The organism is Saccharicrinis sp. GN24d3 (assembly GCF_052400645.1).
Taxonomy (GTDB): Bacteria; Bacteroidota; Bacteroidia; order Bacteroidales; family Marinilabiliaceae; genus Saccharicrinis.
The window spans coordinates 1-57,671 of sequence record NZ_JBQTGI010000023.1; the positions used below are offsets into that span (position 1 = coordinate 1).

Sequence of the window (57,671 nt, forward strand, 5' to 3'; positions counted from 1 at the left end):
TTTTTGCTTCGCTTTTTCAAATATCTTTTGTATACTTCCTACCGGGTATCGCTCACCTGTCCAAAATTTAGTGAAAGCACTCAAGTCTAAAATTGTTGTAACAAAGCAAAGCTCTTTAAAAAACTTCATTTTCTTGAGGTTTAGCATCGTAGTGCCCAATAAGGTAACCTTTTCAGACTAAAAGCACGCGTTATCGTTAAAATTAACGACCAAAAGATGGTTTATAAGCAAAAACAAACGTGGTGTCGCGTATTCAAAAGCTTTAAAAAACGCAAAAAACCCGATTAAAATACCTGGCAGGTATTAAAGCCGGGTTGTAGTTCAACCTGGAATAATCGCTGGGTCTTGCAGACCGCTCCTATTCCTATTTATTGGCGGTATGTTTATCTTTTCCAAAATACGAATTTGTTATAACATTACATATATTCCTCAACTACCTTTTCATAGATAAAAAGGCCCGGTTTGTTGATTATTATTTCGTTATTCTTAATTTCTTGGTAAAATTGTAATGAGGCCAAAAAAATTGGCGTTATGATAACACAGGTTATTTCGAAGCGTTCAAAAAAATATATAGCATCAACTTTAGGTTGGCTAGTAATGAATGGCTTTTGCGCCAATTCAAAGACAAAAGCTGTATTAAATTTGTAAAATTTGCATATTTCGTGGTTCAACTAAAAATAGTACGACGCATCAATTTCAATTTATTAAACTATAATTAGCTTTACGAACATACATGGCAATGCCCCAGCCACAAAGCAAAACATAAGTACCTATGCAAAGTAACAAACGACATAAACTAATCGAAAATACAATCTATACCACTTTATGGTTGCTTGTTTTATTTGTTATCATTTTTCTATCGCAGAAAAATAATGAAATACAATGGAATAAGGTGCTTCTCGATACAATTACCATTGCACCATTTCTTCTTATGTTTCTGGCTAATAATATGTGGCTGGCTTCCAAATTCTTATTTAAGAAAAAATATTTCTGGTATTTTGGAATAACTGCTGTATTGATAGTCGGAATAAGCCATCCGAAAGTTACCGTTTTTATTCATGAATTATTGTCGACAAATAAGGCTATATCGGTAACGGATACCAATATTCCACTTCCCAGGAATGGCGTTTCACCATTAAACAGACCCCCAAGAAGCACCAACCTTGAACAACTTCGCCCGGGAATGGAGCCACAGGCCAGGGGACAATTTATCCGATATTTGAACAATATTCTGCTTTCTATTTTAGTTATAGGGTTTAATACAGCCATAAAACAGGGCGGCAGGTTAATAAAAGAAGAGCGTTTGCGGCATCAAATAAGCGAGGAGAAACTTCAGGCTGAACTGGCTTTTTTAAAGCACCAGATAAGTCCCCATTTTTTAATGAATACGCTCAACAACATCCATGCTTTGGTTGAAATAGAGCCCAAAGATGCACAAAGCTCTATTGTGAAACTTTCTCATATGTTACGTTATCTTTTATATGAAAAAGAGGACAAAAAAACTTCATTGGCAAAAGAAATAGATTTTATCAAAAGCTATGCGAAACTTATGCAAATGCGGTATACCGAAGAGTTGGATGTGCAACTCAACATTCCTGATAAGATACCGCCCGTTTCCATTCCGCCATTTGTTTTTATGACTATTTTAGAAAATGCCTTTAAACATGGTGCGGCCACCCAAAAGAAATGTTATATCCACTTAAATGTTAGTATCGAGGATAAATGGCTCGTGGTAATGTGTAAAAATTGCAAAAAAACGAACACTTCTTTATCGAAACCCAAAAGCAGTGGTATCGGACTTGAGAACACGCGTAAAAGACTTGACTTATATTACGGTGATAATTACATTTGGGATATTAATGATAATGAAAATACATATACAAGTACTATAAAACTCCCTATTTATGACGATTAAATGTGTTGCTATTGATGATGAGCCTCTCGCCTTAAAGCAGATTTCGAGTTATATCGAACGAACGCCAAACCTGGAATTGGTGGCTTCTCTAAACAATGCTGCTGATGCCTATGAGATACTGGACACAAAAGAGGTTGATCTGATGTTTGTGGACATTAACATGCCGGAGCTAACAGGGATGGATTTTGCCAAATCGTTAAGTCAGGATGTTGGAATTATTTTTACCACCGCCTACAGCGAATATGCCGTGGAAGGATTTAAAGTAGATGCCATTGATTACATATTAAAACCTATTGGTTACGATGGATTTATGTCAGCCGTAAACAAAGCTAAAAAACGCATGGCACAAGAGAAAGGAGCCCCTGAGGAAATAGAAGGCAACAATGATTACCTCTTTATTAAATCGGAATATAAAATTATAAGACTTGAACTTAAAAACATTACTTATATTGAAGGGATGCGGGAATATTTGCGCATCCACCTTACTGATCAAAAACCGGTTATCACGCTCCTCAGCTTTAAAAAACTGATAGAAAAGTTACCGACCGATAGTTTTATGCGTGTTCACCGATCCTATATTGTCAACTTAAAAAAGATAACCACAATTGAACGCATGCGAATTATTTTTGATAACGACGTGCGTATACCTGTAAGCGACCAATACAAAGAAACTTTCCAAAAGTTTGTAGATGAGCACTTTCTTATTTAACAGCTTACTTATCTTATATTTGTGCATTTACCCACAAAATCAAACTTCTTGTCAATGCAAATGTAACCTAATGGTGGATTCTCTGTATATGTAGTTTGTATAATATTCACGGTCAGGATCTAAAAGAAGAGATAGATCCGGACCAAAAACAACCGCCATGCACACAGAGAGCTTATCATTGAGAGAAGTTGTTTACGTAGAAGAAGGAAATTGTGTAAACTGCCATGCGTGCATAACGGCATGTCCGGTTAAATTTTGCAATATCGATATGGGTGATCATATGTCGATAAACGGGGACCTGTGCATTGCATGTGGTAAGTGTATTGATGCATGTACCCATGATGCGCGCAAACCAAAAGATGATTTCGGACAGTTCAGGGATAATCTGTCTCGTGGCGATAAGTTTGTGGCTATAGTAGCTCCGGCCATTGCAGCGAGCTTTCCGGATACTTACAAAGAACTTAACGGTTGGTTAAAAAGCATAGGTGTAAAAGCTATTTTCGACGTGAGTTTTGGAGCCGAACTAACGGTTAAATCCTATCTGGAATATATAAAACAGGGGCCCCAAACGGTTATCGCTCAACCTTGTCCTGCGATTGTATCGTACATAGAGCTTTACAAACCAGAACTTATTCCTCACCTTTCGCCTGCGGACAGCCCCATGTTGCATACCATTAAAATGATCAAGGCGTTCTATCGCGAATACCGCAATCATAAAATATTGGTTGTATCGCCGTGTTTGGCCAAAGCCAGGGAGTTTGCCGATTCCGGGTTAGCTATTCTTAATGTCACCTTTAAATCGTTGGATAAATATCTGAACGAGAAAGAAATTAACTTAAAAACATACCCATCCACCGATTTTGACAACCCGCCGGCAGAGCGGGCGGTATTGTTCTCTTCGCCCGGTGGATTGCTGAGAACCGCAGAACGTGAGGTTCCTGAGATTGTAGAAAAAACCAGGAAAATTGAGGGACAGGATTTGATTTATCCGTATTTAAATACCCTAAGTGCAGATATCAAAAAAGGCATTGCTCCTTTGTTGATCGACTGTTTGAACTGTGAACGGGGTTGTAATGGCGGGACAGGAACCCTAACGCATGATAAAACCTTGGACGAAATAGAGCACCTGGTAGATAACCGAAAAAAAGAAATGGTTGCCGAATATGATAGCCGGAAAGGGAAAAAACGATTGACAAAAAACATTGATAGTTATTGGAAAGAAGGATTATACAATCGCACCTATATCGACCGCAGCGCCAATAACAGTATCGTTGTCCCTAGCGAAAACCAAAAGCGGGAAATCTTTAAAACCATGCGTAAACATTCAGATGCCGATATTTACGACTGTTCGTCTTGCGGATATGGTAGCTGCCAGGATATGGCAACTGCTATTCACAATGGTCTTAACAACAAAGAAAACTGTCACTATTATAAGAGTTCTGTGATATTGGATATTTCTACTTCCGTATCGGAAACAATTATCCAATTGGACGATAAGTTCAAATCTATCAATAACATGCTCGAAATATTCAGCCATCTTAAAAATGAATTCTCTGAACTTGAAGAGGCTTTTGCCCAACAAGCCAAGTTGGTGGACAAGTTTGATGAAATTGCGAAAACGATTCACTCTGTATCTACTCAAACCAACCTGCTGGCGCTTAACGCCTCCATTGAGGCTGCAAGGGCCGGACAAGCTGGCAAAGGCTTTGCGGCAGTTGCCGGGGAAGTTAAAAAGCTGGCGGAAAATACCACCAGCGAAACCACTAAGATTAAAGATAACGCTAACGAGATCAAACAATATTTCGAGGTTACTGAAAACAGACTTACTTCATCTACAGATAAATTCGGCGAGGCTTCGGAATTATTCTTAAAGGTGAGCGGTGCGGTGGACGAGATGAACAGCGCAATACTGGAACTGAATGAAAAAACAAACGCTTTTGCCCAGGGGGAATCCATGCGTGTTAGTAAATCAAATGATTTTAATTTAAACCTAGGTGAAGAACGAAAGTGGGCGTAGTTAAATCCGCAATATGCATTTAAAATCCCAACCGGCAGGGTAACAGGAATAACACATTGAACTGGCATTAAAACATGTCAGTTCGTTATTATAACTCAGCATTATCGAAGTACGCTTTATTACTGCTTTCGTTTATCGCAATAATTGCCATTTTAAGGCTAATGAAGAAGTGTAATGATAATCCAAAAATTGTCATTAAACTTTATACAAAGGCCAATTCGATTAAGAAAATCTAAACATTACCAACACACCACAACATATTCAACCTGTTTATTTATCCAGGCTATCAGATAATCACCCGCCTTTGGCATATTAAATATGCCAGTTCATATAATAAATTCCCAAATCTAATTACACATGTATACTATTGACATTTAAAAGCATTAACTGCAATTTCAAAAATACATGTACAATAAATCAATTTTAACCCGGATTATGCATTAGAACTTCGTCGTGAACATTGAAAGTGCAATAAAACAAGGCTTTACTGAAACGAGGCATAACTTGTCCCGATTACTTTCGGGAGCATCGTTCTGGTGAGTTGAAGTGAAGCAGCGGAGTGTCTTGTTCTGAAACAATTTCAATGTGTAATAGATTTTCTAATGCATATTACGGGTTTAACGCTTTTTGCCATACTTTTTATTACAACAGTGTTTGGGCAAAGCATGGAGAATACAAGCAAATGGCATTCCAAAGAGTTCCAACAGGATGATCAAATTCCTTCGTATAAATATTTATACGACAAAAAAAATGATGTTTTTTATTTATTTACCAACGACAAGAAAAATTTATATGTGCATTTGAAATCGAGCAATAATAATGTACCGAAGCTCATTTTAATGGAAGGGGTAAAAGTAAATTTTAAAACCAAAGTAAAAGGTAAAAAGAAAGTACAAATTGATTACCCCTTAAATATGGAAGAGCGCATGGCGCTAAGCAATGTTCAATTTGCAGCGCAGCCGGGCAGACAAAACGAAGAACAGTCAGATAGCAGATATAGAGGCAACATGGGCGGACCGCCAATGGAAAAAGATTTTAGTGATGCCGAAAAAGAAAAACTCATGAACTCAATCCGTGATATCAAATTAACGTACGGAAACTCAGAAGAGCTTATGGCTGTAGTCAATCCAGATCATATTTCTGGCGATATACATTTTAACAGACAGGGAGAATTGTTTTATAAACTGTCGATTCCTTTTGAACAGCTGGGTATGGATTATCATGCGAAGAAGATGTACATTTCAGTTACCTCGGGAAGAAGTTCAGCTAGTTCGTCATCTCAATCCGGAATGGGTAGAGGCCCTGGTGGAATCAGCGGAGCTATTGGCGGAGGCTCAGGAGGCGGAATGGGTGGTGGTCCAAGAGGCGGCATGGGCGGAGGCCCGGGTGGCAGTGCGGGCGATGGCAGCTCATCGATGCAAGGCCCACCTTCTCAAAAATCAAGTTCGACAATAAGTATCAAGGTCAAGAAACTTAAGTTAGCTAAGAATTAGTGTTTTTCCTTAAAAAAGGTTGACTTAAAATAAAATAATTTAATGAGTCGACCCTTTTTTAAAATTTATACTTCATATGACTATTTCTCTTTGGTAAATGGCCATGCCATTACCCCACCTTCCATCACTTTTACGTTGATATACCCATGCGCTTTCAGCATTACAGCAGCCTCGTACCCACGCAGTGAAATTTTACAATAAGTAATTATTTCTTTTTCTTTGTCTTCAGGGAGTTCGTTTAGGCGCTTTCGCAATACACCCAGTGGAATCAGTGTTTCACCAATTCCCAATCGGGTTTGTTCATATTCGTCTGACCCTCGCACATCCAGAATATACATATCGTCACCAGCTTCTAACTTATCCTTCAAGTCTATTGCCGATATACCTTGAAAAACACCTTTCATTTTATTTTGCATGATATGTGCGGAGGCAATACTGTGGTCTATAGCCAATGAGAATGGGGGCGCATATGGGAAATCGGCATTCACCATATCTTCAACCGTGAGCTTACCAATAATAGCCGTGGCCCAAATTGACAATTGCTTACTCACATCACCGGGCCCCAAACATTGGGCACCCAATATCTTCCCTGTCTCCTTTTCGGCCAGCAGTTTAGTCACCAATAATTTTCCATCCATAAACCCGGGCTTATCCGGACTGGCATTAATGATTTTGACATAATCGAACCCGGCCTCTATGGCCTTGGCTTCCGACAATCCGGTGATACCAATTCCATAATCGAACAGTTTACAGATCCCTGTTTGGATGGTCCCCGGAAAAGTGACCGTGTTGCCGGCAATTACATTTTCGCCAGCTACACGGCCTTCAAGGTTGGCAAGGTCTCCATAGGGAGCTAAAACATTTTTACCTGTAATAATATTTTTAATCTCGCAGCAATCGCCCACTGCATAAATATCCTCATGAGACGTTTGCATATACTTGTCGACGACAATACCGCCCAGCTCCCCAATTTGGATCCCGGCCTCCCTGGCCAGCCCTACGTTAGGTTTCACACCAATAGCAACCACGGCCAGTTCACAAGGGATTTCGGTGCCATTCTGAAGTTTTACTCCGGTCAGCTTACCATTGTTGCCCAGAAATTCTGACACCCCATTTTTGGTTATTACATTGGCTTTCTGTTGCAAATAATTTTCAACCAACTTGGCCATCTTCCAATCCAGAAAAGTCAGCAGCTGAGGCAACAGTTCAATCATGGTGAGTTCAATTCCGGCAAGGTTCAAAGCCTCCAACGTTTCAATACCAATCAATCCACCACCTATTACAACGGCTTTTTTAACTTTTCCCTCATCTCTTATTTTTCGGAGATAATCTGCATCTTGCATCGATTGCAGGGTGGTAATCCCTTCCAGTTTGGTACCTGGAATGGGTGGCATATTGGCTGTAGCTCCTGTAGCAATAATCAGTTTGTCATATTCCTGAGTGCCTTTCGCTCCAGTGTTAACATTCACATACTCCACCTTTTTGTTTTCACTATCTATTTTGGTTACCTCCGTATTAACCTTGGCGGAAATTCCTTTGGCATTCCAATAGAAGGTTGGATCACGAACCACTCCTGTAGGAGTGCAAAGCAACTTGTTTCGATCGTCGAAAAAACCGCCCACAAAATAAGGATAACCACAGGAAGCCATAGATAAATCTTCCCCTTTCTGAAACAGGGTTATCTCTGCAAATTCGTCCATCCTGCGCGCTTTTGCAGCTGCCTTGGGACCCGCTGCAGACCCACCGATAACAATAATTTTTTTATGCATAAAACAATAGGTTTATTAATTGGATAATTTCTTAACGCTTATCCTCGTCTCCTTTTTTAATTCTATAAATTGTTGGCCACAAGTTTTTTCCGTTTTTTCTTCCAAAGCGATAAATATATTAATACTCAATTCCTTCTCGAGCCTCAATACCTTTTTGATAATAATGTTTTACTTCTTTCATTTCGGTGACTAAATCTGCAAGCTCAATAAGTTCCTGAGGGGCTTTGCGGCCGGTAATCACAATTTCTAAATGTTCAGGCTTGTTTTGAACGATGGACAATAGTTCGTCTATTGAAAATAAATTGAAATACATGGCCATGTTAGCCTCGTCGAGAACTACCAAATCATATTTGCCTGACTTAATAATTTCTGCAACTTGGGCCAAACCATGTCTTGCTGCTTCAATATCTTTTTCAGTAGGATCCTTTTCAATAAAACAACACAAACCATACTGCTTAAGCGTAATGGCAGGCAACATTTTTTGTACGATATTCATTTCGGAATAAACGCTCCCTTTGATAAACTGCGCAAAAAACACCTTTTTACCAGCTCCAATAGCTCTAACGGCCAAACCCAAAGCAGCTGTGGTTTTACCCTTTCCGTTCCCCGTATATACCTGAATGTATCCTTTCATCATTACTTTAATTAGAAACTTTGGGATATCTGAAGGCAAAACTCTACAATAATTGATACCAGATAAAAAGAATCGCACATTAGGAATTGCGATTCTTTAGGTTACTTATTTCCAGTGAATCAGGAATTCCCCTTGCCAAATCCCAAAGCTCTTCCCAGGCCTCTTCCGAAACCTCTTCTTCTACCGGCTCCTCTTCCTCCTGATGTTTTTTCGGAATCCGAGGAGTTGTGCTTACTTTGTTCTGATGGATTACATTTACCCATTCCTCTACCTGTCTGCGAACCTTTACCTTCAGGTCCTGTTTTGTCAAATCGTGGCATAACTAATTAATTTACATGTTTAAATAAAAAATTCTTGTCGTAATTCAATTGCTTTGCTCCGATAAAGGTAATGAGAATATTCTCATTTAAAAATTAATATGCATTTATTTTTGATGATTTTCATTATTCTTTGCCGTTTAAATACAGAAAGAATCTCATGGAATTAGATGTACCTGATTATTTGTATCGCTTTTTTGAATTCCATTATCTTACGAAATAATGATATAACGCTATGATCTTTTTATTTAACCCGGATTATGTATTGGAGGTTCGTCATGAGAATGGCAAGTACAATAAAACAAGGCTTTACTGAAACGAGGCATAACTTGTCTCGATTACTTTCGGGAGCATCGTTATGGAGAGTTGAAGTGAAGCAGCGGAGTGTCTTGTTTTGAAACAATTTCAATGTGTAATAGATTTTCTAATGCATATTGCGGGTTAAAAGTAATTTCAATGTGTAATAGAATTTTTAATGCATATTTCGGGTTGAACTGATTTTATATAACTCCAGTGGAGTGCCACGCTATATTCACATCATCAAAACAAGACAGGTTGAAGCAAAAAAAAGAGGGTGTCCAAAAACAAAAAAGGAGTTATAGAAATCTTACAATTTGAAAGTTTGTTCCTCTTTTGTACCCCTAAATCCCCTGAAGGGGACTTTAAGCCTCCCACTTTAGGGGAGGTTGGAGCGGTAAAATGAGAAGTTTACTTATAAATTGTAAGTTTCAATTTTTAGAAATATCATTTTTGGACACCCTCTTTAAATAGTTTTTAGTATTTTATTTTTTTATTTCAGTTCAAAACTTCCTGTTAAGCCTTCTTGCGAGCTGGTACCCACCATCACGTCGAACATACCAGGCTCAACCATAAATTCTCCGTGCCCATTGTAAAACCCAAGTTCATCTTCTGTTAAGGTAAAGTTAATGGTTTTAAATCCATTGGCTTTGAGGCTGATCTTCTCAAATCCTTTTAGTTCTTTAACCGGACGCACCACTGCCGCAGCCCTGTCGCGAATGTATAACTGAACCACTTCTTCGCCTTCCACATCGCTTGTATTGGCAACTTTTACAGATACTTTCACGTTTTTAGGGTCGGAGCTGTCAATATACAGATCGCTGTATTCAAACTCGGAATAACTCAGTCCAAAACCGAAGGGAAAAAGAGGGCTGTTTTTCTCATCAGAATAATGTGACCAAAACACGTTCTTTTCTCTGTTTACAGGGCGACCTGTGTTAAAGTGATTGTAATAAATAGGGCATTGGCCTACACTACGAGGGAACGACATGGGTAATTTACCCGAAGGATTGTACTCGCCAAACAACACATCGGCAATAGCATTTCCGGCTTGCGACCCCAGTTGCCATGCTTCCACAATGGCAGGAACATATTCAGCAGCCCATGGCAACGCCAGCGGACGTCCGTTCGTCAATACCAAAACAACGTTTTTGTTCGCCTTGTAAACCTCTTCCAACAGCTCTTGTTGCACACCGGGCAAGTTGATATTGGTGCGACTACGTGCTTCACCGGAATGAAAACCATGCTCTCCCAATACCATTATGACTACCTGGGAATTTTTAGCCAGTCGCACTGCCTCTTTGAATCCGCTTTTATCGCTTTTATTTATATTCAGCTCCATCACAAAATTTACATCACCAGTAACCACATCGGCTCCTTTGGCATATTTGAAATTGGAGGTGTGCTTTTTCAGTCCTTCCAACACCGACACTGCGGTGCCGTCATCGGAACCGATACGCCAACTTCCCAATGGACTTGTTTTGTCATCTGCCAGGGCACCAATCACGGCAATTTTCTTCTGGTTTTTAGCCAACGGCAGTAAATTATTCTCGTTCTTTAATAATACGATGGACTTGCGAGCCATATCCAATGCTGCCGCCTGGTGATCTTCGTGATACAACAATTCTTTTTCTCTGTCTTCGTCGCAGTATTTATACGGATCATCAAACAGGCCTAATTCATATTTTACCCTTAGTATTCTGCTGGCTGCTTCATCCACAACCGATTCGTCAACCTTACCTTCTTCAACCAACTCCACAAGATAATCTACATAAGCATAGGATTCCATATCCATATCGGAACCCGCGTTGGCGGCATGCATGGCAGCTTCCTTTAAATCGGCAGCAAAGCCATGGTTGACCATCTCGAAACCACTGGCCCAGTCGGAAATCACATAACCTTTAAAACCCCATTTTTCTTTTAAAATATCACGTTGCAAAAACTTGTTACCTGTAGCAGGCACACCGTTTACAATATTAAATGCGTTCATCACTGTTTTAACATCCGCTTCAACCGCTGCCTTAAAGGGTGGAAAAACAATATTGTATAAGGTTGAGGTCCCGATATCTACCGTGTTATATTCTTTTCCTGCTTCCACAAAGCCGTATGCGGCAAAGTGCTTGGCACAGGCTGCCAGCGTGTTATTGGCCGACAAGTCATCACCTTGAAATCCTTTTATACGTGCCACACCAACCTTGGCTCCCAGGTAAGGATCTTCTCCTGCACCTTCCATCACGCGTCCCCAACGGGCATCGCGGTAAATATCGACCATTGGGGCAAAGGTCCAGTTTATTCCGATAGCCGAAGCCTCGATCGCTGCTACACGAGCCGACTTTTCTATGGCTTCCAGGTCCCAACTGGCAGCTTCACCCAATGGAATAGGCGCTAGTGTTTTATGACCATGTATGACATCCAAACCAAAAATCAACGGGATTCCCAGGCGAGTTTCCTCAACAGCTATTTTTTGTAATGCTTTTACTTGCTCAACTCCCCTGACGTTAAGAAATGAGCCCACCATTCCCTTTTTAAGGTGCTCATATTTCTTTTCTGCATTACCTCCGGTTGGTGCCGGGCCGGTAGCATCGTAAAACCCACTGTACTGCACCATCTGCCCCACCTTTTCTTCAATGGTCATTTTAGTTAGAAGGGCTTCAACCTTTTTTCCAATATCATCTTGTTTCATATTTGAACTTCCCTGACTACATGCATTAAGCACAAGAATAGCCAAAACTGCGATAATTGATAAGTTTGTGTTTTTCATATACTGTATAAATTTTACTTTCATTTGTCAAATAGCCTTACAAAATGCTGCGCAACCACCTTTCCCGAACTAGTTTTAGGTAGGTCAACCAGGCCCTGGCCGGAAGCTCGCCCGTCAATCATCTTCGAATTAAATTCGAACTCACCTAATCAAAAATTATATATTATTGCTTACGGTTCGTTTCATGATTACTATCCGATAATTTTCTACCGCAATATACCGCTTTATGACTTTCGGACGCAATCTTAAACCACATCAAAAACTCACATTTTCTACTTCCTTAAAGGTAATCTTTTCCGGCGTGTAGGTTAATTTATTGCATTTTTCAACAATCTCTTTTACTTGCTGATGTCTTACTTCGCCGCTGGTTATGTACGGCAACTTAATTATAGGATGCTCCAAAAAGAATCCCGGAATATTAGCTTCGTCCACTGATTTTCCTTCTGGCACCCATCCCCCAATCCATTCCGGCATATATTCTTTAATGAACTTGCGGGTTTGTTTGTTTTCCCATAGCTCCTTTACAAAAGTATATTCATCCACCATCATCGGTAATCTTTGCGTGGATTTTAAGTGAATCGTTTCCGTTTTGCGGATATCTCTTGAAGAAGCGGCCGCTGAAATAACAAACGCACCACTTTCCGCCACCCAGGTGTCTCTTTTAGCATCATAATACGAGAAATCGCGACCGCTTAATTCAAAAACAACCTTTTTTGATTCTCCGGGAGCTAATTCAACTTTGGCAAACTTTTTCAGTTCCTTCTCCGGACGTTGTAATGTGCATTCCGTATCTGACACGTACAGCTGAACTATTTCTTTACCCACTATGCTTCCTGTATTTTTTACAGTTACCGTGATCTCCAGAACATCCTTATCCGTAATATTTTTAGAAGATACTTTTATATCGGTATATTCAAATTTGGTATAGGATAAGCCATGACCGAACGGAAAAAGCGGTTCAATCTTCTTTTTATCGTAATAACGATAACCTACAAATATACGCTCGCCATAGAGCACGTCTCCCTGCTCGCCCGGAAAGTTTAAAAATGCAGGGGTATCTTCTAATCGAACGGGAAATGTTTCCGCCAGCTTACCGGAAGGGTTTACCTTTCCGAACAAAACATCAGCTACACCGCCGGCTCCTGCTTGTCCTCCCAGCCAGGCTTCTAACACAGCTTCCACATCCTTAACCCAAGGCATGGCAACCGCACTTCCGTTGGTTAAAACAACAACCGTATTCTCCTGGACTTCTGCGATTTCAGCAATCAACCGATTGTGAGATATCGGCATATCGATATGCTTACGATCAATTCCTTCCGACTCGTAGGACAATGGCAAACCTGCGAATATTAAAGCGATATCAGCCTCCTTTGCCACTTTAACCGCTTTTTCAATGAAGCTTACATCATTGTCATCTTTTAAAGTATAGCCTTGTGCATAAGTAATCTTCACCCCTTCACCATACTCCTTTTCAATAATATCATAAATATTATCCAATTGCGTCGGCTTAACTTCTGAACTTCCATTCCCTTGATAACGAGGATTTTTAGCAAATTCGCCTATAATAGCTACCTTTTTATATTTTGTACTGCTAATTGGCAATACCTGCTTCTCATTTTTTAATAAAGTGGCCGCTTCTGAAGCAACCTTTCTTGCAAAAGCATGATGCTCCTTAACTTTTTGATCTGCCCCTTGTTTTTTCAGTGCATCGGCTTTTAATACTATCTTTAAAATATCCCGTACAATATTATCCAAAACAGCTTCTTCCAGCTGACCATTTTTCACCGCCTCCAGCAATATGTTGTCATTTACATCGCTTACATGTGGCATTTCTATGTGCATGCCCGCATGCAATGCTTTAACCCTGTCAACAATAGCGAACCAATCAGAAATTACGATTCCTTCAAACCCCCAGTCTTTTTTAAGTATGTCGGTTAAAAGATATGGACTCTGTGTACCATACTCCCCCTGAACCCTGTTATAGCAAGCCATTACTGTCCATGGCTGCGCTTTTTTAATAGCCATCTCGAATGGTGTCAGGTAAATTTCGTGCAGCGTTCGCATATCTACATTCGAGTTCATAAACATACGCATGGTTTCTACGTTATTGGCCACAAAGTGCTTTAAGGAAGTTCCCACGCCCTGGCTTTGGACACCGTTTATGTATGCAGCTCCCATCTCGCCTGAAAGCACTGGATCTTCGGTAAAATACTCAAAGTTCCTTCCTCCTAATACCGAACGCTTAATATTCACTCCGGGACCCAGAAGAACATTGACATCCAAAGCCTGACATTCTTCGCCCAATGCTTGCCCAACTTTGTAAATTAAATCAACATCCCATGTTGCAGATAAAGCTGAAGCGGTAGGAAAACAAGTTGCGGGTAGCTGGTCGCCATAACCTGCCTTATTGGTGGCCGGTGCACGTCTTAACCCGTGCGGACCATCGGACATCCAGATCCAGGGAATATTCAACCTTTGGATAGATTGTGTACTCCAATCGTCCCTGCCCGAACAGAGCAATACCTTTTCTTCCAAACTAAGTTGAGATACAAGCTCATCTACTTTTTTTTGAATATCATTACCTTGAGCTTTCATAAGTATTGCAATGAATAGAAATGTAGATACTAATAAAATTCGTTTCATGAGATTACCATTTTTTTTTTAACACCACATGTAATTCGCCAAATTTGATCATACACAAATAAAAATCTGTACTATTCAGATATGATAACCGTTTGGATGGCCTTAGCACTTATACGAATATCCTTTGTGCTTTCTCCCAGGGAAAGCTTAATGCTTTTTGCCTGTTGTTCCATGTTCAAAATAACAACAGCCACCGAACCATCAGTATTCTTTGCTGCTGTAACCATCAAGTCGTCATCCGAATTATTAAAACCTATACGGACTGCCCCCGGCCGGATATATTTACTGAAATGAGCCATGGTATGATACAAAGGTGTAAAGTATACTTCATCTTTATCCGGATCCACTATCACAGGTGCCACGCACCAATTTTTAAACCAGTTGGGTCCGCCTTGCCTGTTCAGTACCATATTCCAGTCAATCCATCCGTCAACCCAATTATTCAAACTACCTATTATATTTCTGGCATAACGGTACACAGGCACATACTTAGGATGTAAATACTTTTGATCATCTGGTGCCCAATCCCAGCCCCAGTCTGTAGCCTCTTTCGCCCAGTACCACGCATCATCTTGCCAATGCGGCACTTCTGCATCCACACAAGCCTCTGAATTAATGATGGATTTTTCAGGAGCCATTTCATGTGTAAAATTTAATGACTCAGGGAACCAATCGTAAGTACTAGCATACCAATGAATGGCCATACCATCAAAATATTTAGATGACTCTTCATCTTTATACATTACCCTGGCCCACTCTTCCAGTTCCTCTCCCCTATTCTGGTCATAGCCAAATATCTTAACATCCGGATGCGTTTTTTCCAATTGCGGCCCCATATGATTCTTTACAAAATCGACCATCTCTTCTGCCGAAAAGTGCATGCTCTCCCAGTTATTATTGTTACCCAAAGGCTCATTTTCAACCGTTAATCCCCAAATATCAATTCCTTCCGCTTTGTATGCATCAATATATTTTGAAAAAAACAAAGCCCATGTATCATAATATTCCGGCAGTAATTTTCCACCTCTCCAGTCCTTGTTATCCTTCATCCAAGGAGAAGCCGTCCAAGGAGAAGCCATAATTTTAAATCCATCTTTTGATATGGCTTGCGCCTCTTTAATCATCGGGATAATATCGTCACGGTCTTCATCTATCGAGAAATGTTTTAACTCCTTATCACCTTCAACGGGAGCATAGGAATAGTTGCTTACCGAGAAATCGCAAGAATTGATATGTGTTCTGGTTAATGAATAAGCAGCGCCTTCAGGACCAAAATAAGCGCTTAGTATCTTTTCCCTGTTTTCTTTGCTGAGTTGATTTAACAAATAAGCCGAAGCTTCTGTAAAAGATCCACCAAAACCGGTGATCGTCTGGAATTTTTCTTCTGGATGAAGCATAACTTCCGCAGGGTTTTCAACATTTTTAAATTCAGTTACCTTTTCCAGTTTATGTCCATCTGCAGAAGTTTCGTATACATCAAAATTTAATGATGATTTTGAATTACAGCTCATAAGGATGATAATACTAATGATTGCTGTGATGAAAGTGGTCGTTTTCATGGTTTCTATATTTCAATTTGTAATGGTTCCGACGCAAAACCTAATTTCATAAAACAATTACGTTTGTGTTGCGTTGGTATGGTATTTTTATATACTTAGGGCGATACCCTGGACCAGGTTCTATAACCTTTTCAGGGTATTCTTGCCATCTCAGGCCTTCATTTCCCTTGTTACTTTCTCCCTCTTGCTCATTCTTCCGCTCTTCTTGCTTCCAGATCATTTTGCATGACCAGTGACGTTTTGTGATCGATGCTATAGAAGAAAAGCAGTATGGAACATGACATATACAGTATGCCGGGGAAAACGGAAATCATCATTTTAATACCGGTAATAGCTGATTCTGTTTGCTCAACATTTGGTTCAAATTTATATAGGGCCAACAACCATCCCGCCAAAGCTCCTCCTATTCCCCATCCTGCCTTTTGGGCGAATGTAGCAGCCGAGAAAACCAACCCCGTTGCACGACGACCTGTTTTCCATTCTGAATAATCAGCTGTATCTCCCAACATTGTCCACAACAAAGGTACAGCAGGAGCATATGCCATTTTAGCTAAAATATTGAAGCCATATATCATATAAGTATTTTCCGGACCTGGTAAGTATAGCAATATGAAAAAGAGACCTGAAAGAAGGGAACTGGCCAAAAATACGTTTCTGTTTCCAAACTTTTTTGCCAGTGGTTTTGATATAGGTATCGTGAGAATTAAGGCTATGGTACCAATAACGTTGAATAGTTGCACGTTTTCAGCATTACCGATATAATACTTAAAATAATAGGCTACCGCCAGGTTTTGCATGGCAAACATCACAAAGGAAATAATGCCTACAAAAAACAAGATGACCCAAGGTCGGTTTTTGAAGAGGTTTTTAAGATCTGCTTTTAAATCTACTTTCTGTTCTTTTGGTGGCTGTACCCTCTCTTTGGTTGACTTAAAGGTAATGACAAATAATATCAAGCTGATAAGCGCGAACAATGTAAGTGTATATTGATAACCTTTTGCACTGTCGCCTCCTCCAAAATAGTTGGCCAATGTCAAGGCCGTTCCCGAAACGATCAATTGCCCCACAAATGCGAAAATAAACCGATAGGAATTCAATCCAGCTCTTTCAGTGCTATCTGCCGTCATCACTGCCCCAAGAGAGGAATAAGGAAGATTGATTGCAGTAAAAACGGTCATTAACAACAAATAGGTGACTGCGGCATAAATCACTTTACCCGTTTCACCAAAATCAGGCGTGGTAAATGTCAACACTGCCAAAACACTGTAAGGCAAAGCCATCCATAAAATATATGGTCGGAATTTTCCCCACCGGGTGTTGGTCCTATCGGCAATAATACCCATTATCGGGTCGTTCAGGAAATCCCACGAGCGGGCGATAAGCATGATGGTACCGGCTGCGGCTGCCGAAATCCCAAAGGTATCCGTGTAAAAGATTAGAATCCAGAACCCTACCATATCCCATACAAAATGAGAAGCAGTATCGCCCAGACTATAACCGATTTTTTCTTTGATGGATAATTTCGCTGTTATTTTGTTCATTGTTTATTATTTTACTCGCCGTTTGACTTTTGACAGATTGAGAATAGTCACACGGTGAGTTTATTACATTTCACTTCTTCTGATAAATCCTTACATAATCCACTTCCATGGTTTGGGGAAAGGCAAGGCTGTCTATTCCTTCAACGCTTCCCCATGCGCCTCCTACTGCCACATTCAAAATCAAATAAAATGGTTTATCATAAGGCCATTTGTCTACTCCCAGTCCCTCATTTCGATAGGTGAAATAAAGGTTATCATCCACATAGGCCTTCATCACCTCCGGTGTCCATTCAAGAATGTAAGAATGAAACTCTTCATTGACACCTTCTATTTTTACCGTAGCAGTTTTTTGTGTCTGCTTTTGCCATTGGTAATCCTTGGAATGTGCCGAGGCATGGATTACGCCCAAATCGTGCCCTACATGTTCCATGATATCAATCTCACCTATATTGGGCCAATCACCATCATCAAAGGTCCAGCCGCCAGGCATCATCCATATGGCCGACCAGGTTCCTCTGGCATCCGGTAATTTGGCACGCACTTCCACCTTACCATATTGCCAATCTGCTGTGGAGATTAATCGGGCTGAAGTGAAGTTTTTATCCTGATATGGTTCGTGAATGGCCGTGATATTCAGAATGCCATTCTCCACCCAGGCATTCTCCTTTCGTTCCCTGGTGTAGAATTGTTCTTCGTTGTTACCCCAACCATGTGGGTTGCCCTCCTGGTCGTAATCCCAAAGGGTTGAATCGGGTAAACCTGTATATTCAAATTCATCCTCCCAAACCAGCTTATATTCGTTTTTAGACGTGCAAGCTGGTAATATAGACATGCCAACAAAAAATAAAGCTATCCATGTCATTTTTTTTAACTGTCTCATAATATATTTATAATTATTTTTCTCCCTGATGATGCACTTTACCACGACGGGCAATTAAGGCTTCTCTTATTTCGTTGGCTTTTTCTTCGGTAACATCGTACTTACGCATTACCACAATGGCTATAATACCTGTAAATATAGGTATGATGATATCTGCCAATCGAAGATTAGTCATTGTTTCTATTGTTTGTACTTCTACATCCTGGTTGAACCCTACATACTGCAATACAATACCACTGGTTAATAACGCAAGTGCAGTACCCAATTTTACCATCCACCAATATACGGCACCAAACATGGCTTCGCGACGCTCTCCGTTGTTTAATTCGTCCAAATCACAAACATCTGCCGTCATGGACATCATTAATGTAAATAATCCACCTATACCAAAAGACAAGAATGGAATAGGCATAAACATTAACCAAGGATTATCTGGTGTATATCCCCACCATTTAAGAGCGTATCCAATAATAGAAAGGAGCGTTGCAATAATAAAAGCATTCTTCTTTCCAACCTTTTCCGATATCTTTGTAACAATGGGAATAACTAAAAATGCGGTAGCCATAGCACTGATAGTTCCGAACCATGCCGGCCAGGATCCTGCTGCTGACTTATCACCATTAAAAAGATAATACACAATAATAAACATGGCAAACTGTGCAATAGTTTGGAAACCATTAAATATTAAAAACGTTGAAGTACAAAGCTTTACAAAGGGCTTGTTTTGTAAAGTTAATTTAATACCCTTTAAAAATTCTTTTACATTATTGGCCATTTCAGCTCTGGAAAGATTTTTAATCTTATCCTGTTCTGGCACAATTAATTCTTTGTTAAACAAAGCAGGCATTATCCCCAAAATCATACATACTCCCCCTACCCAAACCGACATAATACGTGCTCCTTCGGGTGCTGTTTCAAAGATAGACTCATTATAGATAATTACCCAAAACCAAGGGGCTACCATCCATGCAATTTGTCCCATAAATTGAGACACAGCCATTAATCTTGTTCTTTCGTTATAATCAGGTGTCATTTCGTACCCCAAACCAATTAATGGAGTAGCAAAAATGGTATAACCGATATAGAAAAAAATGGAAACAATTAAAAAGTAAAAAAAGTTATAAAGCTCAGAATTTTGCGGATTTAATTGCCACATAATCATAAACGACACTCCTGAAATTACACTACCTAATAGAATATATGGTTTTCTGCGACCCCATTTCGATTTAGTGTTGTCAGATATAAAACCCATAATTGGATCAGTTAAGGCATCCAACAAGCGCGGTAATGCCCCGAGTATTCCTGCAAGAATCGGTGACATACCCAACGACATGACCAAAACAACCATAAACACACCTAAAGCAGCCGGAAATAACTGGTTGGCTAGGTGTCCTGAACCAAACGCCATTTTTTGTCCGAAGGGGACTTTGTCTTCCTTCACTGTTTTAATATGTGTCATATTTTGTAGATTTTAGATTTCATTTTTGTAGATGTTTATTCATATACCACCCGATTATACGGGTAGTTGTATTCTTTTATAGTTCAGGATAAATCCCCTTCATTACTTTTTTAGGTTTGCGATCTACGGTAAATATTCCCCAATGTTTTTCGGCCCCAAGTGAATTATCTGGATTACCTTTCCAGTCCTCATCAAAGGCCTCAAAAAAGAAGGTGGTGATATTGTTTTCCTTTGACCATTCCATTATCCAGTTATAGTATTGTTTCTGTTTTTCCTCACTGGCCCTTTCTCCAAATTCTGAGGCTACCGATGCCCAACCTGCTTCTGTAATTACTATTTTACTACCAGGCAATGCGCTTTGCACTTCTTTAACATTAGCCACCGTATATACTATTCCCTCATCCATATCTTTTCCCTCCCAAACCGGGTAAACATGAATCGAAACAAAATCCACCACGTTGGCCAGCTCAGTTCCATGATCGGCCCACCACTTATAGTTATCAGCAACGGTTACAGGTTGAGATATCTGGCTTTTTACATGATTTACATAGGAAATGATAGTATCTGGTGAAACTTTGTGGTCGTTCCAATCCACCAAACACTCGTTACCCACGTTTACAGCACAAATAATTTCCGGGTATGCGTTTGCCAGCTTAATGCCATTGGCAATTTCCGTCAAATTTTTCTTCTTATTCTGATCTAACTCATCCTGAGGTATGGGTTCTGAAAGCCATTCGCAAGTTTCGTGCGCACTTAGTTCCGCATCGAGCCAAATACCTAATAAAACTTTAATATCGATCTTGTTTTCTTTGATGACCTTCAACACCATTTGGGTATTCACTCCGCTATCGTAAAGTCGGATCAACTGGTACATATTGTTTTTTGACAGGATATGAAGGTCCTCCAGTATTTCATCGTATGACGGATTAACGGCTCCGTTGCCTCTATCAGGGTGTTGACCGCTTCGGAATCCGGAATAACAGATGGCGGCGGACAAACCGGACAATAGGGCCGATTTTGGTTGTATCATTTCAATTTCATTCTCCAGCTCCACTGATGACACCTTTTTTTGCTTAGGTGATTGACATCCTGCCAAGACAAAAAGGATTAGTGTTATTTTCCAGAGTGATTTCATATCCTATAGTTTATTTTTCCATCCTTGTATCCCGACGCAAAGTTTGTTTACACATTTCTCAACAACGTGATGCGTCGGTTTAATTTTTTTATTTTACCCAGAGCATCGCCCTGGGCTTTTACCATATCCCCCCTTCAGGGCTTGATTTACATTTCGTAATCGCACTCCAGACAAACTGTGGGTTATTAACCTCACCTCCCGTAGTAAATTCGGGACTACCTGTTCCGTGCTTGTCTCGGAAGGCGCTTTGGGGCTTTATTCCTCTCTCCGCTCTCCGTTCTACCTGTTACTTAAAACAAATGCTGCATCACTTTTTTGGGTTTTCTATCCACGGTAAACAAGCCCCAGTGTTTCTCAGGTTCGTTGGCGTCCGGTGATCCTTTCCAAGGTTCATCGAAAGCCTCAAAAACAAAAGTCAAAATCCCCTCTGCATTACACCAATTCATTAGATCATTATAATAAATTTGTTGCAAATCCTGACTGACATTTTCCGGGTCAATACCTCTACCGTTTGAGTTAGTTGCCCAACCCGCTTCTGTGATTACCACAGGTTTATGCGGATATCTATCTGCGATTCCATAATAATTCTGTTTCGTATATTCCAGTGATTCATGGATATGTTTGTATTCCCAAACGGGATAGGTGTGGATAGAGATAAAATCCACCTCTTCTACTAATTTCTTTAGCTTATCTTTCCAGGGCACATAATTTTCGCAGAATGTCACCGGTTGTTTGGCTTCTTTTTTCACCATTCTTACATATTCAATCACGCTATCAACCGGAACATAATGATCCGTCCAATGTACCGTGGCTTCATTACCTACGGAAAGCGAAAAAATAATGTCGGGGTATTTGTTAGCCAGCTTAATCATTTTTTGGATTTGCAACTGGTTCATTTCTTTGTTTGAAACCAGTTCATCCTCCGTGTAAGATCCTCCCCAAGGGCAACCGAAGTTGTTCATCTCGGCACCTATATAAGCACCCAACATCACCTTAAAATCCAGGTTTTCGTTCTTGATGGCTTCCAACACCAGGTCGGTTTGCTTATCGCAATCATACAACCTCAGGTATTTCCAGTGACCTTGCAAAATCAGGAGATCTTCTTTGATTTGATCATACGACGGATATATGTCTCCCGGTGCTTGTCCTTCGCGGAAACCAGAGTAACAAATAGCCCTACCCGGCTCTATATTTAGTTCTTTAATTTTCATACTTAATTTTAGTATCCCCGAAGTTGACTAAATTAGAGGCTTCGGGATCTCATTTTGTTCAACAAGATTCAAGTATCAAGACACATGATTTTTATTTACACAACATATCAAATCTTGATACTTGCGACCTGATACTTATCTAATTATGCTTCTATATATTTCAGCTTCTCGTCTTTGTCCCAGATACCCCAATAGGCTCCCACATCACCTTCCGAAGATGTTTTCCAGGCTTCGTCGAAGGATGAGAAATAGAACATTTCGATACCTTCTTGTTTTGACCATTGTTGAGCATTGATAAAGTATTTCAAGGCATTTTCGATTGAGGCTTCTGCACCATAAAAGCCGCCCCCAGCATTGGGCCAACCTGTTTCCGTAATAATTACCTTTTTACCTTTAGCGGCCATCAAAGCCCTTCGGTACATATCCTTCATGTACAAAAAAGAATCATCCAGCGAACACCCCTCCCAAAATGGGTAGCAGTTAGCCAATATTACATCACAGGCATCTGCTACCGTTTGACGGTTGCAAAACTCATAGTAAGCATCCACGTAGCCCACAGGAATGTCCGGCAGTTCATCTTTTACCCGCTTGATAAAATTAAGTAACTCTTCCTCCGTTAAATCTTCCCTATATAAAACTTCGTTACCAACAGCCACAATATCAGCATTACCTTCCTTGGCCACTTTAATCACATTGGTGATTTCCTGCTCGTTGATTTCAGCATCGGTACCTAACCAGGCACCCACCAATGTTTTCATACCTTTTTGTTTGGCTATAGCAGGAATCAGTTCATTGCCCTCGGTGCATGAAAAGGTTCTTACCCATTGGGCATAAGGTTTCATAATATCCAGCCTGCGCACTATTTGTTCACGGCTTAACTGATCTCCGGGCTTTTGCCCTTCAACATAAGGACTCATGCACAAACCATGCATTCCCTGGTTGAGTGTTTTTTGATACAACGACAGTAAATCACCGTATTTCTTTCCTGAAAAATTCACCCCATAAAGTGAGAGTAACTGTTCTTTTCTTGCTGACATGGTTATAGTACTAACTTGTTTTGTTCAATTTCCGAGGCAAAGCCTGTTTGAATCCATCAAATTCAAGTGCTGAGTCGGTTTGCTATTGCTTTTTATACCCGGGGTTAAATCCCCGGGCTAATATTTATCACTTCCTAAATTAATTCTACCTCTATCTTCACAACGTCCCCTTGTCGGTTAAATATCTTTTCACTGGTTTCTTTATCCAGTGTATATTCCGATATTAGTTTTGACTCCCCATTAGCAAATGTTATTAACACTTGCTCATTTTTGCCGGAATAATAAACCACAGGAACTTTGCAGAAGGTAAATGCCAACTGACCCTTATTCAATTTAATTTGCTTCTTATTACCTTCTAAATCATAATAATTAAACAACTCTTCCCCCGTTAGAATATCATTCTTATTTAATAAGCTGGTATTAAATATGATCTCCCCTGATTTAACCTGAACGCCCAGCTCTGCAATACGACTAATCACATCTTCTTTTACCTGCCCCGTCATACCAGGTTGCTTTGCTCCTGCTCCACCCGGAGAATGCGAATATGCATCAGTTGGGAAAGCGCCATAAAGTGCCGGTGATTTATAAATACCTATTCCTGCCTTAATCTCGTAATAATGGTCCATTATGCGACCTAAAATGCCGGCGTCCGCACCTTCTTCGAGGGCATTGAAATAACTTTCCTGAGTGGCAAGCAATAACTTGGATACCATGTGCCAGTAGATACTCCCTAATCCTTCATATCCGTAAAAGGTCCCCGAGCGGCCCGTAAACGACTGATGATCGAACATCTCTTCGTAAATATTCAGTACAGCATCTTTTTCTTCCTCCAGTAATTTTTTGTACGAAGTGTTTTCCAGGCTATTTAAGGCTTCTTCCAGGACATCCGCATTTCTAAATGCTCCGTTAAAGTGACAAACGCCATTTTTATCGGCACTTATAATAGATGCATTATGATCCGCAAGTATTTGCGACAACAACTTAGATTCCTTCACCTTGTCAGCGGGGATATTGTTTTTATCCTCAAAGCGAGGCAACTGCCTGTCCGGATATAAGATATAGCTGTATTGATCTTCGCGGAATAGCGCACTTGCTTTTAAGGCATCCAATACATCCAGACTCTCCTGTGCGCTAAAACAACCGGCACTTAAAGCTGCCACTTGCCCTTCCAACATCTCGTACAGGTAACGCACCGAAACCGTATTTTTGCCAAATGAAATTAAGTTGTATGCGTGATAAAGACCATCCTCTCGTTTGTTTACCTTGATGGACTGATCCATGTATGCCAGAGCAAGATCAGTGAATTCCAGTAATTGGCCAGCCTTAATTGTTTTTTTAACACCCGAGAATGAATCTGCATAAATACTGTTGCGATATTTTTCTCCGGCCCTACCTAAAACATCGGCAAAGTACCTTCTTTCCCCATCGGAGAATCCTTTTTGGGCAAGCGCCTTTTTATCTGCAAAAAGAGAAAAGATGCTATCCATTAATTCTTTCACCTCTTCCGAAACACTCACTTCCTTGATGCTTGTAGAACTAAATTTATCCGACCAAAACTTTAAGAATCTGCGCAAGTAATATAAGGTAACCATGGAAACCCCGTTACCTACCAAAGCGTTGTTGGCATCGTTCCATTCGGGACGTTGGGTGTTTAACCAGATACCTGCTTCCGGGATAAAGTTGCTCAGCTTGGAAAGCATCGTCACTAATATCTTCTCGGTTAAGTTAACACGATACAGATCACCTTCCGCATTTGAAATCATTCGGGCATCTGCTCCAATTTCTTTAACTTTTGCTTTTATCCGCTCGTTTAACGCGGCATCAAAAGCAATAGTATCTTGCGGATTAGCTACAATCTGATCATACGGCTTTATACGGTATGGTACATTTGCATATACAAACATATCGCTGGTTAACAAACTATCCAACTTACCAGGATGATAAGCATTGGACTGCTCCAAAAACTTTTGAAGGTAAATTATTTGGTGGTCGCCCCAATAACCAATGTACGCCCAAGGGTCTTCCGGATCCGGACATTCCCAATCGATACCTTCGCGCGTAATACGATAAGGGTTGTAACCGTCGGCTGTGGATGCGTTCACGAACTTAGTGATCATTCCCTCAACAAATTCGGGATACGAAACAGCTAAAGCTTCCCAGTTTTGGAAGATATCGCGCCAGTTTCCCTGATAGTTTAATTTTGGTGTGCCATCTTCATTTTTAGTCTCAATGGAAAATTGATTCCAGGGACGACTCGGGTCACCATGTCTTCTGCTAAATGTCAATGGCAGGTATTCATTGGCAATTCGCAACAAATCAACATCTTCGCTTTCCAAAGCCCAGGCACAAAGTTCCGGGTACGTCATCTGTTTTGGAAGAGAATCGATACCGTCCTTAACCTTATTATAAACTAGCTTGTTAGTTTGCCCAACATATAGTTTAAAATCGACAATATCTACCGTGTAATTGTTGTTAAATATACCGCCGCGCATTACATTAAACAAAGTGTTCGAGAAATGGCGGGTTGATGACAATACATCATTACCTAATTGCACACCGTCCGAATCGGCCACAATCCTGATCAGGTTTTCAGTACCCAAATTAATATCCGCTTCTATGGCTTTTGCGATATCATTCTCGTTTTTGATGAACGATTTCAAATTAGCGACAGCTACCGCATCCTGGTTGATCTCTGCCACCAGCATCCACTCTTTTGATGCAGAAGGTGCCAATTCCAATTCCGCATTTACATAATACGATCCTCGTGATGCCCTGATATCCACTTCGGTTTGAACCTGTTGTCCCCTTTTAAATCCGTCAACCTGTTTTTCTGACAAAAGAACATTGCAGCTGTCCAAACCTGAAGACCAAACAGTAGTCGTTTTTAAAGATTCGCTTGGCTCGGCCCTATCCACGGGAATGGAGCTAAGCATAAACATGCCCAGTTTGGTATCCTCTGCCAGTTCGTTCTTCTTATAAGCATCCAGCAAATTGCTGTAAGCATTTTGGAAATCGTAATCTATACCATATGGCAGGATATTTTTTATGCCATCCAAAATTTCAAATCGTACCGCCTTAGGGCTTATATTTGAAACAAATGATTTTCGTACGAATCCAAATTTTTCGGTATAGCACCAAGCATATCGAAAACAAAGTCCCAATTCGTGATTCACTTCTTCGAACAGGATTTTGTTTCCATATAAATTTTTGTATAAATTTCTTTCTGTTTTATACAGAGCACCAAGTTCCTTAGAAAAAGGTTCCCACAAATAATTTTTGTCCTCTTTTTCTACCAAAACATAAGTTCCACTTCCTGTTTTACCTTGATAATCATGTATCTTATCAACCGTATAATAAGGAAAAAGTGCATTATCCCTGTCTTTTCGTCCTGCCGACAAAGAACCATTACTCGATATGAACATCCAGTGATCCGAATCACTTACAATGCTCATAAAAAAGTCCGGCATTTGATCGTAGTTTCCAATTTTATAGAACTTCTCGTTATTAAGCTCTACAAATTTTCCTTCAACTTCAGCTCCCCCGTATTTCAGATTTGTATTCCCTAAATAAATACTGTTCTTCTTCATTATATTAACTATATTAGTTTTGTTTTTAACCCACTCAGGCAACGCTCCTCCGCTGAAGCTTCGCCAGCACGCGGAAAAAAGCCCGCCAAGTTGCACTAAGTTCAATACAACAATCCCATTCGTTTTAGCAGCGCGATTTTGTAAAAATCTGTTTTCTAAATAAAAGTGGTCGTCTACACTCTCTTTTCAATAATCTATTTTCTACAAACACGTGATGCACCTATCAATATTTAAAATATCGCCCCACTATTTATTATCGAATCAGAACATCGACAATTCACTATTCTTTCCTTTGATATACTCTTACGTAATCCACTTCCATCGTCTGCGGAAAGATAGAATCATCAACACCATACAAACCACCCCAGTTTCCTCCAACAGCCACGTTTAGTATTAGGTAAAACGGATGGTCAAAAGGCCATTCTTCCGTATTATCGGATTTCTTGTGAAACGTATATACCTTTTGGTCATCCACATAAAAAACACATTTATTCTTTTCCCACTCAACGGCATAGGTATAAAAAGCATCTTCCGCATGGGGTAAATATATTGTTCTGGTTTTCTGGGTCTTGTGCATTCCATTAAATGCACCTGTATGAACGGTAAAATGAACCGTATCCGGGTGATAGCCCACATATTCCATTATATCAATCTCGCCACTGTGGGGCCAGTTGCCGTACTTGTTTTCCGTCGGTAACATCCATATGGCCGGCCAAATACCGGTACCTTCGCTTATATTGGCCCTAACCTCTATCCGTCCATACAGCCAGTCTCCTTTTTCCTTCGTTGTTAAACGGGCAGATGTATATGGTGCGGGAAATCCTTCCTCTTTACACGCAGTGATGATTAATGTTCCGTTACTTACCCAGGCATTTTCTTTTCGTGCCGATGTATAATATTGTAGCTCGTTATTTCCCCATCCCCAAGTGTTACCAAGCGTATCGTAATTCCATTTGAGTTCATCGGGCAAACCGGTATAATCGAACTCATCGCTCCAAACCAGTTCATATTTACTACGCTGGTTACAAGCACTAACCATTAAAACGATTACTATTATTGCTGATATCCTGTTTATCATATCCATATTTTTTTAGGTTTATAGGATTCCTAAAACTGTTTATCCCTTACAAGCAATACTTCAATACTCCATAGGTATAGTATTGCTGTTTTATTTATTTAGAAATTATTAAATCCTAATGCTTCGCAGTAACCCTCATTAGGAAAACAATTTTCAAATTTGCTGTTTTCTATATATAGATTCAAAATATTTATTATCTCCTCCGGATTTATTCCACCAATACTATCTTTCAGCGCCCTTATCGCAGCAAATGAGCTTCTGTTTGCATCCGCATAAGCCGTAAAACTGTCATATCCCTCAGGTTTATCAAAGTTCATAGGCCCCCGTGTATTGTCCATTTTCTTGTAGGGCCAGAATGTCCAATGAACACTATTTTTATCTAATAGATCTCTAAATTTTTTCACCCATGCATCCGTGTTTTCACCACTTTCCCCCATTAATATGGGCACGTTATGCTTTTCTCTAAAATCAATATACTCCTGTATTTCTTTTTGTTCAGTTGGCATCCAATACTTATGAAATGTATAGGCCAGCTTATCGTCAAACGGTTCCGAGAACACTGAAAAATCTGTCTCCCACTCAGCACCTCCTAAAAAAATAATATGATTTCGATCCACTTCTCTTATGGCTTTGGTAATCCTTTTATACAAGGGTTCCAAATGAGTTTTTAAACTGTCTTTATCAAAATAATGAGCGATGGGTTCATTCAATAAATTGTATCCGATAACAGTGGCATTATTAGTATATCTTTCAGCTATCTCCCGCCATATAGCGGAGACCTTTTGTTTCATACCTTCATCAACCATAAGCCAGGGATAACCATCACTGTTATCTATGTTATCACCGGTTTGCCCCCCGGGCGCACCATGCATATCCAGCAAAACATAAATATTGTATTTCTTGCACCAATTCAAGGTATTGTCTATATACTTGTAGCCGTGCATGTTCCTGCCTAAAAAATCATCATTTGTTAGCAAGCGATAATCAAATGGCAGCCTTATTATATTTACACCCGCTTCCGATAACCATTTAATATCGGCTTCAGTAACATAATTTTCAAGAAAAGAATCCCAAAAAGCTGTGGTGGCAGTATTTCCAATTAATTCGCGAATGGCCTGGTCAATTTTGCGTGGCGAGTTGCAATCGTTCAATTTGAACATATATCCTTCCGGCAATAACCAATTGCCCAAATTCACTCCTTTCAGATGTAATAACTCGCCTTGTGGTGAGTAAATGTATTTACCATCCACATACACATATTGCTTTTCAGCCTTTTTGCATGATGATGCCATCAACATCAAAACCAGATATATCAAAGGGTTCAATCTCATATTTATCTGTTTATCATAGATTTAAAATTACATTTTTAACATTAGGTTTATGATCAATCGCTAAGTTGAATAAACCAGATCTTTCTTATTCAAATTATTTATGGTTCCGTTAATAGGTATAATGCGCCACAACAATGACTTATCAATTGCCTATTTCTTTATAAAACTTCTGTAACGTATAGAATGCCTTTTTTCGATTACCTGTTTCTGAAATCAATCCTTTTCTGTTCCATCCATCCTGATAAGGGATAAGCACTCTGCGCGGGGATCGGAAATCCGCCAATATCCAGGGTGCAACTCCACTTATTTGAGGTATTTTATATAAAACCGGCAATGTTTCCTTGTATAATAACTCCTGGAATTCCTCACTCCATACTGTAAGGCTATCTGCATGGTATCCTTGCAATGCACCGGCACCAAACTCTGAGATGACAACAGGTTTCTCGATATCTATATTCCATCTTATATTTTTTATATTCTCAACGTCGCCCCAATACCAGCCGTAATATTGATTGAAACTTAATATATCTACCTTATCGGCAAATTTATCTTCGATAACCATGGTGTTCCCACCAGGCACTGTGCTATGCACCTCTAATGCGGCACTTATTAAACGCGTATTGTCGAGTGAACGGGCTTTTTTAGCAAGGTTGGACAAAAAGGTGTAGCGTGCATCTGATTGCGGTGTTTCATTGGCCATTGACCAAATTATTACTGATGCCCTGTTTTTATCCCTGCCAATCAATTCTGTTAATTGCTGTTCTGCCTTTTTATAGGTCTCCGGATTTTCCCACTGAATCGTCCAATACACAGGATTTTCTTTCCATACAAGTATCCCCATCTCATCAGCCAGGCGCACCATATTTTCGTTGTGCGGATAATGCGCCAGACGAACAAAGTTGCATCCCAATTCTTTGGCCCAGTTTAACAGCATTTGTGCATCCTCCATAGAGTGTGCTCTGCCTCCGCGCATCCCATTTTCTTCGTGAATACATATTCCTTTTAAGAAAACGACTTCGTTATTTAACAATATATCTGAACCTTTGGTTGTTATTTGGCGGAATCCTATTTTGTCATTTAGGCAATCTTCACCAGTTGTAAACCTTACTTGGTAAAGCTTAGGGTTTACACAACTCCATAAGCTTATATTTTTAACAGGTATAGAAAAGTCTACCCTTCCGTTAGCATCGGTAGTAAATTCTTTATTTAATTTAAGTTCCGGTATATATAACGAAACCTTGGTGTTAGCTTTAGCCTTTCCATTAAGCTGTACATAACCATTTAACAGCTTTATGTTTTGCTTATCTAATTGCAGACTATAATCTTCTATAAAGGTTTGGCTTAACTCAAAAACAGTTACACTTCTGGTAATTCCCCCGTAATTCCACCAATCGGTATTTAGGGTTGGCACCTCATCGGCAGCACGTTTATTATCTACTCTTACTACCACAAAGTTGTCCCTGGCTTCAACTATTCCCGTCATTTCATAATTAAACGATGTGAAACCGCCTTTGTGCATACCCAGTTTTTTACCATTTACGTATACATCGGCTCTGTAGTTTACCGCTCCAAAATGAATATAGTAACGCTTGTTTGAGTCAAAATCAGGAATATCGAATGATTTTTTATACCATAAAGTACCTTCGTAATAAAAAAGTTTTTCTTTTTGGGAGTTCCAATCGCCCGGTACTAAAAGCGTTGGAGCCATATCAAAATCGTATTCGATCAAATCTTTTTTTGTTTCAGGTTTCTCGTTAAGGAAAAAAGCACCTGCACCCGGATTGGTTGATCCGTCGTGCGGTTCCCAACGATAATTGTAGTAACCTGTTTCATAAACATCTACAATATAATTCCACTTTCCGTTCAATGTAAATCCTTTACGCAAATAACTGTTTTGCAACAAATTTTCTGCAGCAATTACATTTACACTTAACAATAAAATTAATAAGGCAACATATTGTCTCATATCTATACTTTCCGGAGGTAACATTAATTTTAAAGACCTACTATCACTGTAATTTTTGGGTTTGAAAGAGCGTTTATTTTCCCTGTTAAACCCAAGTCTATTAAAATGATTATGCCTATAGTTCATAAACTCTCACATAATCTATTTCCATCGTTTGAGGGAAAATAGAATTATCGATGCCTTGCGCACCGCCCCAGTTACCGCCAACAGCCAGGTTAAGTATAAAGAACTGTGATTTATCAAAAGGCCAATTGTTAGCATTTTTAACCGCTGGGGCATAAGTATGTGTTATATTATCTTCGGTGTCAATATAAAATGTAATTGATTCCTCGTTCCATATCATTCCATATACATGAAACTCTTCTTCGGCTGAATCCAATGTTTGCGAACCCCCACTTCCATCCACGCCGGAACCGGAAGCAGTATGTATTGTTGAGTGAACAACATTGGGTTGATAACCTACATACTCCATGATATCTATTTCACCACATGCCGGCCAACCGGCAGTGCTCAAGTTTGCGCCCAACATCCATATTGCCGGCCAAACACCTCTGCCTGAAGGAAGTTTAGCTCTCACTTCAATTCGTCCATAGGTAAATTCTTGCTTATCCATGGTTACCATACGAGCTGATGTATAGGAACCTGTAGTGGTATTATCGTCCACTTTACGTGCGGTTATTATCAGCTTACCATCCTGTATATTGGCATTATCACCATCGGTATAATACTGAAGCTCGTTATTGCCCCAACCCCAATCTCCGTGACCGACTTCAAAAGTCCAATTATCTGTATTGATGGATGATTCATTAAATTCGTCAGACCAGATCAGGCCTTCTTCTGCAGGGATATAGTCTGGGTCATCTGCCACAATAGTTACTGTTTTGCTAATAGTTTTGGTGTCGCTACTTGTGTTGGACGGCCCATAAACAGTTAGTTTAACAGTATATTCACCTTTTAAAGGGTAATATGCGGTACCCATATATGCTTTATTCGATTGCGCTCCTGATGTTTCACCATTTCCATAGTCATATTCTATGTATAGGTATTCACCAGTTGAGGTATTGGTGAAACTTACATTATTTGTATCCACCTCAAATTCAAAATCCGCCACATACCCCATCTCACTATCATCGCTTTTTGAACAAGACGAAAACAACAGAATGGAAAACAACAAAGCAAGTTTCTTTATATTGCCAACTTTTGTTTGAAAACTATACATATCAATTTATTTAATATGGTGAAAATACCCTGGACGCATTACGTCCAGGGTAATACTAATTATAATAAAATAAAATCATCCAAATAGAAGATACCCGTGTTACAGTGCCCTTCGTTTCCTAATTGAATAATGATTTGGTCAAAATCAACTCGGTCTGACACATCACTAAAGTCAAATGTCAATTCAACCCATTTCCCAAATTGGTCTTCAGTCAATACATGACTTCTAACCTCTTGGGTTGTCCAGGCGTCTCCACCCAAAGCACTGGCCTGAAGTTTAACATCTACCTGTGGCATTAAATTGTGGGTAGCCAACCAATCAGTACCAGGGTTACATTCTGTTACATAATCGTTAAAACCCGGAATAAACACTTTCATGGTAAATACATTTCTTTCTGAGAGATCCATGAAATGAGTTAATACCGCTTTTACATTGGACCATTCACCGGTTCCTTTTTTATAGATGGCAATTTTAGCAGACTCATTGATTGGCACCGGGGCAAAATTGTCAATTATTTCAAATTTATCGATATCGGAGGTGGACCATTGGATATTTCCATTCCCTTCAAAATCATCCATGATATCAATGGCCAACAATTCCTTAATCTCCTCTGCCGGCTCCGGAGTTAATTTATCCTCAGGCTTGAATCTGGTAAACCAGTAAAAATTTGACTTGGTATCCCAGAAAACCACCTCTAACAGTTCATCCGTTAAGGTTAAAATCTGATATTCGTTAGCACCTGCGTAATATCCCAGGAATCCGCCACCGTTTACGGTCAGCATATCACCGGAAACCGAACATACATAATCCCCTCCGTCAAAAGGCATAATAAAATCACCTCCATCCGGTTCTTGGTTACCTTCTGTAGAACCAAGCTCAGATGCCCATGCACCATTGGCATATACATAACCATTGGTTTCCTGATTAACAACCAAACCTGATTCATTAATTTTAAAGGTAAATCGATCATCATAAAAACTTCTCTCCGCTTTATCGTTTGGATTTGCTCCATACCATTCAATGGGATTAGTCAATGTAGGCCCTAAGCCAAAATGCCCCTTATAATAAGCATCTACTGCCCATGCCTGGTCACCGTCACCCACCAATTGATCGTAAGGGTATCCGGATAAGAAAGCCATATTATCCTGATCTGTAACAATGTTATTCTCAACCTCTACAGTACCACCTTGATTAATAACCAGCAACTTAACCGTATAAGTACCCGCAAAAGTATATTGCGCTATGGCCGTATCACCAGTTGCTTTAACACCATTTCCCAGATCCCATATACATGTTACTCCGTAAGTATTATTCACCAACTGATATTCGTTCACTGTTTCCGTAGGTGTAATCACCCAATCAATCTGATCGGCTGTCAGGTTGGCAGGAGCACTGAACTCATCCGGAGTACAAGATGCAACAACCAACAACAGCATCATATAATATATTAAATTTTTCATATTTTCTGTTTTTATATAATATCCGTTAACTAAAACCTGATTCTATTGGTAACCGTCATTTTGTTCCAACGCATAATTCGAAAGCGCTATCTCACTGGTTGGAATTGGCCAAAAACCTCTGGCTGCTGCATTAACGCCCGAATCGTAGATACCACCTAAGTTTGTTGCATTAATTGCATTGGTAAGCACATCCATACCTTGTCTCAACAAATCCCAATAACGAATACCTTCATAGGCTAATTCAAGTTTTCTTTCCTCGAATATTTGAGCAAGCGTTACGTCTCCCACAGGATTATAGGCATCACCGAATGCACGTTCTCTAACTCTGTTATAGTGCGTTACTGCGTTTCCGTTTGTGCCTATTTTAACCTCTAATTCCGAAGCCATTAAAAGTACATCTGCAAAACGAATAACGATAAAGTTTTGCGGGAAGTTAAGTTCCGGTTGTCCAACATCCGGCACCTGGCTTTTTAATCCTGCATACTTTTTATTAAAATATCCGGTATGCTGATCGCCGATGGTATACGTTCCTTCTCCCATCTCCAAATCTGCATCGATCAAGGTTAAGTCTCTTCTTAGGTCACCGTCTTCATACGCATCATATAGTTGTTGCGTACCCGGTGCAAAACACCATGATGAAAAATACTCCGAATTCTCCGGAACACCTCTGGGACCCACAAAAACAACGGTTTTGTTACCGGTATCATAGGGGGCACTCCACCATTGCCAACTTTCACCTTGATTAGAGAACTGCACTTCGAAAATACCTTCAACCGAATTCTCAATCCATGTTCCGTCTACATCCGAATGACCCCAAAGACTTGCGAAGTCAATTAAATCAGCTCCACTATTATTGATGACATCGTTTACGTATGCTAATGCATCGCTTCCCGTTACATCTCCAGGCATAGTAGATGCAGCGTCCCCACTTCCGTAAACTCCATCATAAAACAAATACATTCTGGCTAACATAGCTTTTGCAGCCCACTCTGTAATACGTCCTTTTTCTGCATTGTTGTAAGTAACACCGTCCAGGTTCGCAATTGCCGTCTCAAGATCACTGGCAATTTGTGCGTAAACCTCATCAACAGGATTCTGGCTTTGAGAATATTCTGCGGTTGTTAATGTTTTCGTTATTAGAGGAATATTTTCAAACAACCTTACCAGATTAGAATAATAATATGCGCGTAAGAACAGCACTTCACCACTATATTCTTTTTTGTGCTCTTCAGTAATCTCTGAAGCTTCCACTTTCTCAAGAAATAAGTTCGCCCGATAAATTCCGGCATAATGATCTTCCCACATTACTTCCCACATACCTTCGGAAGAGGTTGTATTACCGCGGTTTACTCTCTTTAAATCAACACCATCAGTGGCGCTACCCCCGCCTCCGTAACAGTCGTCAGAAGCAATATCCATCGTAAGCTGGATAGTACTTCCCCAGTTTCTTTGCAATGGTTCGTACACCGAGATTAAAGCACGGTACATATCGTCCTCAGTACGATAAAAATTTTCTTCTGTTTGCTCCGTTACAGGACTCTTCTCCAGATAGTCTTCACAGCCCATCAATGCAACAGTGCATAAAAGTATATAAATTAACTTTTTCATTGTTTTTTGTTTAATCTGTTAAAATAAGCTTAGAAAGTGATATTGGCACCTACCGAGAAAACTCTTGCTTGCGGGTAAACTCCCTGGTCTACACCTGTATAAAACACATTATCACTATTTCCTATCTCTGGCTCAAAACCAGAATACTCAGTAAATGTTAATAAATTGTCACCTGACACATAAATCCTAACTCTGTCGATATTAACTTTTTTAAGCATAGATTTTGGCAAAGTATAACCAATCTGAAGATTCTTAAGTCTTAAGTAATCTGCATCCTCCACCATATAATCCGAGAAATTACCCTGGTTGTTATTATTGTCACTCCATACCACTCTTGGTTCTGTGTTCGAAGTTCCTTCGCCTGTCCATCTGTTAAGAACAGATGTTTGGTAATTCGCATTTGGCAAATCGTAACGGCGGGTTGCATTGACCATTTGGGTTCCAACAACCCCGTACCAAAACATGCTGAAATCTATATTTTTATAGGCCATATTAATATTTACTCCGGTCGTAAAGTCAGGGTGAGGATCACCTAAATTAATTTTATCGGCATTATCAATTACACCGTCGTTATTCTGATCCACATAGATCAAATCTCCTGGCTTAGCATTTGACTGTATTAACACGCCACCCACACTGTGTTCATTAACTTCTGCCTGGTTTTGGAACACACCTGCAGTTTCATACCCCCAGAAAAACCCGATTGGTTCACCTACTTTGGCAATCGTTAGTTCCTTCATCCCGGAAGGACCAATATTAATTCCTCCATAAATAATACCTTCATCGTTATTAATCTGTGTCATTTCATTTTTATTCGACGAAAAGTTCAGGGTAGCTCCATAAGAGAAATCACCAATGTTATCTCTATAACCTAACAACAATTCAACCCCTTTATTTTCAACAGTTCCACCATTAACCGTTGGAGCAGAATTACCAACATAGCCTGGTATTGGGGCATCAATTAATAGGTCTTTCGTTTTTTTGTTGTAATAATCAAAGTTTAACGAAAAGTTAGATCCTACTCTCAAGTCCATTCCTATATCGGTTTGCTCTGAAGTTTCCCATTTTAAGTCAGGATTTGCAACTTTTGTAGGTGCAGAACCGTTAACCGTTGTACCAGCATTGAAGTTGTAGTTATTATTATTGGCAATCGACGATAAATAGGCGAAATTTCCGATATTCTCATTACCGTTCTGCCCCCAACTAGCTCTCAATTTCACAAAACTGATCGGACCGAGATTGTCCTTCAAGAAATCTTCTTCCGAAATGATCCAACCTGCTGAAACCGAAGGAAATGTTGCATAACGGTTGTTTGATCCAAAACGAGATGATCCATCATGACGAACTGTAACCGAGGCCATATATTTATCACCATAGCTATAGTTTACTCGACCAAAAAATGAATGTAACGAGTTTTCACTAAAACCACCGCCAGACGTTTTACTTTCAGTGTTTCCAGAATTATCGATGTAAGCATAATCCACACCATCAATAATCATATCACTTGCACCTCCCGAAAGGTTCTCTTCTGTACTTGTCATTAATGTGGTACCAACAATCGCATCCACCTCATGAGCACCGATTTTTTTATGGTAATTAAGCGTGTTTTCCCAGTTATAGGTATACCAATTTATCATTTCCTTAGAAACTCGTGTACTGGTATTTTTGGTAATATCACTTAATTCATAAATCGGAGTATATATATCATGCCATTGATAAGCATAATCAATACCTATGGATGATTTAACCTTCAATCCAGGTATTATTTTATACTCTGCATATAAGTTACCCACGATTTTATCAGTTCTATACTCATCATGCAGATAATACATGCCGGCAACCGGGTTTACGATTTCCTGCATGTTTCTGATAGGCCAATTAAATTCACCGTCTTCATCCTTTACTTGCGTTATAGGATCAATATTAATGGCTCGTGCCAAAGGAGAATTATATACATTATTTGGATCAACTCCCTGAGAGTTAAAACGTGAGTATAATATTGTAGATCCAATCTTTAGTTTTTCATTATAAGAAGTATAATCGGCATTTGCACGGAAGTTAATACGTTCGTAGCTTGATTTATCTTCCGAAACAATACCGTCCTGTGCAAAATAGGACAATGCAGTAGAGTACACCACGTTTTGGTTACCACCACTTAATGTTAAGGTATGGCTTTGAATAGGCGCATTTTCCCTGAAAATTTCCTTTTGCCAATCTGTTCCTGTACCTATTCCTACTAATTCACTATCCTGAATCCAAGCTGAATTCGCGCTACTATAACCTGAATTCAACAATGATTCGTTAATTATCATCTGATATTCCTGCGCATTTAAAAGATCCATGTTCCTCCACGCATTCTGCACACCATAGTAACCATCATACGATAACTTGGCTGTACCTTCAGTACCTTTTTTAGTTGTAATAATAACAACACCATTGGCCCCCCTGGCTCCGTAAATAGCAGATGCGGATGCATCTTTCAAAACTTCCATACTACCTATATCGGTAGAAGCCAGGTAAGAGATGTCACCTACCGGGTTACCATCCACAATGTACAGCGGCTGGGAATTTCCGGTTGTACCAACACCACGAATGTTAACAGAAATTCCGGATCCTGGCTGTCCCGAGTTAGCAGCTACCTGCACACCGGCCACCTGACCTTGAATAGCTTGTTCCGCACGTTGAATAGGCATTTTCTGGATATCCTCCGCTTTAATTGAGGATATTGCTCCGGTAACGGCACTTTTTTTCTGCACTCCGTAACCCACCACAACAACTTCGTCCAGGTCAGAAATCTCGCTTTGCATCTCTACATTGATAGTAGTGCTGCTAATAACGTGTTCCTGCGTCTTCATACCAATAAAAGAGAACACCAACGTTTCTCCCATATTCGCGTTCAGTGAAAAATCACCGTCTATAGTTGTAATAGTACCATTGGTTGTACCTTTTACTATTACACTCACTCCGGGGATGGGCAATCCATCTTCCGAGGATGTTACTGTTCCTGTAATGGCTGTGTCTTGCGCCCAAATTACGGTTGTACACAGTAGCAGGAAAATTGTTCCTAATAAATTCTTCATTTGCTTTTTGATTTAGAATTAACTTTCGATACAAAAATGCAATCAAATGTTAATGTAAGCTAATATTTTACATCATATAAAACTCACTTTAATCATTTTTACACCTCATAATAACCTCACACAAATATATTTTTACATCTGATTTATTGGGATTTATGTTTTTTAAAAATAAATATACGGCTCTTTCCATATTACACTTTAATCATATTTTAACAAATCAAATAGATTATCATTTATTAACATTCATTTTCCGATAAACCTATATGCTCCATGGATTATTAAGCCAACACACACACTATCCCCAGCATTTACACAGGCTTATTTAAATCAGTCTGTGTATGCTGGGGAGCATGTCGTGCACGACCATGGTCTATGACTTTGATGCTTTTTGGGGGTGATGACAGGTTGCGTGACTAACCTCTTAGTTGAAGCCCAATTACTTATCAATCATTCGCCAACCTAAACAGGCGGTGTTAATAGATGGAACGGATCAATAGCCGGGATTTAAATAAATAGGGCTGTCTTTTAAAAGTATTTTAATAACCAGCAGAACTTACGGGAGGTTAGAGGTACTAGTAATTACCCGCATCCCCGCCACTTTCTCCTATGGCCATAGCCTATCACGAAGAATTTGAGACGATACTTTTCGTCAGTGCCCGCCCCCCTGCAGGTGGAGAGGAACTTTTCGCATGCCACTTATTAAATGCAGGTTGACTTTAAAGTATTTCGACTTTTGAGACAGCTTCCCGATGAAAGCTTTATTAATTATATATCTTGGTTAAATTAAAGCTTACCTATATATGCGGACAGGTTCTCACCCTGCGCTATGCCCAATTTCTGACGGAGTTTGTAACGGTTGTTTTCTACTGCCCGCGTTGTAATATTCATCAAGGATGCAATTTCTTTGGAGGACATGCCCATCCTTACATAAGCGCTTAGTTTTCGCTCTCTTTGCGACAGGTCGGGATGCAGTTCGGATAGTCTTTTTAAAAATTCTTCGTGCACCTGTCCAAAATGCATCTCAAAAACTTCCCAGTTGTTTTCCGTATCAATATCCTTGTCAATTTTTCTGATGAGGGAAGTTAGCTTCCGATCCATGTCGTTATGGTCACGAATTTTAATCAGTTTTTTAAGTTGCGTTTTAATATCGGATAGAAGTTCGTTTTTTTGAATGAGATTAATGGTTGAGTTGGCCAGTTCCTTTTCCTTAAAAACCATTTCGCTCCTTAATTTATCGTTTCGCATCTTTATCATCTCCTTTTCCGATTGCAACGCCGCACTTTTAAGCTGTTCCTCTTTGGCTTTAAACTGTTCCTTTTGCTTCAGTTTTTCTTTGTGTTTGCTTAATTCAATCCTTTTGTTAACGATAAAAAACAAGATAAAGGCAACCAGTAAAATCAAAACAATATAACCAATTTTTGCATAAAGGGTCCTGTGCCAGGGGGGCAATACCTCAAAGCTAAAATGCATAGGCATAGCCTCCACACCGTATTTGTTAATTGCCCTTACCACAATAGTATATTCCCCCTCGTACAGGTTTGAGAATGTCCGAACCCTGTTAACACTCCACTTTGTATATGAATCGTCAAAGCCTTTTAGATAAGTTGAATACAACACCCCGCTACCTTCCATAAACGAAGCCGTATAGCTTACCTCGAATGAATTGTTTCTAAATTTGAATTGGGGCACAACTTGCTGAACATTACCATCCTGCTGTAAATTATTCAAACTGTACACCACCGAGTCTGAAATTTCCCTAAAGGATCTAATGTGCACGTTAAAGGGCTGCTGATAATTTTTTATATCCGATGATGAGTAATGGGCAAAACCATCCTCTACACCAAACAGGGCATTTTCCCCGTCTAAAACCGAAACATACTCAAAACCGCTTACTAATTTTCGTTCCAGGGAAATAAAAGGGTATTCTATTTTCTTGTAAGTTCCATCCTCCAAATATCTCAATACGCCCATGCTATTATCATGAAAGCACCATAAATTCCTATAGCTATCTTCTCTTATTATATTGGGGAAATTTCCCTTTTCAAAATATGTGTCATAACTATCATCCCTGACAAAGTCATTACTCTCATCCGACAACGCATATATCCCATCCTTCCCCGAAAACAAACATTCACCATTTACTTTTGAAAGAACCAAACCAGACGTATTATCCGCAAACACGGTATTTTTAAACATATCCACTTTTAATACATTTGAAAAATCCTTATCAAACTGCAACCTGTAAACCCCCTGATAGCCGTGAGAAATCCACATATCACCCTTCTTGTCCCATTCAATGTATCTTGAAGATACATCAAACCCCGCAATTCTGTTTTTAAAAAACCAACGTCCTCCTCTATTTTCAAACAAACATAAGCCATTGTACGTTCCGGAGATAATCATATTGGGGTTGCCAATGACTTCCCTAAAGTTCCACACTCCATTCACCTCATCAGGTGTTAATAGCCGTGCTTGATTTCCAATAATTTCGAAAGCTCCAATATTATGCCCACACAACAAGGCGTTATCAGTTTTAAATAAACTCCAGACTTGTCCATCCGTTCCATTCACCCTTATAAAATCATCTCGTTTTTTTAACGGGTCGTGAAATTTATCCTCGGTTATCGTATACAAGGCCTGATTGGTTCCAAAATAGAAATCGCCCCGGTAATTTTCAGCACAATAACCTGTTCCCAGATTGTAGTAACTTTGCAGGAAGGTAACGGCGGAATTAAAATTTACCCTAACAATACCATTATCCAGTCCACCCCATATATTACCTTCATTATCAGAGCAAACGCTTAAAACGGTGTTATTCTTCAGCCCCTTGTCTTTATCAATTTGCATGACCACCTCCCCATTGAGTGAAGTAATAACCAGTCCACCCTGAATTGTTCCGAAAACCAAGTAATCGTTCAAATATTTCAATCCGCAAAAAATATTGGTTTGTTGCAAAAAGGAATCTGCTTTTACCTTCCACTTTTTAACCTTTTGCATATCCCATACAAACAAACCCTTTTTCATGGTGGCGATAGCAATCTTATCATTGGCCAATGATAATACAGAAACAATTTCCGAATTCGTGAATTCGTTACCACCGGAAACCGGAAAAACGCGCTCCCCCCTTACTTCCATTAAACCGACTTTTTCATCTTGTACCAACAACAACCCATTCACCAAAAACGAGGACACAAACCTGGAAGGAGAATGAATAACGTTCACCAGCTCATCATCCTTAAATATACACATCCCTCGTTCCGATCGGAAAACGATGTAATTATTCCAATGATGGATTTCCCAAAATTCACCCATCTCGTTAAGTCCCGGGAAATTCGCATACGAAGTGAACCTTAATTTTTGCAGGGAATCATATTCGTAGTAGCCCAATTCGTTAAAGGAACCCATATAAATCCTGTTTCCTAACACTTTTACACTTCTAACAATTGAAGATCTCTCATTGCTTATTAACAGATCCCAATTCAGGCCATCAAACTCTAACACCCCATCGTTGTTGGCAAAATAAACCAAACCTGATTTCGCTTGGGAGATATCCCAATTCTGAGTGCCTCCATTATATTCGCGCCTATCAAAATATTCCAGTTCGGGGATACCTATCTTTTTTACCTGCGCATTACCCGCCAAACTTACAACCAACAAAAGCTTTACTAAATAAAAGTTTATTCTTTGCATTGACATTTTTTATTTGCTACAAATTAACCAAATTGCCGAAACTGACAAAATGCCATGTAAACAAGGTACACGAGAATATTGGTTTACTTTTTGTGCCAGTAAAATTAATATATTCCTATATTGCAATCCAAGGTATTCGAGTTTATATGCCTAAATTTGAATAAGGGAATCTAAATTAACGCAGGAATGGACATATCAAATATTAAATCACAACAGATTGAGGTAGAAAAGGCTCTTGCCGAAAAAAGAGTAAAAGAGGCCTTATCTGTTTTAGGGAAATTAACCACAACTTATCATGGAGGAAACCTAATTGACGAGCACTATAATCTGGAGTTCACCTATAAAAGTATGCTAAAATATACGGTGGAAGGAGTTAATGACCCCGAACGTCAAAAAGTATACAATAACATAGTGAGTTCTTGCTATCATTTATCGGATAAACTTTTTTCCTCCATTAACAACATACATTCGAGTGGGATTTTCTTCGAGACAAGAAGAAAAATAAAAACAGAGGAATCAAACGGACTAAAAGAACTTATTCAATCGTTTTATGGTGAATTGACACAACAGCGAATGTCGGAGCAGGCAGATATTGGTAGTGACATAGAGAACCGTGCGGCACTGCTTATTTTCAATAAACTTTGGGTAACTGAAGAACTTTCCAATGACGAAGTAAGCGAGATAAAGAAATTAATCCATGACGCTTCGATCCATTTTAGTTACCGTAGTATTTTCATCTCAGCCTTGACCATTGGTTTGCTAAAAGAATTCTGTTTGGAGAAAATCCTCCTTATGTTCGACTTTGCAAACCATCCTGAAAATGAACTGAAACAACGCGGTATTACCGGATTATTACTGACTCTTTATAAATATGATAGCAGAACCAACCTTTACCCTGAAATTTCTGCCAGACTATCACTACTTGAAGACAATAAGGGATTAATTGACAACTTTATTTCTATCACTGTTCAATTAATACGCACCCGTGAAACCGAAAAAATTTCAAAAAAGTTAACGGATGAGATTATTCCCGAAGTGGTTAAAATGCGACCCAATCTCAGGAACAAACTAGATTTGGACAATATGCTGGGAGAAAAGTTTAACGAAGGAGAAAATCCCGAATGGGAAGATTTTTTTAAAGATTCACCGGAATTGATGAGCAAACTGGAAGAGCTAACGGAATTGCAGATGGAAGGTGCCGATGTGTTTTTAAATACCTTTAAAATGCTAAAGCATTTTAGTTTCTTCAATAGCGTAAGCAATTGGCTGGTTCCGTTTTACGTGGAAAATAGCGAACTTAAAGCAACACTGAAGGACGAGTCGCACATATTCTCTTCCAAAGCCGTGCAGGACAGTCTGACCAACTCGGGGTTCCTGTGTAATTCCGACAAGTATTCTTTATTTCTGAGCATACCGCATATGCCACAGTTTCAGAAAGAAATGATGGGTAATATGTTGCAACAGCAACTAGAGCAAATGAACGAGATTGAGAAAGATGAAAAGATGGTGAAAGCCGGAAAAGAAAACTCAATTATTTCGAACAGATATATTCAGGATCTTTATCGTTTCTACAAACTTCATCCATTGCACAGTCAGTTTGAAGACGTATTTTCGTGGAAAATGGATTTTCATAACAAATGGTTCTTTAATAAAATTGTTAGTAACACGAACGGCTTAAGGCAAATTGCAGAATTCTTCTTCAAAAAAGAATACTTTAAAGAAGCATCGGAAGCTTTTGAACTAATTGTAAAGCAAGATGTTGAAAATATTGAAGTGATACAAAAGCTGGCCTACTGTCATCAACAACAAAAAGCATATAATAAAGCGCTTAACAACTACCTGAAAGCAGATATCTTAAAGCCTGAACAGGTTTGGACTACCAAAAAAATTGCCCTAATCTATAAGTTTTTGAAGAATCCGGAAAAAGCACTGGAATATTATCACATTGCAGAAAGACTTAAACCCGAGGATCTGCACACACAAGCTTCTATTGGCCACTGTCATCTCGACCTGAAAGATTATTCCCAGGCCCTCAAATATTATTTTAAGGTGGAATACCTAGACCAGTCCAACACGAAAGTTTGGAGACCGATTGCCTGGTGTTCTTTTGTTACCGGCAACTTTGACCAGGCCGAAAAATATTATCAAAAACTGTTAACATCAAATTCAGGCACGCACGATTTAATAAATATCGGACATGTTTGCTGGTGCAAAAACAACCGTAAAGAAGCGTTGAAATTCTATCAAAAGGCAATATTACAGATGAAAAAAGTAGAAGAATTTTTCGAAACCTTCAATGAGGATATTCCTGTGCTTCTTAAAAACGGTATTTACAAAGAAGATATTCCTATGATGCTCGACCAGTTAAAATATTTGTTGGAAGAATAATCTACACGATACCATATGGCCAAAAAAAACATTGATTCGGAGTTATATAGCTATGGCATATATTCACATTGGGACCGTAGCTCAAAGAAATTACCTAAACTTAAAAAAATAACCAACGAAATACCGTTGGAATTGGATATTGAATTTGGCTATGTGATAAGAATACACGGTGCAAAAGGCAAACGTATTCAATTCAGAATTGATCATCCGCCTTTTCCTGACGAACAGGGTAAACCGGCCCCACCTTTTACCGGTGAGTACTTTGTTAGCTCAAACAATTATGAATTCTTTTTGGGAGATACTATTTGGGAACCCATCTACAATAAGAAAGGTGAATGGAAATTAACCACTTGGCTGGATGAAAAAATACTATTTCAAAAATCCTTGTTCGTTAAAGAAATGTAAACCCCATCCTGCTGTGATGTGTGAAATGACGCTTAAGTTGAACTTATTTTGATTTTTAACAAGAAATAAATTCGCATTAACGACATTACGTAAAAGATTTTTCAATCAGTCAGAAAGTAAAAAAAACCTGGGCTGCCAAAGCAGGTGGATACGACACTAGTTTAACACCACGGTTATCAAGAAAAAAGTAAAGCCCAATAACGCAATTACTAACAGCACTTCAATAACAAAGAACCAAAAAATCTTTCGCTTTAACCTTACGGTATTATCGTCTGTCTTCCTAAACATGTCCTTAAATTTTAGTTTCATAAAATCCGAAAATTACACTCTTAAATTCATAAGTAAACCGACTATATCATAATAGTTTTTTATATAAACAAACTAAATATTAAGTTTGTTAATCATGATTCGGTTTTTTCGTTTTCGACCTCACTGAATTTCTGCCCTTTTAGTGAAGCGAACAAGATAAAACTATTAAAAAATCTTTCTTCTCACAAGTTAAAAAAGCTTAATGATACTTTTATGCACTTTTTTTGCACGATTTGAATATAATTTTGCACATTAAAGTAAATTACACCCCTATTAAACGAAATTTTACACCCTGACATATTTTCTCATGCTGCTACCAAGATTGTGTTTTTCGAAACATTTAACATATATACATTTTTACTTTTTAACCATTAAAGCTTAAAAACAAAATCCGCTTTTCTTAACATATATTTTTTCCATACGTTTTTATTGTATTTTTTTGTTTGGAATGGTGAAATGTACATAGTGAACATTCTGCCCACAGTCAAGCTAAAGGAATGATTCCTATCCTTACCATTTGATGGCCGCTTTGGTCATAGTCCGATAAACAAAGCTACCCAGACACAATATCCAAAAATGTCTATTGCTATTTTAGGGTTTATAATTATATTTAACGTACTCAATGTAGAAGTTGTTTAACCTACAAACTCAGAAAATGAAAAAAATTGCAGTCATCTTATCCGGTTGTGGTGTATACGATGGATCGGAAATCCATGAAGCCACATTAACATTGCTCGCTATTGCAAAAAACAAAGCCCAATACAGTTGCTTTGCTCCCGACATTGAACAACATCATGTAATTAATCATACCAATGGCGAAGAAATGACCGAAAGCAGAAATGTATTAATAGAATCTGCGCGAATTGCAAGAGGAAATATTTTACCCTTAACTGAGTTAAGTGTAAATGATTTTGATGCCATTGTGTTTCCGGGAGGTTTTGGGGTAGCGAAAAATTTATCCGACTTCGCCTTTAAAGGAGCCGATTGCTCTGTACATCAACAAATAGCCGAAGTAATTCAATCATTCCATCAGGCTAAAAAACCCATTGGAGCCCTTTGTATTTCTCCGGCAATCATTGCACAGGTTATAAAAGGGGCCTCTGTAACAATTGGAAGTGACAAAGCTACCATTAGTGCCATTGAGTTAATGGGTGGAAATCACAAAATAACTACCCATGGAGAGATCATATATGACGAAACAAATAAAATACTAACAACACCCTGCTACATGTTAGATGCTACTATTGTTCAAATTGAAACAGGCGCAAATAAACTGATTGGTAAATTAATAAATATATGCTAACAAAAGACTTTTGGGTTCTTGACCCAAAAGTCTTTTAAGTTTGTTTAGTCTTATCTTTCCCAACCCAAAACCTCAGCTTATTAACCAAATTATTAACGCACTAACAATAAAAATACATTGAAGAAATAAAACTAAATGGGGAAATTCCCATTTACTAATGCTATTTTTAATCATAGCCAGAGAAGCGAATTTGTTCATAATATAAAGTAGTATGGTACGAACACAAAGATTGTTATTATAAATAAGAATTTCTATTATTACATTATCCATTTAACGAAACCATTACTTTTTCACACGAAATACCTATTTTTACAAATAAAGCATACAAATCTGGAATATTAAATATTTTTTATTTAATTTCATGGTTATGAATTTTTGAATATATTATACACAAGTTTCGTATGTTAAAGGCTGTTATTATAGACGATGAGATTTCTGCCAGGCAAAGTATTGAAAAGATATTGCAAATGTATCTCCATGATGTTGTTGAAGTGGTGGCAACCGCCGATAACTTAACCGATGCAATTTCGATTATTAAACAATATACACCAGATATTGTCTTTCTGGATATAACAATGCCCCATCAATCAGGGCTTGATCTGTTTAATTATTTCGACACCATTAGTTTTGATGTGATTTTCATTACCGCTCACCAACAATATGCGGTGGATGCTGTAGGACTCGGTGCATCCGGTTATTTGCTAAAACCCATAAAACCTAAACAAATTGTAGATGCAGTCTTAAAAATAAATCTAAAAAAGAACAACGCCTCACTTGCACAATCACAAAACAAAGACGCAGCTTATAACACTTGTAAACTTTTGGTCAATCATCAAAAGGGAGTTCACATTGTTTCATACAATGAAATAAAAGCAATAGTTGCAGACGGCAATTATTGTAAAATATTTAAAACAACGGGCGATCCGTTGTATGTTTCCAGAACCATTGGTAGTATTGAAGATAATTTACCACAAAACCATTTCTTCAGAACACACAGGTCGTGCATTGTTAATTTGAACTATATTACGGAAATTGACAAAGAAAAAAACCTAATTTTGTTATCCGACATAGAAACCCCGTTAGCCTATAACAATTTAAAGCCTTTAATAGAAGAACTATCGAAACTTGCCAATAATTTTATTTGAAAGTTATAACCTTCCGTTATCGATCATAAGAATAATATGCTCAACCATGGCATCATCTCCCCTTGCATCGTATTCCTGTTTTAGATTCGATCCGAATATTCGAGCCACCGATTGCCACATAAATGCGGAGAAACCACCTTTTAAATCCTTAATTAACTGATAACTGGTATCTCCAGTTTCCCTGTCAATTAGTTTAATAAGCATTCTTCCTTGCGAGAAAGTAAGTTTTTTCAAAGGCTTTTCAAACTCATTAAACAACTCTTTTTCGGATCGCTTAACAAATTCCTTCCTCTTTTTTTCTCCCTTAATACTGTCCAAAGATGCTGAAATCTCATCCAACCTTTTTTCGGCCAATCGTGCATAAGGCAGTGTTTTTTTAATGTTGACCACCATCTTACTATATCGGTTACGCTGGCGTTTATTTTTAAATTTCCAGGGCGGAACTATCTGAACTTCGTCAATATAAATATGCGGCAAGGTATCTCCATCTACCAGTTTTTTATCTAAATATTTGATAGCCGACTGGATAGAATCCTGCGATTGTCCTTGTACCTGCCAGGCAGCTACAAAACACAAAAACAAAAATATGTAACGAATAGCATACATAGTCTGCAACTTATGTTTTTATAACGCAATAAGCTAATATCGGTTGCAACTACGAAGTTAAATAATTTTATGCGATCAAAATACACTATATAAAAAAACCGACCTGAATTCAGATCGGTTAATGATATCTTTGCACAACTTCAAGGCGCTATACATTAAACCTAAAATGCATAATATCACCATCTTGAACCACATATTCTTTTCCTTCAATACTCATTTTACCGGCTTCTTTACACGCTAACTCTGTCTTATATTGTACATAGTCGTTGTACTTTATTACCTCGGCCCGAATAAAACCTTTTTCGAAATCGCTATGAATTACACCTGCAGCTTGCGGAGCCACGGCACCTTTGGGGTATGTCCATGCACGAACCTCTTTTACACCTGCGGTAAAGTAGGTTTCCAATTGCAACAACCTATAAGCGGAACGGATTAGTTTGGCAACACCAGACTCTTTCAGACCTATATCCTCAAGGAACATTTGACGTTCTTCAAAAGAATCCAACTCAGCTATGTCCGCTTCCGTCTGAGCTGCAATAATCAACACTTCCGCATTTTCGTCTGCCACTGCCGCTTTTACCGCTTCAACGTAACTGTTTCCCTCAATCACTGATGCCTCGTCCACATTACAAACATAAAGAATGGGTTTATTAGTTAACAACCAAAGGTCATGAGCCACCTTTTCCTGGGTATCTGTCAGCTCTACAGAACGGGCTGATTTTCCCGCTTCCAGGGCCTCTTTATATAAATAAAGTACTTCCACCAGCTTCTTCAATTCAGGATCTTTAGAGGCTTTAGCTGCCTTTTCAGATTTTTGCAACCTGGCTTCAACCGTTTCCAAATCCTTTATCTGAAGCTCCATATCAATCACCTCTTTATCTCTAACAGGGTCAATCGTACCATCAACATGGGTTATATTATCGTCATCGAAACAACGCAAAACATGAATGATAGCATCTGTTTCGCGTATATTCGAAAGGAATTTGTTACCCAAACCTTCGCCTTTGCTTGCTCCTTTTACCAGTCCGGCTATATCAACAATTTCAACGGTTGCAGGCAGAACTCTTTGCGGATTAACCAACTCTTCCAGTTTGATCAGTCTTTGATCAGGCACCGTAATAACACCAACGTTTGGTTCTATAGTACAGAACGGAAAGTTGGCAGATTGTGCTTTTGCGTTTGATAAACAATTAAATAAGGTTGACTTACCTACATTGGGTAAACCCACGATTCCACATTGTAATCCCATTTTAAATTTATTTCAGTGTCGCTGTTTTGTCAAAAAATTTGTGCAAAAGTACATCAAATTTTCGGGTTGATAAAAATTCGAATGCATTATATCATCATTAAGTAGCGGTAGAACATTTCTATTAAAAAATCCAAAATATAACAAATACAAAAAATCTTAAATACAGCATTTATCACAATACTTGACACTTAGAAACATATCAATGGAGTTATTATAAAATATTTACCTTCTTACTTAAACCTTTTTAACTGAATTTCGTCAAAAGGAAACGATGGTTATTAAACAATGTTAATGGTCGATCAGGAAATTACAGATATCGCAATTGTAGATTTATTTAAAACCAAAGGCAAACAGCAAGAAGCCTTTAGGATGCTTATGGCCAGGTACAAGGAACGATTGTACTGGCACATCCGTAAAATAGTGCTGACCCATGACGATGCAGATGATGCGCTTCAAAACAGCTTTATTAAAATATGGCAAAATTTGGAAAGTTTTCAGGGCAATTCCGCTTTATTTACCTGGCTCTACCGAATCGCAACAAACGAAGCCCTTACCTTGCTAAAGAAGAAAAAAAGAGCGAACCTATACTCCATAAGCGATGAAGACAATACTTTTGGAGACTCTCTGCAAAGCGACCCGTACTTTGATGGCAGCGCACTTCAATTATTGCTTCAAAAAGCGATTGCAACTCTGCCTGAAAAACAAAAAATAATCTTTAACTTAAAATATTTTGAAGAAATGAAATATCAGGAAATTGCAGAAATTACAGAAACGTCTGTTGGCTCGCTAAAGGCATCATACCACCATGCCGCTAAAAAAATCGAAGCCTATCTGAAAGCAAATATGGACGAATAGATATAACCAACCTTTTAATCCAATTATTTTTTATTCATCCATTAAACCTTTTGTATTTTTGAATATCAAATAAGCAACAACCCATACTAATAATGATAAAATATGTTCCTTATCTCTATTAATTAAGTAGATAGTTTCACATTAAATCTCGACTAAAGAGTACAATTCATTCTTATTAGTAATGCATAAACCAATGAAAGAAGAAGTTAAAATATTAGACCTGCTAAAAAAACAAGGAGACACTGGTGGTTTCAAAGAACCAGATGATTATTTTGATTCGTTTGAGGATAAAATGATGGACAGGATTGCTGCCGAAGAAAAACCTCTCGCCAAGAAAATAATTATGGTGATGAAACCATGGGCCTCGTTAGCAGCTATTTTTTTGTTGGTAGCGTTAATATATTACAGCGCTCCATATTTAATGCCATCAAATAAGAACATGGCACATCACATTCATGTAGATGAGATGTCTATGGATTTTATGGCATCTAGTTTTGACGAATCTGAATTAATTAATTTTATATTGGAAGACGATAATTCAGCTATATTTGAAGAGTTCAAAACCGACCAGAATTTATTAGAAGGGTTAAGCATTGAAGATGTTGAAGGCCTTGTGATTTTTTAATTAAACAATGATGAACAGAATTACGGTTACTATAATATTTACGCTTTTGTGCTTTGTTTCAAGCAGCCAAAATATCTCTAAACGGGAAAAACTGGAACGCATAAAGGCTCAAAAGATAGCTTTTATTTCAAACAAACTGGAATTGACCAGCGCGGAAGCGCAGCAGTTTTGGCCGGTTTACAACGATTTTTTTAAAGAAAAAGAAAAGCTTAATAACGAAAAGACTTCTGTTAACAAAGAATTGCTATTGAATTGGCAGGAATATTCTGATGCTAAAAAAACAGTGTTGGTAGACCGATTGATAGAATTCAGGTTAACCGAGGCAAAAATTGAACAAAAGTACCATGAAAAACTAAAAACGGTACTCCCTATCGACAAAGTAATAAAACTTTACAACGCAGAAACGCAGTTTAAAAATTTCCTGCTTAAGCAGATAAAAGGTCAGGGCAACAGGGAAATCAGGTCGCAAGACAGAGAATCGCGGAGAAGGTAACATTAGTGATTGATTTTTAGATTAGTTCCCAGATTCCAGCCTGACCTGTCATTAATTATTCAATTTCGAAAATACATGAATGATGAATTCGTGAGGCTAGAAAATTACAAGCTGTTTTACGAGTCTCCCATATGTCTTTATCTATATGATTAACAATACAATGGCGATTTTGATCAGAAACAAATGTAAGTTTTTTTACTATGACTTAAATTCGTTGAACTCCGTATTGTTTAAAAACTCAACGGCCGCTTCCATTTCTTTGTACATAATCTTGTCTTCGGTCACAAATGGAACATATTCCCTAAATGCTGCCAGGAAACCCTCTAAATACGGAGAAGTTTTCATTGGTCTTCTGAATTCAAAGGCTTGAGCAGCATTAAACAACTCAACTGCCAATACCCTTTCCACATTCACAGCAATTTTCAAGGCTTTGGTGGCTGCATTTCCGCCCATACTAACATGGTCTTCCTGCTCGTTGGATGAGGGAATAGAATCTACCGAAGAAGGCGTGGCCATCTGTTTATTTAAACTTACAATAGATGCCGCTGCATACTGCGGAATCATAAAACCTGAGTTTAATCCCGGATTGGCTACCAGAAACTCCGGTAGGCCCCGTTCACCGGAAATCAGCCTATAGGTTCTTCTTTCGGAAATACTGCCTATTTCGGCCATGGCAATACTTAAAAAGTCCATCGCCAACGCCAATGGTTCCCCATGGAAATTACCTCCCGACAGAATCATTTCTTCGTCCGGGAAAATTATTGGATTATCGGTTACGGAGTTAATTTCAGTATAAACGACACCTGCCACATAATTAATGGCATCCTTAATGGCGCCATGAACCTGAGGAACACAGCGGAACGAATATGGGTCCTGAACTTTTTTATCCTTTTGATTCAGTATTTCGCTTCCTTCCAATAAGGCCGTTATGTTTTTGGCGGTTTCCAGCTGGCCGGCATGTGGTCTGATAACATGCATTTGTTCTTTAAACGGATCTATCCTGCCGTTAAAGGCATCAATGGATAAAGCAGCAATGATATCGGCATATTTAGACAAACGAAACGCTTTCAGCAAGGTGTATACTGCATGCGAACTCATAAACTGTGTCCCGTTCAGCAAAGCCAAACCTTCCTTGGCTTCCAGTTTAATAGGCTTCCACCCTTGCGTTTCCAACATTTGTTCCGCCGACATGTTTTGTCCGTTAAAAAACACCTCGCCGTGACCTATCAAGGGCAGAAACAAATGTGCCAACGGTGCTAAATCGCCCGAAGCACCCAACGATCCCTGCTCCAACACCACTGGATATACTTTGTGATTGTAGAAATCCAGGATACGTTCCACCGTTTTTAGCTGAATCCCTGATTTACCCAGGCTTAAAGCATGGGCTTTTAGTAAAAGCATCGATCGAACCACATCGCGAGGAACCTCTTTTCCGGCCCCACAAGCATGGCTGATTAATAAGTTTTCCTGTAGTTTACTCAGGTCTTGCTTAGAGATGGATTTATCGTGCAAGGCGCCAAATCCCGTATTAATTCCATAAACCGGGCCGTCATGCTGGTCTAAATAGTTATCTAAAAAGTCTTTGCACGATTGAATAAGTCCTTTCGACTTGTCAGATAGCTCAACAGTAATGTTGTTATTCAATAGCTCATCTAATTTTTCAAAGCTTAAGGGATCGGGTGTTATATAATGCTTCTTTTCCATTTTTTTCCTTCTATTCTCTCAACAACAAATTTCATATTAACAACAGATAATTAGCGCTGAAAATTCATGAGAATTTCCTCTGTTTCCGACAACCACTGCATTCCGCAACCAAATTGACAACCCAAATTTAGCTCAACTATGTCGGGTTTCGCCTGGGACCAGCCTAACGTTTTCGCTCGAAACTTAATTGTTTACCTTGGCGACTGAAGGGCCTGCTGCATTCGCCTTCATCTTTATGAAAAGCGAAGAATAATGCGGGTTACATACCGGTTCAAAAAATTAAAAACAGAAATCATGGGAAGCGGATATCGCCACCAAAGGAAAGTATTTTGATATTACTATTTTTAAAAATTCTACCCATAAAAAAGCACGAGCCCATATATTTAGACTCATGCAAACTAGGCAAATTCTTTAAGTTAGGCGATGATATTAATCACTTCTTCCACTGTAAGCAACTGCTGTTCCCCTGTGCCCATGTTTTTTAAGGTCAGTTTACCCTCGTTCATTTCATTTTCGCCGGCCATTGCCACAAATCCTATCTCTTTTTTGTTGGCATATGTCATTTGCTTCTTCATTTTTGCCGCATCGGGGTATAGCTCTGCTTTTATTCCAGCCCTACGGATTTCTTGCAAAGCCTTAAGTGAATAAAGAGCTTCCTTTTCGCCAAAATTAACAAACAGCAGCTGCGTTGAAATGATAGATTCTTTGGGGTACAAATCCATTTGGTTCATTACATCGTAAATACGGTCGGCACCAAAAGAAATACCCACCCCGGAAACATCTTTCAAACCAAAAACACCGGTTAAGTCATCATACCTTCCCCCACCGGTAATGCTGCCAATATGCACGTCTAATGCCTTCACCTCGAAAATAGCCCCGGTATAATAATTCAACCCTCTGGCTAGAGTCAAGTCCAACTCTACCCCGGTGGCTATATCCAACGTTGCTAAATATGCTAAAACAGTCTCTATTTCATCAACACCTTTTAAACCTACTTCGGAATCGGCCAATACGGATTTTAGGGTATCTATTTTTTCCTGATTAGTACCCGATAAATTAATAATAGGCTGCAATTTGTCTATTGCTTCTTGAGGTATTCCTTTAAGTAACAGTTCTTCGTTGACTTTGTCTATTCCTATTTTATCCAATTTATCGATGGCCACGGTAATGTCAACAATTTTATCCGCTTCACCGATAATTTCGGCAATGCCTGTTAAAATTTTACGGTTGTTCATCTTAACAAGTACATTAATGTTTAATGCCTTGTACACATCATCCACTATTTGAATCAACTCCACTTCGTTCATTAACGAATTGGACCCTACCACATCCACATCGCACTGAAAAAATTCCCTGTAACGTCCTTTTTGCGGTCTGTCGGCCCGCCATACCGGTTGAATTTGATAACGTTTAAACGGAAAGGCAATCTCATTTTGATGCTGCACCACAAAACGGGCAAAAGGCACTGTTAAGTCGTAACGAAGGCCTTTTTCAGCTATCTGCGTAGTTGCTTTAACCGATTTTTTTTCAGCCAATAAACGTTCATCTGCCTTAGCTAAAAAATCGCCGGAATTTAAAATTTTAAAAAGAAGCTTATCCCCTTCTTCGCCATATTTTCCCATTAGAGTAGATAAATTCTCCATAGCAGGAGTTTCGATGGGTTGGTAACCGTAATTTAAGAATACCGACTTAATGGTATCAAAAATAAAGTTTCTTTTTGCCATTTCAACCGGCGAAAAATCTCTTGTTCCTTTTGGTATGGTGGGTTTTTGAGCCATCACGTTGTTATTTTATTATTGAGGCGCAAAGTTATTTATTTATTTCAAACATATAATACATCGTTAGGTTTTAGTGCGGCTAATTGCTTTTAACATTACATATACAAACTGCTTTGCAGTGTGTATTTCAGGTTGTCCAAGGATTTAATTGCGCAGCAATTCCCGTTTTGGTGACATTTATCATTTATAAACGTTCCCAATGGATTACGCTTTAAACTGAAATGTTTAAGTACGTTAAACAGGCCTTCAAATAAGTATGGGCTTCCGTCGAACCTTCAGGTGGCGACCATGGCGCAAAGTTTTTATCCTCAGACTGATAATACGGACCGTCTTTAATTTCATATACCACTGTGCCCTCCTCCAATCCCGTGGTCGAATGCCATTCACTGGAACTGATTTCAACTCCGTACTGCCCGGTTTCCCGATCCAAAATCGCATGATCTGTAATTTCTCCTTCATCATTAAAAAAAATTACTAAAAGCCTGCCTGTGAGAATTAAGAAAACTTCACGTTTATCCGGATTGACGTGTCTGTGTGGACGAACGTACGTATTGGGTTCAAAAGCATTTAACATGCGTTGTACCAAGTCGCCGTCGCGGTCATGAAAATTGTAATTCTTCCTTTTTCTTTCGCTATTTTGAGCTTGTTCCGTTAGTGTTTCTAGGTGTTCCGCATTTATTAACTTCATCGTTTAAAATTTAGAAAAGTGACATGTATTCGTTAATAACATTAAGGTTATATTAATGTAACATTTAAACAGTATTTTCGTCTAAGAAAAAGAATAACCAACAATAAAAAACATAAAGTTCGCCACTTAAACAAAACCATCCCGTTGTTTCAGAGTAAAAATATTAAAAATCGATAATACCATCGAACAGACCTAATAATTTTGTATAAAAAATAACGAAGGGACAGATGAACACAGTTAGAATACTGATTTTAGGAAACGACGAAATTAATCTACAAATAATTAAAAGACAACTACGTGAGTTTGATGAAGAATGGTTGATCATTAATAAGTCTTGTGAGGATTCAGTTTCCGAATTAAACAGTACATGTTACAATTTAGTTCTTATAGACTGTGAAAATTCATCATCGGAACTATTGGAAAAGATTAGGTTCATTAAAAAGTCGAACAAAAACTGGGATACCCCTGTATTAGTTTGTTTACAGGAAACAGAAGGAGAAAACATTAAAGAAATATTAGTGGCCGGTGCTTTAGACTTTATACAGAAACCCCTTAAAAATATTGAACTTTTTGCACGAGTGCGAACCGCGCTTACCTTATCCAGTTCCATCGAAAAACATGAAAAACAGGCTCGCGCCATCAGCGAAGGACAGAACAAAATACAGGAAATAGTATCCGGATTGCTTCCTAAAGAAATTATTACTGAACTTACCCTTTTGGGGGAATCAAAGCCCAAAAAATACAGGGAAGCTTCTGTTTTATTTGTTGACTTGGTTGATTTTACCAAAAAATCAACCAAACTGTCGCCCAAAATATTAATCGATGAATTAACCGAAATATTCTCTTCGTTTGACCAAATCATCGTAAATAATAACTGTACCAGAATTAAAACCATGGGCGATGGATATCTGGCCGTTTCCGGTATCCCGACCCCGAACAAAAATCATGCAGGCAACCTGATAAACGTTGCTATAGATATTAGAGACTTTTTAATACAACGGAACAAAATTAATCCCGTTAAGTGGGATGCCAAAATAGGAATTAACTCCGGTGAAGTTATTGGCAGTGTTTTGGGAACAAAAAACTTTTTGTTTGATGTTTTTGGCGACACCGTTAATGCGGCTTCCAGGATGGAAAAAAATTGCGAACCTAATCAAATCAATATTGGCAAGAAAACTTATATGTTGACCCGTGATAAATTTAGGTTTATTGAACGACTCCCCAATGATGTAAGGGGAATTGGGGTTAAAAGCATGTATTATTTAATGTCGAATGTTACTTCGAGCAAACTTGATACGGAGGCAACGGGCAAAAAAAAACAGAGTGAGTTGTCATTATCGTTCAAATCGGCCATCGTTCTTTAAGCAGGAATAACAGTAACAAAGCCAAACAACAGCCTGATATAATGCAGGCTGCTGTTTATATGTTTTAGCTTTTTGACTATTTCATTAGCTTTTTGTAACGAATACGTTTTGGAGTTATATCCCCTAATCTTCGTTTTTTGTTCTCTTCGTATTCACTAAAGGACCCTTCGAAAAAGTAAACACCAGAATCACCTTCAAATGCCAGGATATGTGTGGCAATTCTGTCCAGAAACCAGCGGTCGTGCGAAATAACCACTGCACAACCGGCAAAATCGTCCAACCCTTCTTCAAGCGCCCTTAACGTGTTGACATCGATGTCGTTGGTCGGCTCATCAAGCAGCAGCACATTGGCCTCTTCTTTCA

General features: G+C 38.9%; 39 protein-coding genes (1 of these 39 running past the window's edge). 12 read left to right on the forward strand and 27 right to left on the reverse strand.

Going from position 1 to position 57,671, the window contains the following annotated elements; genetic code table 11:
* Positions 1 to 772 precede the first annotated feature (772 nt).
* The 4 genes from ACT29I_RS21115 (at position 773) to ACT29I_RS21130 (ending at position 6,134) form a co-directional block, all read left to right on the forward strand.
* Positions 773 to 1,915, forward strand: a complete 1,143-nt coding sequence (locus tag ACT29I_RS21115) for a sensor histidine kinase (RefSeq protein ID WP_430933624.1) — start codon at positions 773 to 775, stop codon at positions 1,913 to 1,915.
* A complete protein-coding gene (locus tag ACT29I_RS21120; protein ID WP_430933625.1) occupies positions 1,905 to 2,624 on the forward strand; it encodes a LytR/AlgR family response regulator transcription factor in 720 nt (239 codons plus the stop codon). The genes ACT29I_RS21115 and ACT29I_RS21120 overlap by 11 nt, the downstream gene beginning before the upstream one ends.
* A 157-nt stretch (positions 2,625 to 2,781) precedes the next feature.
* A complete protein-coding gene (locus ACT29I_RS21125; RefSeq protein WP_430933626.1) occupies positions 2,782 to 4,641 on the forward strand; it encodes a [Fe-Fe] hydrogenase large subunit C-terminal domain-containing protein in 1,860 nt (619 codons plus the stop codon).
* Between the two features lie 602 nt (positions 4,642 to 5,243).
* Entirely contained in the window at positions 5,244 to 6,134 is an 891-nt protein-coding gene (locus ACT29I_RS21130; RefSeq protein ID WP_444794350.1) for a hypothetical protein, read from the forward strand.
* Between the two features lie 80 nt (positions 6,135 to 6,214).
* Here ACT29I_RS21130 and ACT29I_RS21135 read toward each other — a convergent pair whose 3' ends face one another.
* The 21 genes from ACT29I_RS21135 to ACT29I_RS21235 all read right to left on the reverse strand — a co-directional run bounded on the left by ACT29I_RS21135 (position 6,215) and on the right by ACT29I_RS21235 (position 42,396).
* Positions 6,215 to 7,903 carry an FAD-dependent oxidoreductase gene (locus ACT29I_RS21135; protein ID WP_430933628.1) on the reverse strand — a complete coding sequence of 563 codons (1,689 nt, stop codon included), beginning with the start codon at positions 7,901 to 7,903 and terminating at the stop codon, positions 6,215 to 6,217.
* A 118-nt stretch (positions 7,904 to 8,021) separates the two neighbouring features.
* On the reverse strand, positions 8,022 to 8,540 hold the full coding sequence (cobO, locus tag ACT29I_RS21140) for a cob(I)yrinic acid a,c-diamide adenosyltransferase (protein ID WP_430933629.1): 519 nt from the start codon (positions 8,538 to 8,540) through the stop codon (positions 8,022 to 8,024).
* Between the two features lie 116 nt (positions 8,541 to 8,656).
* Positions 8,657 to 8,857, reverse strand: coding sequence for a DUF5320 domain-containing protein (locus ACT29I_RS21145; protein WP_430933630.1), 201 nt, complete (start codon positions 8,855 to 8,857; stop codon positions 8,657 to 8,659).
* A 787-nt stretch (positions 8,858 to 9,644) separates the two neighbouring features.
* The gene (gene bglX, locus ACT29I_RS21150) at positions 9,645 to 11,912 is read right to left on the reverse strand and encodes a beta-glucosidase BglX (protein WP_430933631.1); all 2,268 of its coding nucleotides are present in this window, start codon (positions 11,910 to 11,912) and stop codon (positions 9,645 to 9,647) included.
* Positions 11,913 to 12,167: 255 nt separating this feature from the next.
* On the reverse strand, positions 12,168 to 14,555 hold the full coding sequence (locus tag ACT29I_RS21155) for a glycoside hydrolase family 3 C-terminal domain-containing protein (RefSeq protein ID WP_430933632.1): 2,388 nt from the start codon (positions 14,553 to 14,555) through the stop codon (positions 12,168 to 12,170).
* A 71-nt stretch (positions 14,556 to 14,626) separates the two neighbouring features.
* Positions 14,627 to 16,114 (reverse strand): glycoside hydrolase family 30 protein, encoded by a 1,488-nt coding sequence (locus ACT29I_RS21160; RefSeq protein WP_444794351.1) that lies wholly within the window; start codon positions 16,112 to 16,114, stop codon positions 14,627 to 14,629.
* A gap of 188 nt (positions 16,115 to 16,302) precedes the next feature.
* Positions 16,303 to 17,655, reverse strand: a complete 1,353-nt coding sequence (locus ACT29I_RS21165) for an MFS transporter (RefSeq protein ID WP_430933634.1) — start codon at positions 17,653 to 17,655, stop codon at positions 16,303 to 16,305.
* A 70-nt stretch (positions 17,656 to 17,725) separates the two neighbouring features.
* The gene (locus ACT29I_RS21170) at positions 17,726 to 18,535 is read right to left on the reverse strand and encodes a glycoside hydrolase family 16 protein (RefSeq protein ID WP_444794352.1); all 810 of its coding nucleotides are present in this window, start codon (positions 18,533 to 18,535) and stop codon (positions 17,726 to 17,728) included.
* 13 nt (positions 18,536 to 18,548) lie between these two features.
* Complete coding sequence (locus ACT29I_RS21175) at positions 18,549 to 19,994, reverse strand: MFS transporter (protein ID WP_430933636.1); 1,446 nt, start codon at positions 19,992 to 19,994, stop codon at positions 18,549 to 18,551.
* Positions 19,995 to 20,070: 76 nt separating this feature from the next.
* A complete protein-coding gene (locus ACT29I_RS21180) occupies positions 20,071 to 21,129 on the reverse strand; it encodes a glycosyl hydrolase family 17 protein (RefSeq protein WP_444794353.1) in 1,059 nt (352 codons plus the stop codon).
* A 290-nt stretch (positions 21,130 to 21,419) separates the two neighbouring features.
* The gene (locus ACT29I_RS21185) at positions 21,420 to 22,340 is read right to left on the reverse strand and encodes a glycoside hydrolase family 17 protein (RefSeq protein ID WP_430933639.1); all 921 of its coding nucleotides are present in this window, start codon (positions 22,338 to 22,340) and stop codon (positions 21,420 to 21,422) included.
* A 143-nt stretch (positions 22,341 to 22,483) separates the two neighbouring features.
* A complete protein-coding gene (locus tag ACT29I_RS21190) occupies positions 22,484 to 23,377 on the reverse strand; it encodes a glycoside hydrolase family 17 protein (protein ID WP_430933640.1) in 894 nt (297 codons plus the stop codon).
* Positions 23,378 to 23,511: 134 nt separating this feature from the next.
* Complete coding sequence (locus tag ACT29I_RS21195) at positions 23,512 to 26,964, reverse strand: hypothetical protein (RefSeq protein ID WP_430933641.1); 3,453 nt, start codon at positions 26,962 to 26,964, stop codon at positions 23,512 to 23,514.
* Positions 26,965 to 27,244: 280 nt separating this feature from the next.
* A complete protein-coding gene (locus tag ACT29I_RS21200) occupies positions 27,245 to 28,042 on the reverse strand; it encodes a glycoside hydrolase family 16 protein (protein ID WP_430933642.1) in 798 nt (265 codons plus the stop codon).
* 98 nt (positions 28,043 to 28,140) lie between these two features.
* Complete coding sequence (locus ACT29I_RS21205) at positions 28,141 to 29,373, reverse strand: glycoside hydrolase family 5 protein (protein ID WP_444794354.1); 1,233 nt, start codon at positions 29,371 to 29,373, stop codon at positions 28,141 to 28,143.
* A gap of 142 nt (positions 29,374 to 29,515) precedes the next feature.
* Entirely contained in the window at positions 29,516 to 31,339 is a 1,824-nt protein-coding gene (locus ACT29I_RS21210; RefSeq protein ID WP_430933645.1) for a glycoside hydrolase family 2 protein, read from the reverse strand.
* Between the two features lie 115 nt (positions 31,340 to 31,454).
* Positions 31,455 to 32,558, reverse strand: coding sequence for a glycoside hydrolase family 16 protein (locus ACT29I_RS21215; RefSeq protein WP_430933646.1), 1,104 nt, complete (start codon positions 32,556 to 32,558; stop codon positions 31,455 to 31,457).
* Positions 32,559 to 32,617: 59 nt separating this feature from the next.
* Positions 32,618 to 34,018, reverse strand: a complete 1,401-nt coding sequence (locus ACT29I_RS21220; protein ID WP_430933647.1) for a PKD domain-containing protein — start codon at positions 34,016 to 34,018, stop codon at positions 32,618 to 32,620.
* A 42-nt stretch (positions 34,019 to 34,060) separates the two neighbouring features.
* The gene (locus ACT29I_RS21225; RefSeq protein ID WP_430933648.1) at positions 34,061 to 35,626 is read right to left on the reverse strand and encodes a RagB/SusD family nutrient uptake outer membrane protein; all 1,566 of its coding nucleotides are present in this window, start codon (positions 35,624 to 35,626) and stop codon (positions 34,061 to 34,063) included.
* 29 nt (positions 35,627 to 35,655) lie between these two features.
* Positions 35,656 to 38,706 carry a SusC/RagA family TonB-linked outer membrane protein gene (locus ACT29I_RS21230; protein ID WP_430933649.1) on the reverse strand — a complete coding sequence of 1,017 codons (3,051 nt, stop codon included), beginning with the start codon at positions 38,704 to 38,706 and terminating at the stop codon, positions 35,656 to 35,658.
* A gap of 783 nt (positions 38,707 to 39,489) precedes the next feature.
* A complete protein-coding gene (locus ACT29I_RS21235; protein WP_430933650.1) occupies positions 39,490 to 42,396 on the reverse strand; it encodes a helix-turn-helix and ligand-binding sensor domain-containing protein in 2,907 nt (968 codons plus the stop codon).
* A gap of 186 nt (positions 42,397 to 42,582) precedes the next feature.
* On the opposite strand from ACT29I_RS21235, the gene ACT29I_RS21240 reads away from it, so the two are divergent.
* From ACT29I_RS21240 to ACT29I_RS21255, 4 genes are all read left to right on the forward strand, one after another.
* Positions 42,583 to 44,784, forward strand: a complete 2,202-nt coding sequence (locus tag ACT29I_RS21240) for a tetratricopeptide repeat protein (RefSeq protein ID WP_430933651.1) — start codon at positions 42,583 to 42,585, stop codon at positions 44,782 to 44,784.
* A 15-nt stretch (positions 44,785 to 44,799) separates the two neighbouring features.
* Positions 44,800 to 45,189, forward strand: coding sequence for a DUF3859 domain-containing protein (locus ACT29I_RS21245; protein ID WP_430933652.1), 390 nt, complete (start codon positions 44,800 to 44,802; stop codon positions 45,187 to 45,189).
* Positions 45,190 to 46,153: 964 nt separating this feature from the next.
* Positions 46,154 to 46,801: an isoprenoid biosynthesis glyoxalase ElbB gene (gene elbB / locus ACT29I_RS21250; RefSeq protein WP_430933654.1), complete on the forward strand. Its 648-nt coding sequence runs from the start codon at positions 46,154 to 46,156 to the stop codon at positions 46,799 to 46,801.
* A 401-nt stretch (positions 46,802 to 47,202) separates the two neighbouring features.
* Complete coding sequence (locus ACT29I_RS21255; RefSeq protein ID WP_430933655.1) at positions 47,203 to 47,946, forward strand: LytR/AlgR family response regulator transcription factor; 744 nt, start codon at positions 47,203 to 47,205, stop codon at positions 47,944 to 47,946.
* A gap of 3 nt (positions 47,947 to 47,949) precedes the next feature.
* On the opposite strand, the gene ACT29I_RS21260 is transcribed toward ACT29I_RS21255, so the two are convergent.
* Together ACT29I_RS21260 and ychF are read right to left on the reverse strand one after the other, a co-directional pair.
* The gene (locus ACT29I_RS21260; protein WP_430933656.1) at positions 47,950 to 48,552 is read right to left on the reverse strand and encodes a DUF4294 domain-containing protein; all 603 of its coding nucleotides are present in this window, start codon (positions 48,550 to 48,552) and stop codon (positions 47,950 to 47,952) included.
* A 148-nt stretch (positions 48,553 to 48,700) separates the two neighbouring features.
* Positions 48,701 to 49,801, reverse strand: a complete 1,101-nt coding sequence (ychF, locus tag ACT29I_RS21265; protein ID WP_430933657.1) for a redox-regulated ATPase YchF — start codon at positions 49,799 to 49,801, stop codon at positions 48,701 to 48,703.
* A 291-nt stretch (positions 49,802 to 50,092) separates the two neighbouring features.
* Here ychF and ACT29I_RS21270 point away from each other — a divergent pair, with 291 nt between their 5' ends.
* The 3 genes from ACT29I_RS21270 to ACT29I_RS21280 all read left to right on the forward strand — a co-directional run bounded on the left by ACT29I_RS21270 (position 50,093) and on the right by ACT29I_RS21280 (position 51,774).
* Complete coding sequence (locus ACT29I_RS21270; protein WP_430933658.1) at positions 50,093 to 50,656, forward strand: RNA polymerase sigma factor; 564 nt, start codon at positions 50,093 to 50,095, stop codon at positions 50,654 to 50,656.
* 193 nt (positions 50,657 to 50,849) lie between these two features.
* On the forward strand, positions 50,850 to 51,281 hold the full coding sequence (locus ACT29I_RS21275; protein WP_430933659.1) for a hypothetical protein: 432 nt from the start codon (positions 50,850 to 50,852) through the stop codon (positions 51,279 to 51,281).
* 7 nt (positions 51,282 to 51,288) lie between these two features.
* Positions 51,289 to 51,774 carry a hypothetical protein gene (locus ACT29I_RS21280; protein WP_430933661.1) on the forward strand — a complete coding sequence of 162 codons (486 nt, stop codon included), beginning with the start codon at positions 51,289 to 51,291 and terminating at the stop codon, positions 51,772 to 51,774.
* A gap of 198 nt (positions 51,775 to 51,972) precedes the next feature.
* Here ACT29I_RS21280 and hutH read toward each other — a convergent pair whose 3' ends face one another.
* The 3 genes from hutH to ACT29I_RS21295 form a co-directional block, all read right to left on the reverse strand.
* Positions 51,973 to 53,478: a histidine ammonia-lyase gene (gene hutH, locus ACT29I_RS21285; RefSeq protein WP_430933662.1), complete on the reverse strand. Its 1,506-nt coding sequence runs from the start codon at positions 53,476 to 53,478 to the stop codon at positions 51,973 to 51,975.
* Positions 53,479 to 53,894: 416 nt separating this feature from the next.
* On the reverse strand, positions 53,895 to 55,256 hold the full coding sequence (gene hisS / locus ACT29I_RS21290; RefSeq protein ID WP_430933663.1) for a histidine--tRNA ligase: 1,362 nt from the start codon (positions 55,254 to 55,256) through the stop codon (positions 53,895 to 53,897).
* Between the two features lie 211 nt (positions 55,257 to 55,467).
* Complete coding sequence (locus ACT29I_RS21295) at positions 55,468 to 55,944, reverse strand: WbuC family cupin fold metalloprotein (RefSeq protein ID WP_444794355.1); 477 nt, start codon at positions 55,942 to 55,944, stop codon at positions 55,468 to 55,470.
* A gap of 227 nt (positions 55,945 to 56,171) precedes the next feature.
* Between ACT29I_RS21295 and ACT29I_RS21300 the strand changes: the two genes are divergently transcribed.
* Positions 56,172 to 57,308, forward strand: a complete 1,137-nt coding sequence (locus ACT29I_RS21300; protein ID WP_444794356.1) for an adenylate/guanylate cyclase domain-containing protein — start codon at positions 56,172 to 56,174, stop codon at positions 57,306 to 57,308.
* A 76-nt stretch (positions 57,309 to 57,384) separates the two neighbouring features.
* On the opposite strand, the gene ettA is transcribed toward ACT29I_RS21300, so the two are convergent.
* Positions 57,385 to 57,671, reverse strand: partial view of an energy-dependent translational throttle protein EttA gene (ettA, locus tag ACT29I_RS21305; RefSeq protein WP_430933666.1) — the end only. It continues 1,399 nt past the right edge of the window; only the last 287 of its 1,686 coding nucleotides appear in the window; the start codon falls outside the window, past its right edge — the gene reads right to left on this strand; it ends in the stop codon at positions 57,385 to 57,387.

Excerpts from the sequence above, each read along its gene's own strand:
- ACT29I_RS21115 (WP_430933624.1), top strand. The coding sequence starts at position 773 with ATGCAAAGTAACAAACGACATAAACTAATCGAAAATACAATCTATACC.
- ACT29I_RS21120 (WP_430933625.1), top strand. The coding sequence starts at position 1,905 with ATGACGATTAAATGTGTTGCTATTGATGATGAGCCTCTCGCCTTAAAG.
- ACT29I_RS21125 (WP_430933626.1), top strand. The coding sequence starts at position 2,782 with ATGCACACAGAGAGCTTATCATTGAGAGAAGTTGTTTACGTAGAAGAA.
- ACT29I_RS21130 (WP_444794350.1), top strand. The coding sequence starts at position 5,244 with ATGCATATTACGGGTTTAACGCTTTTTGCCATACTTTTTATTACAACA.
- ACT29I_RS21135 (WP_430933628.1), bottom strand. The coding sequence starts at position 7,903 with ATGCATAAAAAAATTATTGTTATCGGTGGGTCTGCAGCGGGTCCCAAG.
- cobO (WP_430933629.1), bottom strand. The coding sequence starts at position 8,540 with ATGATGAAAGGATACATTCAGGTATATACGGGGAACGGAAAGGGTAAA.
- ACT29I_RS21145 (WP_430933630.1), bottom strand. The coding sequence starts at position 8,857 with ATGCCACGATTTGACAAAACAGGACCTGAAGGTAAAGGTTCGCAGACA.
- bglX (WP_430933631.1), bottom strand. The coding sequence starts at position 11,912 with ATGAAAAACACAAACTTATCAATTATCGCAGTTTTGGCTATTCTTGTG.
- ACT29I_RS21155 (WP_430933632.1), bottom strand. The coding sequence starts at position 14,555 with ATGAAACGAATTTTATTAGTATCTACATTTCTATTCATTGCAATACTT.
- ACT29I_RS21160 (WP_444794351.1), bottom strand. The coding sequence starts at position 16,114 with ATGAAAACGACCACTTTCATCACAGCAATCATTAGTATTATCATCCTT.
- ACT29I_RS21165 (WP_430933634.1), bottom strand. The coding sequence starts at position 17,655 with ATGAACAAAATAACAGCGAAATTATCCATCAAAGAAAAAATCGGTTAT.
- ACT29I_RS21170 (WP_444794352.1), bottom strand. The coding sequence starts at position 18,535 with ATGAGACAGTTAAAAAAAATGACATGGATAGCTTTATTTTTTGTTGGC.
- ACT29I_RS21175 (WP_430933636.1), bottom strand. The coding sequence starts at position 19,994 with ATGACACATATTAAAACAGTGAAGGAAGACAAAGTCCCCTTCGGACAA.
- ACT29I_RS21180 (WP_444794353.1), bottom strand. The coding sequence starts at position 21,129 with ATGAAATCACTCTGGAAAATAACACTAATCCTTTTTGTCTTGGCAGGA.
- ACT29I_RS21185 (WP_430933639.1), bottom strand. The coding sequence starts at position 22,340 with ATGAAAATTAAAGAACTAAATATAGAGCCGGGTAGGGCTATTTGTTAC.
- ACT29I_RS21190 (WP_430933640.1), bottom strand. The coding sequence starts at position 23,377 with ATGTCAGCAAGAAAAGAACAGTTACTCTCACTTTATGGGGTGAATTTT.
- ACT29I_RS21195 (WP_430933641.1), bottom strand. The coding sequence starts at position 26,964 with ATGAAGAAGAACAGTATTTATTTAGGGAATACAAATCTGAAATACGGG.
- ACT29I_RS21200 (WP_430933642.1), bottom strand. The coding sequence starts at position 28,042 with ATGATAAACAGGATATCAGCAATAATAGTAATCGTTTTAATGGTTAGT.
- ACT29I_RS21205 (WP_444794354.1), bottom strand. The coding sequence starts at position 29,373 with ATGAGATTGAACCCTTTGATATATCTGGTTTTGATGTTGATGGCATCA.
- ACT29I_RS21210 (WP_430933645.1), bottom strand. The coding sequence starts at position 31,339 with ATGAGACAATATGTTGCCTTATTAATTTTATTGTTAAGTGTAAATGTA.
- ACT29I_RS21215 (WP_430933646.1), bottom strand. The coding sequence starts at position 32,558 with ATGTATAGTTTTCAAACAAAAGTTGGCAATATAAAGAAACTTGCTTTG.
- ACT29I_RS21220 (WP_430933647.1), bottom strand. The coding sequence starts at position 34,018 with ATGAAAAATTTAATATATTATATGATGCTGTTGTTGGTTGTTGCATCT.
- ACT29I_RS21225 (WP_430933648.1), bottom strand. The coding sequence starts at position 35,626 with ATGAAAAAGTTAATTTATATACTTTTATGCACTGTTGCATTGATGGGC.
- ACT29I_RS21230 (WP_430933649.1), bottom strand. The coding sequence starts at position 38,706 with ATGAAGAATTTATTAGGAACAATTTTCCTGCTACTGTGTACAACCGTA.
- ACT29I_RS21235 (WP_430933650.1), bottom strand. The coding sequence starts at position 42,396 with ATGCAAAGAATAAACTTTTATTTAGTAAAGCTTTTGTTGGTTGTAAGT.
- ACT29I_RS21240 (WP_430933651.1), top strand. The coding sequence starts at position 42,583 with ATGGACATATCAAATATTAAATCACAACAGATTGAGGTAGAAAAGGCT.
- ACT29I_RS21245 (WP_430933652.1), top strand. The coding sequence starts at position 44,800 with ATGGCCAAAAAAAACATTGATTCGGAGTTATATAGCTATGGCATATAT.
- elbB (WP_430933654.1), top strand. The coding sequence starts at position 46,154 with ATGAAAAAAATTGCAGTCATCTTATCCGGTTGTGGTGTATACGATGGA.
- ACT29I_RS21255 (WP_430933655.1), top strand. The coding sequence starts at position 47,203 with ATGTTAAAGGCTGTTATTATAGACGATGAGATTTCTGCCAGGCAAAGT.
- ACT29I_RS21260 (WP_430933656.1), bottom strand. The coding sequence starts at position 48,552 with ATGTATGCTATTCGTTACATATTTTTGTTTTTGTGTTTTGTAGCTGCC.
- ychF (WP_430933657.1), bottom strand. The coding sequence starts at position 49,801 with ATGGGATTACAATGTGGAATCGTGGGTTTACCCAATGTAGGTAAGTCA.
- ACT29I_RS21270 (WP_430933658.1), top strand. The coding sequence starts at position 50,093 with ATGGTCGATCAGGAAATTACAGATATCGCAATTGTAGATTTATTTAAA.
- ACT29I_RS21275 (WP_430933659.1), top strand. The coding sequence starts at position 50,850 with ATGAAAGAAGAAGTTAAAATATTAGACCTGCTAAAAAAACAAGGAGAC.
- ACT29I_RS21280 (WP_430933661.1), top strand. The coding sequence starts at position 51,289 with ATGATGAACAGAATTACGGTTACTATAATATTTACGCTTTTGTGCTTT.
- hutH (WP_430933662.1), bottom strand. The coding sequence starts at position 53,478 with ATGGAAAAGAAGCATTATATAACACCCGATCCCTTAAGCTTTGAAAAA.
- hisS (WP_430933663.1), bottom strand. The coding sequence starts at position 55,256 with ATGGCTCAAAAACCCACCATACCAAAAGGAACAAGAGATTTTTCGCCG.
- ACT29I_RS21295 (WP_444794355.1), bottom strand. The coding sequence starts at position 55,944 with ATGAAGTTAATAAATGCGGAACACCTAGAAACACTAACGGAACAAGCT.
- ACT29I_RS21300 (WP_444794356.1), top strand. The coding sequence starts at position 56,172 with ATGAACACAGTTAGAATACTGATTTTAGGAAACGACGAAATTAATCTA.